We start from the raw sequence: 56101 nt of genomic DNA on the forward strand, positions 1-56101 counted from the left end.
CCAAAGAAGCTTTCCATCGCAGCGTTGTCCAGGCAGTTCCCCTTGCGCGACATGCTTTGAGTCAGCTTGCGTCGCTTCAATTGCCGACGAAACGCCGGCATCCGGTATTGCCAGCCTTGGTCCGAATGCAATACCGGTCTGTCCGTGCGTTTGAGTTTGGCCAACGCCTTCTTCAGCATGCTGCTGACCAACTTGAAGGTTGGACGACGATCCATCTGGTAAGCCACGATCTCACCGTTGTATAGATCCATCACCGGCGACAGATACAGCTTGTGCCCACCGACGTTGAATTCCGTCACGTCCGTCACCCACTTCTGGTTGGCTTGCGTGGCACTGAACTGACGTTGCAGCAAGTTGGGCGCGGCCTGACCGACCTCACCTCGCCAGGAACGATATTTCTTCGGGCGCACCAAGGACTTCAGTTGCAATTGCTGCATCAGCCGCTGCACGGCCTTGTGGTTGACGAGATGCCCGGCTTGCCGGATCGCGGCCGTGACGCGTCGATAGCCGTAGCGGCCCTTGTGATGGTCGAACACCGTCCGGATCTTTGCCTTCAAATCGGCGTGGCGATCCTCGGTGTTCAGCGTTCCGAGTTGGTAATAGAACGTGCTGCGCGCCAAACCAGCCACCTTCAGCAGGGCCGCTACCGGATGGTGCGCCCGCAGTTCTCGCACTATTTGCGTTTTTTCTTTTGCGCTGCCTGCTTCTTGGCCAGCAGCGCATCGAGCTTTTTTAAGTACGCCACCTCCGCGCGCAGATACTCGTTTTCCTTGAGCAATTCCTCACGCGAGCGTTCGTCCGGTTTGTCGGATTCGGTGGGTTCGGGTGGAAGTGAAGCGGTCATCTTTCGGGGGCGTCCTCGTCGGCGAGGCGACAGTGCATCGATACCGCCCTCATGATACAGGCGCTCCCAGCCTACCACGCAGCCGGCGCCGCGAATGTCGAACAAGGCCGAGACCTGAGCGTACGACAACTCATCTCTCCACATGCGCCGCAGTACCGACAGCTTGAACTGCGCATCGTAGTGCGTGTGCTTCTTGCGTAATCCCGCACTGCCATGCTCCCGGTAGCTTGTGACCCAGCGCCGGATCACCGTACGTCCCACGCCGTGCCGGGCAGCCAGCGACTTGATGCCAATTCCGCCGGCCAGATACTCGTCAACGATGCCCTGTCTGAACTGCTCGTTGTACTTCGTCATGTAAAACACCCCAAAGGTTGGACGGGGGGGCCAACTTTTGGGGTGCAGTTCAATGGACGCCCCTTCTTTCATTTGCGACGCGCGACGCACCTGCGTGGCCCCGGTGACGGCGGCCGCGGATGCGCGTGGTTGCGTTCGGTCAGCTGTGGTTGTCGATCCACGCGCGTGCCCATTCGAGCCCTGCATCGCGCGCGTCGTCTTCGGTGTCGAACACGCCGAGCACGCCCGACGCCTCGACGAGCCGGTTGTTCTGCGTGATCGTGCCGCTCGCCGCGAAGCGCTCGGGCTGCATGATCTCGTCCTGCTGCAGGATCGCGTGGCCCCAGATCTGGTAGCCGTGGTAGGTCTGCGCTTCCATTATCGAGTCACCTCCGCGGAGCGGCCTTGCGTGCCGACCTGCAGCACGTTGCCGTCCGGCGTGTATTGACGCGGGATGTCGGAGAACGTGAGCGCGCGCGTCGCGTCCGGCGCGGCCGGCTGCATCACCGTGAGACGCCCGGGCGCGGGGTGCGCGACGGGGCGCGGGGCGGCCGGGGTGTCGGCCGCGGCCGGGCGATTCGAGCCGGCTTTCACGGCCTGCGCGACGCGGCGCTTGGGCGGTTTCGCGGCGGCTTTCGGCGTGGCGCTCGCGTGCTTCTCCGCGCGCTTGCCGGTGCGCGCGTCGGCGCCAGGGCGTGCAGCCGGCGTACGCGCCGCCGGTTGCCGCGCCTCGGGCGGGTTCCAGACCTCGACATAGTGCTCGGCGGCCCAGCCCGTTGACGCGAACGTCAGCGCGAGCAATCCGCATCCAAACAGTCTTACCATTGTCTCTCCGTCATATTCGTTGCGGCGCGCGTCCAGCCGGGGCCGTGCAGGGGCGTTCGGGGAATGCCGGCTCAGGAGAACACCTCGAGCCCGTGTTTTTCGACGATCTGGAGCATGCGCGCGGCGATGCCGCTGGGCCGCTTGTCGCCCTGTTCCCATTGGCGGATCGTCGATGTCGTCGTGTTCAGGTAGAGCGCGAACACGCTCTGGCTGACGTTGACCGACTTGCGGATGCGGGCGATCGCTTCCGGATCGAACTGCGGCGCGGCTTCGATGCGGAGATCGTCGTATTCCCGCATCGTCTTCTTGTCGATCAGGTTGGCGCGATACAGCCCCGACGCGGCGCTGTGGGGCGCCTCCGTCGCGTCGCTCTTGAATCGACTCTTGGCCATTGCAAATCTCCACAAGCTCTTTCAGTGCGACCGGCGTCGCGATGTCGCTGTCGATGTGTCGACCTACGTCCGCGGCGAGCTTTCCGAACGCGCGCCGTTCGCATGCGTCGATTTCTTCCAGACGTTGCCGCCGAGATCGACGCCCTGGCCGCGGGCCAGTTCCCGCACCGCGCGGCAGAGTTCGCCATCGGCGATTCCCGCCTTTCCGGCTGCCTTGTGAAGCCTCTTCGTCTTGAAGACGCGTCGTACGGAAGCAGGCATGTCGAGCCGGTCGAGTCAGCACAGGATTATATACCACTACGTGGTACATATTTCGACCTGGCCGAACGGCCTGCTTCGCGCCGCAAGCAGTCGGGACGGCCCGGCGAGGGGCCATCCTGTTGCCCCGTTTTACTCTACCGTCACCGACTTCGCGAGGTTGCGCGGCTTGTCGACGTCGGTGCCGCGCGCGCACGCGGTGTGATACGCGAGCAGTTGCAGCGGCACGACGTGCAGGATCGGCGACAGTTGCCCGTAGTGCTCCGGCATCCGGATCACGTGCAGGCCGTCGTCGTTGACGATCTGCGTGTCGGCATCCGCGAACACGTAGAGCTCGCCGCCGCGCGCGCGCACTTCCTGCATGTTCGACTTCAGCTTCTCGAGCAGCGTGTCGTTCGGCGCGACCGTGACGACCGGCATCGCTTCCGTGACGAGCGCGAGCGGCCCGTGCTTCAGTTCGCCGGCCGGATAGGCCTCGGCGTGGATGTACGAGATTTCCTTCAGCTTCAGCGCGCCTTCGAGCGCGATCGGGTAGTGCAGCCCGCGGCCGAGGAACAGCGCGTTTTCCTTGCGCGCGAATTCCTCCGACCACGCGATGATCTGCGGCTCGAGCGCGAGCACGCTGTTCAGCGCGGCCGGCAGGTGGCGCAGTTCCTTCAGGAATTGCGCCTCCTGCGCGGCGTCGACGTGCCCGCGCAGCTTGCCGAGCGTCGCGGCCAGCACGAACAGCGCGACGAGCTGCGTCGTGAACGCCTTCGTCGACGCGACGCCGATCTCGGTGCCCGCGTGCGTCAGGAACTGCATCTCGGTGAGGCGCACCATCGCGCTCGTCGCGACGTTGCACACCGCGAGCGTATGCGTGTGGCCGAGCGACTGCGCATGCTTGAGCGCCGCGAGCGTATCGGCCGTCTCGCCCGACTGCGAGATCACCAGCACGAGCTGGCGCGGGTTCGGCACCGACTCGCGGTAGCGGTATTCGCTGGCGATCTCGACCTGGGTCGGGATCTTCGCGATCGATTCGAGCCAGTACTTCGCGGTGAGGCCCGAGTAGTAGCTCGTGCCGCACGCGAGGATCAGCAGGCTGTCGATCTCCGCGAACGCGGCGGGGGCCGCATCGCCGAACAGCGTCGCGTCGAAGGCTTCCGTCTGCGGCACGGTGTCGCCGATCGCGCGCGGCTGCTCGAAGATTTCCTTCTGCATGAAGTGGCGATACGGGCCGAGTTCGACCGCGCCGCCGTACGCGCTGACCACGCGGATTTCACGCTGCACGGTGGCGCCGTGACGATCGACGATCGTCACGCCGTCGAGCGACAGCTCGCACACGTCGCCTTCCTCGAGGAACGTGAAGCGGTCGGTGCTGCCGGCCAGCGCCAGCGCGTCGGACGCGAGGAAGTTCTCGCCGTCGCCGTGACCGACGACGAGCGGCGAACCCTGGCGCGCGCCGACGACGGTGTGCGGCTGGTCCTTGTGGATCACGGCGATCGCATATGCGCCGTGCAGCTGGTGCACGGCTTCGCGCACTGCGTCGAACAGGTTGCCGCGGTACAGGCTGTGCACGAGGTGCGCGATCACTTCGGTGTCGGTCTGCGACACGAATTCGTAGCCCTTCGCGCGCAGCGTTTCGCGCAGCGTCTCGAAGTTCTCGATGATGCCGTTGTGCACGAGCGCGAGTGCGTTCGACGAGAAGATCGGGTGCGCGTTGTGCGTGACGGGCGCGCCGTGCGTGGCCCAGCGCGTGTGTGCGACGCCGGTCGTGCCTTCGAGGTGCGTGTCGCGCACCTGCGCATCGAGATCGGCCACGCGTGCGACGCTGCGCGCGCGCTTCGGTGCGCCCGGCTCGAGCACGGCGACGCCGCACGAGTCGTAGCCACGGTATTCGAGGCGCCGCAATCCTTCGATGAGGACCGGAACGATATTACGTTGCGCAACTGCGCCGACAATGCCGCACATGAATGGTCAATCCTGTCAGTCGAAGCGGGCGCCGCGCGGGCGCCCGCAAAAGGTTCAGCTCTTTTTCTTGACCGGGCGGACGTAGCCGCTCTTCGCGGTCTGCGTCTTCTCGTTCAACGCGAGGACGCCTTCGGCGACGTCCTTCCAGATCGTCGTGCCGGCCGCGATCGTCACGCCGCGGCCGACGCGCACGGGCGCGACGAGCTGCGTGTCGGAGCCGACGAACACGTCGTCCTCGATCACGGTGCGGAACTTGTTCGCGCCGTCGTAGTTGCAGGTGATCGTGCCCGCGCCGATGTTCACGCGCGCGCCGATGTCGGCGTCGCCGATGTACGTGAGGTGATTCGCCTTCGAGCCGTGGCCGATCACCGCGTTCTTCACCTCGACGAAGTTGCCGACGTGCGCTTCGTCCGCGAGCTGCGCGCCCGGGCGCAGCCGCGCGTACGGGCCGATCACGGTGTTCGCGCCGAGCACGGCGCCGTCGATGTGCGTGAACGCGTCGATGCGCGTGCCCGCGCCGATCGACGCGTTGCGGATCACGCAGTTCGCGCCGATCGTCACGTTGTCGGCGAGCGTCACGTTGCCTTCGAACACGCAGTTCACGTCGATCGACACGTCGCGGCCGCAGCGCAGCGTGCCGCGCACGTCGACGCGCGCCGGATCGGCGAGCGTCACGCCGTCGACGAGCAGCGCATCGGCGACGTTGCGCTGGTGAATGCGTTCGAGCTCCGCGAGCTGCGCCTTGCTGTTCACGCCGAGCGTTTCCCATTCGTCGTCGGGCTGCGACGTGACGACCTCGAAGCCGGCCTCGATCGCGAGTTCGACGACGTCGGTCAGGTAGTACTCGCCCTGCGCGTTTTCGTTCTTCAGCGCGCCGAGCCACATCGACAGCTGGGCCGTCGGCGTGACGATGATGCCGGTGTTGATCTCGGCGATCCGCAGCTCGTCCGGCGACGCATCCTTCTGCTCGACGATGCGCGTGACGAAGCCGGCCGCGTCGCGCACGATGCGGCCGTAGCCGGTCGGGTCGTCGAGCGTGACGGTCAGAATGCCGTAGCGGCCGTCGCGCGCGGCGTCGACGAGACGCTGCAGCGTCGACGCGCGGGTGAGCGGCACGTCGCCGTACAGCACGAGCGTCGGTTGCGCGGGATCGAGGAGCGGCAGCGCCTGGCGCACCGCGTGGCCGGTGCCGAGCTGCTCGGCCTGCACCGCGAACTGGACGTCGGGCGCGGCGACGGCGGCCTGGACCTGCTCGGCGCCGTGGCCGACGACGACGACGAGCCGGGACGGCTGCAGCGTGCGCGCGGTGTCGATGACGTGGGACAGGAGCGGCCTGCCGGCCAGGGGGTGAAGCACTTTCGGCAGCGCGGAACGCATGCGCTTGCCGGTGCCTGCCGCCAAAATCACGATATTCATGGCGCGCGCTTGGGTCAGAGTTCGAAGCCGTCCATTTTAGCATGCGGCCCTTGTCGCTCCGGGCCTGTCGCGGCGCGGCGACAACGCCGAAACGAGGCCGTTGGCCCCGGTTTCGGCGGGTGTTCGGTCCCTGCTTACAGGTCGTCGAACTGGACGATCGAGATCGGTCGGGCCGCGACCGGTTTGCCGGCGCCGGGCGCCATCGCGTCGTCGCCCGATGCGCACGGCTCCTCGTCGAACGCGATGTCGCCTTGCGGATCGGCTTCACCCGTCGCGCGCAGCGACTGGAACGGGTACAGCGTCGTGTCCATCAGGTGCGACGGCACGACCTTCGCGAGCGCGTTGAACATGTTGTCGACGCGGCCCGGGAAGCGCTTGTCCCATTCGCGGATCAGCGCCTTCATTTCCGCACGCTTCAGGTTCGGCTGGCTGCCGCACAGGTTGCACGGGATGATCGGGAATTCGCGCAGCTCCGCGTATTTCTCGAGATCGGTTTCCTTCACGTACGCGAGCGGGCGGATCACGATGTTCTTGCCGTCGTCCGACTGCAGCTTCGGCGGCATTCCCTTCAGCTTGCCGCCGTAGAACATGTTCAGCAGCAGCGTCTGCACGATGTCGTCGCGGTGATGGCCGAGCGCGATCTTGGTCGCGCCGAGCTCGCCGGCCACGCGGTACAGGATCCCGCGGCGCAGCCGCGAGCACAGCGAGCAGGTCGTCTTGCCTTCCGGCACGAGCCGCTTGACGATGCTGTAGGTGTCCTGGTTCTCGATGTGGAACGGCACGCCGACCTGCTTCAGGTATTCGGGCAGCACGTGCTCGGGGAAGCCCGGCTGCTTCTGGTCGAGGTTCACCGCGACGATGTCGAAGTCGATCGGCGCGCGCTCGCGCAGGCGCAGCAGCACGTCGAGCATCGCGTAGCTGTCCTTGCCGCCCGACAGGCACACCATCACCTTGTCGCCCTGCTCGATCATGTTGTAGTCGCCGATCGCCTGGCCGACCTGGCGCACGATCCGCTTGAACAGCTTGTTGTTCTCGTACGCTTCCTTCTGCTCGCGGCGCGTCAGCGCGGGGCGGCCGGTTTCGGCGGTCGCGGCGTCGGCCGCCGTGTCGTTCATGTGGGGGGCGTTCATTGGCGCTCCTCGTCCTTGATGCGAAAGACTTCGACGCCGACGGCGTCGCAGTCCGGATAGGCGTCCGGTTTCTCGGTACGGACGCGTACCGCGCGCACGGCGTCGTGCGCCAGCAGGTGCGCGGCGATCGAATCGCACAGCGTTTCCTGCAGATGAATGTGGCCGCGCGCGAGGCACTGCGCGACGCTCTGCTTCATCAGGTCGTAGTCGACGACTTCATGCAGCCGGTCATCGACGGGCGTCGACTGCGCAAGCGGCACGAACAGGTCGACGTTGATGACGACGCGCTGCTCGCCGCGCTTCTCGTGTTCGAAGGCCCCGATGTTGATGTGCACCTCGTAGTCGCGCAGGTAGAGCCTGCGGCAATCCGCGAGGCGGGGGTGCAGGAGAGCGGAAAACATGGTCGTCCCAGTCAAATTGGCGTGCGCGCACGCAAAGCGGCGCGGGCGGCGGTCAGGCCGCGCCCGCGCGGTTCATTCATTCGGGCCGGCGGCGGGCGGCACCAGGTGCTCGCCGCCGTCGACGGTCAGCGTCGCGCCCGTCACGCCGGGCGCGCTCGCGAGATAGCAGGCGGCCGCCGCGATGTCGTCCGCGTGCGGCGCGTGGCCGCGCACGAGCGCCGCGACCCGCACCTTCGGCGCGAGCGCCAGCGCGAGCGCCGACGTCGCGCGGTTCAACGCGGCCTGCATCAGCGCGTGCGACAGCTGCGCCGGCGCCGGGTGAAACAGGGCCTGATCCAGTACGTGGATCGCGCACGCGCGCAGCGCTTCGTGCTCGCGCGCGGCGTCGGGCGTCGCATCGGCGAGCGCGCGGGCCAGCGCGAGCGGCGCGGTCACGTTGCGCGCGAGCGCGGCGGCGAGCGACGCGGCGTCGACCGTGTGCGCGTCGTCGGTGCCGGCGCTGGCGCTGACGAACACCGCGCATGCAGGCCGGCCGAGCGCTTCGCCGCACGCGGCGACGAGGGCCGCGGCATCGGCTTCCACGGCCAGATCGGCGTCGAGCACGGCCGCGCGGCGGCCGAGCGCCGTGACTTCGGCGACGAGCGCGTCGGCGGCCGCGCGCGGCGCGCGTTGGCTGCGCTGCAGCGCGACGTCCCAGCCGCGGCGGGCGAAACCCGTCGCGAGCGCGCGGCCGATCGACGCGGCGTCCGCCGCGTTACCCACGGCGCCCGTGACGAGCACCACGCGTGGGGTGGACGTATCGGCTGAAACGGTCATTTACAATGCCGGGATGAACCCGAAAGCTCACGAACCCGCTAGTTTACCTGCTCCCGGCCCTGACGCGCTCGCGCAGTCCGAAACCCTCGCCGCGCAACTGCGCGACGAGATTGCGGCGGCCGGCGGCTGGCTGCCGTTCGACCGCTTCATGGAGCGCGCGCTGTATGCGCCGGGCCTCGGTTATTACAGCGGCGGCGCGCGCAAGTTCGGGCGCCGCGCCGACGACGGCAGCGACTTCGTCACCGCCCCCGAGCTGTCGCCGCTGTTTGCGCAGACGCTCGCGAACCCCATCGCCGAAGCGCTCGCGGCGACCGGCACGCGCCGCGTGATGGAGTTCGGCGCCGGCACGGGCAAGCTCGCGGCCGGGCTGCTCGCGGCGCTCGACGCGCCGGGCGTCGAACTCGACGAATACCTGATCGTCGACCTGTCGGGCGAGCTGCGCGAACGGCAGCGCGACACGATCGAAGCCGCGGCGCCGGCGCTGGCCGCGAAGGTGCGCTGGCTCGACGCGCTGCCCGAGCGGTTCGACGGCGTCGTGGTCGGCAACGAGGTGCTCGACGCGATGCCGGTGCGCCTCTTCGCGAAGGCGGATGGCGCGTGGCGCGAGCGCGGTGTCGCGCTCGACGCACGGCAGGCGTTCGTGTTCGACGACCGGCCGGTCGGCGCCGCCGGCCTGCCGGCGGTGCTCGCGACGCTCGACGTCGGCGATGGCTACGTGACCGAAACGCACGAGGCCGCGCTCGCGTTCACGCGCACCGTTTGCACGATGCTCGCGCGTGGTGCGGTGCTGCTGGTCGACTACGGGTTTCCCGCGCACGAGTACTACCACCCGCAGCGCGACCGCGGCACGCTGATGTGCCATTACCGTCACCACGCGCACGACGACCCGTTCGTATACCCGGGCCTGCAGGACATCACCGCGCACGTCGAATTCACCGGCATCTACGACGCGGGCGTCGCGACCGGCGCCGATCTGCTCGGCTACACATCGCAGGCGCGCTTCCTGTTGAACGCAGGCATCACCGATGCGCTGGCCGCGATCGATCCGTCCGACATTCATCAGTTCCTGCCGGCCGCGAACGCGGTGCAGAAGCTGATCTCGGAGGCCGAGATGGGCGAGCTGTTCAAGGTGATCGCGTTTTCGCGCGGGATCGACGGCACGCTCGACGCGTTCGCGCGCGGCGACCGCTCGCATGCGCTCTGACGGAGCCCTGACGTGCTGCGCTGGCTATTGACGACGTTCGTCGCGGTGATGATCCTGACGCGCTGCTGGCCGTGGCTCGGCAAGCTCGGGATCGGGCGGATGCCGGGCGACGTCACGCTGACGCTCGGCGGGCGGCGCTACCCGTTCCCGTTCATGTCGACTCTGGTGCTGACGATGCTGGTATCGATGGTGGCGCGGCTGCTCTGAGCCGCGCCGAACAAGAGGGGTGCGTCACAGCTCGATCTCGCCGAGGATCCGGTGCGCGAGCGCCTTCGCCTCGTCGAACGCTTCTTCCTCGCTGGGGCTCGTCGAGTGGACGTCGTAACGCATGTTCTCGGTGTCGTCCCCGTCGTCGCGCGCGAGGATCACGTAACCCTGGAACTGCCCGTTGCCTGCATGCTGCGTATGCGCCTTGGCCGTGTAGATGCCTTTCGTGAACGTGTTCGTGTCCATCGTGCTCTCCCGCAAAAAGGACACTTCATCGTAGCACTGCGGCGCAGCATGGTGAACGCGGTTTATCGGTGACCGATCAGCGACCGGCACCTGCGTGCGCGTCCCTTCAACGCCTGTTCAACCTTCGAGCAGCGCGACGACCTCGTCGAGCGTCGGCGCGTGCGCGCCCGTGTGCCGGCACGCGGCGGCGCCGGCCGCCAGCGCGAACGCGAGATGCTCGCGCCAGCCGCGCTGCGGCGCGGCCATCAGGCTGAACAGCAGGCCGCCGATCGACGCGTCGCCCGCGCCGACGGTGTCGGCCACCTCGACTCGCGGCGGACTGGCCTCGTGCACGTCGCCGTCCGCGTGGAGCGTCGCCGCCTGCGCACCGCGCGTGACGAGCACGGCCGCCCGCGGGTTCAGCGCGCGCACCGCCGCGATCGCGTCGGGGCCGTCGCCGCCGAACAGGTGCCGCAGGTCTTCGTCGGACACCTTGATCAGGTCGGCGAGCGCGGCCATCTTCTCCAGCGTCGGCCGGTATGCGGCCGTCATCAGGTTCCGCACGTTCGGGTCGAAGCTGATCTTCACGCCGCGTGCGTGCAGGTCGGCCGCGAGCGCGGCCAGCGTGCCCGCGAGCGGTTCGCGCACGAGGCTGATGCAGCCGAAATGCGCCCATTGCACGTGCTCGGCCCAGCCGGCCGGCAGCCGCGCGGGATCGAACGCGAGATCGGCGCTCGCTTCGCCGATGAAGAAGTACGCGGGCGGGCGCGTCTCGTGAACGATCGCGAGCAGCGGCGGCCGCGCGACGCGCTGCAGGAAGCGCAGGTCGAGCCCAGCCGCTTCGCTCGTGCGCCACAGCACGTCGGAGAAGCAGTCTTCGCCGATCGAGCCGGCGAGCGCGCTCGGTATGCCGAGCCGCGCGACCGCGCGCGCGACGTTCCAGCCGGCGCCGCCCGGCACCGACGTCCACTGCGCGTCGCCCGCGCGCACCATGTCGGTCAGGATGTCGCCCGCCGACACGAACGCCGGAAACGTGGCGCCGCTCATTGCGTCGGCTCGCTGCGTTGCATGCGCGCGAGGGTCGCGAGCACGTCGTAGCAGGCGCCCATCGTGTGATAGTCGGTCTTGCCGGCCGGGCTCTTCTCGTCGCTGTACTTGCGGTTGTCGCAGGTGAGGATCCGGTACCACGCGCCGTAGCGGTGATCGACGAAGTGCGCCCAGCTGTAGCGCCAGATCTCGTCGTACCAGTCCCAGAAGCGCTCGCTGCCGGTGCGCGCGCCGAGCATCGCGGCCGCCGCGAAGGTTTCCGCCTGCACCCAGAAATACTTGTTGTGGTCGCAGATCGTGAAGTCGGGGCCGAAGCCGTAGCAGAGGCCGCCGTGATCCGCGTCCCACGCGTGCGTGAGCGCCGCGTCGAACAGCTCGGCCGCGCGCGGCGCGAGCCAGTCGAGCGGGCGGTGCCGCTCGAGGATCAGCAGCAGCTTCGCCCATTCGGTCTGGTGCCCGGGCTGGAAGCCCCACGGACGGAAGATGTTCGAGCTGTCTTCCTTGTTGTAATCCCAGTCGATCGACCAGTCCGCATGGTAGTGCTCCCACACGAGCCCGCCCGACAGCGCGGCCTGGCGCTGCGTGATGTGGGACGCGAGCTTTTCCGCGCGATCGAGGTACGTCAGATGGCCGGTCGCCTCGTACGCGGCGAGCAGCGCTTCCGTCATGTGCATGTTCGCGTTCTGGCCGCGATACGACGACACGTTCCAGTTCGGCGTCGCATCGTCCGCGTAGAGGCCCGCGGCCGCATCCCAGAAGCGGTGCTCGGCGAGCTCGTAGGTCGACGCGATCAGCGGGCGCGCTTCGTCGATACCGGCCATCGTCGCGTGCGCGGCCGCGAGCAGCACGAACGCGAGGCCGTAGCAGTGGCGCGTGCCGTCGAGCGTCGCGTGCTTCGCGCCGTCGCGCCAGTCGAGCTCCCAGTCGTAGCCCTGCAGCGCGTCGTCCCAGTGCGCGTCGCGCAGGAAACGCAGCCCGTGGCGCGCGTAGTCGAGGTGGCGCGGATCGCCGAAATGGCGGTACGCCATCGCGTAGTTGAAGACGAACCGGCAGGTGCTGACGAGGTGGCGCGACGTGCGGTTGTAGATGCTGCCGTCGTCGCGGAAGTAATGGTAGAAGCCGCCCGTCGGGTCGAATGCGTTCGTCGCGTAGAAGCGCAGCGTGTCTTCGATGTGCGACAGCAGGAACGACGGGTCGCGAAAGCTCGCGACGAACGGTGCCGCTTGCGCGTGGCTGGCCGGCGCGGCGGCGCGGGAGTGGACCGGGGGCATGTTCATGACTCTTGGACCGTGGCGGTATCGAATGCCGGTGAGCCGGCGGGCTGGCTGCTGGCCCGCACGATCAGCGCGACGGGCAGGGAGATCTCGGTGCGCTCGGGCGATTCCGCGAGCAGCAGTTCGACGCCGCGGCGGCCGAGCGCTTCCTTGTCGACCGCGAGCGTCGTGAGCGGCGGGTTCGCGTGCGCGGCGGCCGGGATGTCGTCGAAGCCGACGATCGCGATGTCGTCCGGAATCCGCAGGCCGCGCGCGATGCACACGCGCTGCGCGGCCAGCGCGGCCGCGTCGTTGTACGCGAACACGGCGTCGGGGCGCGGGCCGGGCGCGTCGAGCAGTTGCTCCATCGCACGCGCGGCGCCCGTGTCGGGGTCGAGCCCCGCGTCGATCGTCACTTCGTATGCGGGATCGAACAATCGCCCGGCTTCGAAGAACGCGCGCCGGTAGCCGATCGCGCGCTGCGCGATGCTGTAGTGCGCGGCCGAGCCGCCGATGAACGCGATTCGCGAGCGGCCGCTGGCGAGCAGGTGGCGCATCGCGAGCGCCGCGCCCGTCGCGTTGTCGATGTTGACCGAGCGCAGCCCGGGCGCCCACAGGTCGATCAGCACGAGGGGCCGGCCGGTGGCGGCGAGCGCCTCGATCGTCTCGGGCTCGATGAAGCCGGCGACCGCGATCGCATCGGGCGCATGCGGGCGCATCTGGCGCAGCACGTCGTCGTTCGGGCCGACCGTGAGCAACGTCGGCACGATGCCGCGTTCGCGGCAGGCGTCCTCGACGCCGTGCAGCACGTGCGAGAAGAACGGGCTTGCGGGAAAGCGGTTGTGCTGGCGGTGCAGCAGAAAGGTGAGCCGGCGGATGCGCGGCCGCAGCTGGGCGGGATCGTAACCGAGCTGCCGGGCGATCTCGACGATGCGCGCGCGCGTGGCTTCGGACAGGCCGGGCTGGTTTTTCAGCGCGCGGGAGACGGTGCCGATCGAGACCTCAGCCGCCCGCGCCACGTCGCGAATGGTCGTACCCATCGTTAGGGGTCCGGTTTGTTTAGGGTGGAGGCGATTGTATAGTAAAACGCGCTGCGGAATTCGGGTCGGATAACCGGGGAATACCCGCAAATAACGGGGTTTTAGCCGCTAATCTGCGAAAACACCGTTACTAAAAATACTAAACAAAACACGAAAAAGGCAAGGTTGGTGTGCGGATGTCCGCCAGCGCCGGCGGAGCGCGGCAACGCGCGGCGGAGGCGGGTGCGCAGGTCAGAGCGAGGGCGCGGCACCCGGCTGCCTGCGCGTACGTCGACGAGGCGCCGTCGCGCAACAGCCCGACCACGCGCCGGACGGGCATCGGGCGGATCGGTCGGCGCACGGACGTTGCCGGTGCGCCCGACGCCTGTGCGCCTTCAGCCCGCCGCCATCGCCGCGGCCGGCGGTTCGCCGCGATCGCGCAGCGCGGCGCGACCGGCATCGAGATCGACGACCGCGAGCCCGTCAGGCTGCTGCTTCGCCCGCCGCTTCGCGAGCGCGGCGACCGATGCGATCTCGTCGCTGCCGTAGCGTTGCGCGCCGTGCGCGCCGGCCGGCACGCCGACCGCGCCGATCGCCATCGTCACGAAGCCGAAGAACGCCGGGTTGCCGTGGCGGTCCTCGCCGCGCAGCCCGCCTGCCTGCCGGTCGGCCTGCGTGTAGAAGCGTTGCGCGCCGTCGTTGAAGCGTGCGATCGCGTCGGCGGCGCGCTCGCGCCAGTCGTCGCGCTGGAACAGCACGAGGAAATCGTCACCGCCGACGTGGCCGAGAAAGTCGCGCTGCGGATCGCACACGCCGGCCAGCACCGTCGCGGCGAACTTCAGCACTTCGTCGCCCTGCCAGTAGCCGTACTGGTCGTTGAACGGCTTGAACTGGTTCAGGTCGACGTAGCACGCGTGAAAGCCGGCGTCGCGCTGAAGCAGGCGGTCGATGTGCGCGCTGATCGGGATGTTGCCGGGCAGGAACGTCAGCGGATTCGCATAGCGCGCGGCCTCGATGCGCATCTCGGTCACCGTGCGCACGAGGCTCTCGCCGGTGCCGAGCCCGACATAGCGGCCGTGTTCGGTGATCACGAAGCCGTCCGCGAGATAGCGCTGGTCGTGGCGCGCGAGCAGCGTCGCGAGCTGCTCGAACGTGGTCGCGTTGTCGATCATCAGCGGCGCATCGTTCGCGAACTGCAGGCACGGCTTCTTCCCGAACACCTCGCGGTGATACGGCAGCGCGAAACGGTCGATGAAGCCGCGGCGATTCACGAGCGCGACGGGCCGCCCGCGCTCGACGAGCGCGACCGCATGCAGATCGGGCATCCGGTTGAACAGGTCGAGCACGTCGTTGCTGGTCGCGTCGCGCGGCAGCGCCGGGGCGGGCACGAGCATCTTCCCGGCGATCGTGCCGGCCGGCCGCACCGCGCGCGTCACGCCGGGAAACACCGCGATGTGCGGCGCGCGGATCGCGTCGCGCGCGGCCGGCGCGACCACCGGCGACGGCTGCGCGTTCGGCCGGCCGAGCAGGAAGCCCTGCACGCAGCAGATGCCCATGTCGCGCACGACGATCAGGTCGCATTCGTTCTCGATGCCTTCCGCGATCAGCTTCGCGCCGCTCGCTTGCGCGAAGTGCTGCATGGCCCTCACGGCCTCGAACTTGAGCGGGTCGTGCGCGATGTCGTGGATGAAGAAGCGATCGATCTTCACGACGTCCGGGTGGAGGCGCAGCCACAGGTTCATGCTCGCGTTCGCGGTGCCGTAGTCGTCGAGCGCGAACTGGATGCCGGCGTCGCGCAGCGTCGCGACCGCCGGTCCGATGTCCGCGAGATCGGGAATCGCGTTCTGCTCGGTGAGCTCGATCACGATGCGTTCGGCGCCGATTTGCGCGCGGCCGAGGAACTGGCGTGCGCGCTCGCGTTCGCTGGCGAGCGTGAGGATCGTGCCCGCGCTGAAATTGAGGAACAGCTTGCCGTCGCAGCCGAGCGCCGCGAACGCGTCGAGGCAGGTGAGCGCGGCGGCCCGTTCGAGCGCGATGGTCTCGCCTTCGCGCGCGGCCTGCGCGAACAGCGCGGCGGGCGGCTCGAGGTCGGTGCCGCGCGGGCCGCGGATCAGCCCTTCGTAACCGACGACCGTGCCGGACCCGAGGTCGACGATCGGCTGGAAAACGGCGGCGAGCGCGCGGTCCGCGATCAGGCGCGTGGTGCGGGGGGCAGCGGAATCGGAGGAGGGCGCGGGCATGGGCGAGGGCAGCCGGATCGACGGGACGACCGGCTTATCGGCACCGCTGGCGGAGAATTGAATGAAGATTTCGTGACACGACAGGCGTTGCCGGTGCATCGAGCGGGACGCGCATCGGGGCGGGACTGGAAGGGGAGGTGGACGGAAAGCGGGAGGCGGAAAGCGGACAGCCGCCAGCGACGGCCATCGCGCGCCCGGGCGCGTCAGCGCTTGCCCGCGCTCAGCGCGCCGGACGCGGCTGCCGTGCCGCCTTCGGCGCGCTCGCCGCTCGTGTCGCGCGCGCCCCAGCGCTGCGCGAGCGCCGCGCACGCCATCAGCTGGATCTGGTGGAACAGCATCAGCGGCAGCACGATCGCACCGACCGCGTTCGCCGAGAAGATCACCTTCGCCATCGGCACGCCGGCCGCGAGGCTCTTCTTCGATCCGCAGAAGATGATCGTGATCTGGTCGGCGCGGTTGAAGCCGAGCCGCTTGCTGACGAACGCGGTCAGCAGCAGCGCGATCGCGAGCAACACGAGGTTGACGACGAGCAGGCCGCCGAGCGCGCGCGGCGGAATCTGGTGCCACAGCCCCTCGTTGACGGCCTCGCTGAACGCGACGTAGACGACCAGCAGGATCGAGCCCTGGTCGACGAAGCGCAGCACGCCGCGATTGCGGTCGATCCAGCCGCCGATCACGGGCCGCAGCAACTGGCCGGCGATGAACGGCACGAGCAGCTGCATCACGATGCTGCCCACGGTGCTCCACGGCGACGCGGTCGCGGCCGACTGCGACGTGATCATCAGGCCGACGAGCGCCGGCGTGACGAAGATCCCGAGCAGGCTCGACGCCGATGCCGCGCACACGGCGGCCGGCACGTTGCCCTTCGCGATCGACGTGAACGCGATCGACGACTGGACCGTCGACGGCAGCGTGCACAGGAACAGCACGCCCGCATACAACGTCGGCGTGACGAGCGGCTGCAGCACCGGTTTCAACGCGAGGCCGAGCAGCGGGAACAGCGCGAACGTGCTGAGCAGCACGACCGTGTGCAGTCGCCAGTGGGTCGCGCCGGCGATGACGGCTTCGCGCGACAGTTTCGCGCCGTGCAGGAAAAACAGCAGGCCGACGGCGATGTTGGTCGCCCAGTTGAACGCATGGGCGGCCGGGCCGCGGCAGGGCAGCAGGCTCGCGAGCACGACGGTGCCGACGAGCGCGAGCGTGAAGTTGTCGGGGAGAAAACGGGGACGGGCCATCGGGGGACTCGGTTCGGAAACGGCGAAGGCGCGCGTCGCGCGCGCGGATCGCGTTATTGTCCCGGTTGACGATTCACCAGACAAATTCATTGTGCGAATCGATTGATGAATCGATTGCATGCAATGAGGGCTGCCGCGTCCACCCGGCCCCGCGCAAAACCGCAGAAGAATGTTCTGCCGCGACCGCGTGCCGAAGCGAAAAAACCTAGCAGTAACATGGTGTTACACCGATGCCGGCGACATAACACTTTTTGGCTCGACACACTTTCCGCCCGCTCATAAATTACTGCTGAAAGCCTTGGGTCGGCCGAAAGGAACCGACGGCGGGCGTCGATGGGCACGGAACGATGACGGAACGGGTGAAACGGAAGATCGGACGATGGGTGGCGGGCGTGCTCGGCGCGCTGCTGATGCCGCTCGCGCTGGCCCAGCCGCCCCATGGCGGTCACGGGTTCGGTGGCCACGGCTTCGGCGGCGGCGACATGCGCGCGTACGGTCAGCCGGCCGGTGGCCCCGGCGGCGGTCCGGTCTGGCGTCGCGTTCCGCCGCCTGCCGGCGTGCGTCCCGGCGGCGTGAGCGGCGCCGGTTCCCGCTGGGGGCTTCGCCCGACGCCGTCGTACGGCCATTACGCCGCGCAAAGCCCGTATCGGCCGATCAGCGCCGAAGTGCGCCAGATGCCGCGCCCGCCGGGCGGCGGCAACGTCCCGCTGCGGGCCGGCTCGATCCGCGCCGACGTCGCGCGCTACAACGAGGAGCGCGGCGGTCGCCCGATGCCGCCGCCCCGCTCGCAGGAAGAGCCTGCGCACTCGCCTTCTTTCTCCCCGTTCTACCGAAACTGAGCGCCCCCGCGCTCAGCCCCTCGCCGGCTGATGCGAATTCGCCACAGTCGCGCGCAGATTTCCGCTGATTTTCCCGCCGCATTGCGCTATCTTTCGCGCCCGGTACGCGCTTGCCGCGCCGCCGCCCGCCGGTGCGACCGCATTCGCGGCGGGCCGCCGCCGTGCATCCGGCCATGGATACATGCCGCGAAGTTAATGCCGGCGCTATACCCGCAATAAGTGTGCGCAATTTTGACCGGACGAATGATCCGTAAAGATGGCTGCGCCCCATACGACGCAAGCACTCGGCTCCAAAAAACAACGCTCGCGCCACTTATCGACTATCCGACAAAACCTGGAGATCCCATGAAAGCATTCGCCCGTCGTGCGTCGCGCACGTCCGTCAAGCTGATCGCCGCAGCCGCCTGCGTGGCGGCCGCCGCACCCGTCCATGCGCAGTCGAGCGTCTCGCTCTACGGGCAGGTTGACGAATGGGTCGGCGCCACCAAGTTCCCGGGCGGCGATCGTGCTTGGAACGTGTCGGGCGGCGGGATGTCGACGTCGTACTGGGGCCTGCACGGCGCCGAGGATCTCGGCGACGGCTACCAGGCGATCTTCACGCTGGAGAGCTTCTTCCGTGCGCAGAACGGCCAGTACGGCCGCTTCCAGGGCGACACGTTCTTCGCACGCAATGCGTACGTCGGCATCAGTTCGCCGTACGGCACGGTGACGGCAGGCCGCCTGACGACGCACCTGTTCCTGTCGACGATCCTGTTCAACCCGTTCTACGACTCGTACACCTTCTCGCCGATGGTGTACCACGTGTTCCTCGGCCTCGGCACGTTCCCGACCTATCCGAGCGACCAGGGCGCGGTCGGCGATTCGGGCTGGAACAACGCGGTGGGGTACACGTCGCCTTCGTTCGGTGGCCTGAATTTCGGCGCGATGTACGCACTCGGCAACCAGGCCGGCGACAACCGCTCGAAGAAGTGGAGCGCGCAGTTCAACTACGCGAACGGCCCGTTCGCGGCGACCGCCGTGTATCAGTACGTGAACTTCAACAACGGCCCGCAGGACCTGAGCGCGCTCGTGACCGGCATGAAGAGCCAGGGCATCGCGCTGGTCGGCGCGACCTACGACCTGAAGCTCGTGAAGCTGTTCGGTCAGTACATGTATACGAAGAACGACCAGGTCGCGGGCAGCTGGCACGTGAATACCGCGCAGGGCGGCGTGTCGGTGCCGATCGGCGTGGGCAACGCGATGGCGTCGTATGCGTACTCGCGCGACGCGGGCGGCCTCGACCAGACGCGCCAGACCTGGGCCGTCGGCTACGACTACCCGCTGTCCAAGCGCACCGACGTCTACGCCGCCTACATGAACGACCACATCAGCGGCCTGTCGACCGGCAACACGTTCGGCGCAGGCATTCGCGCGAAGTTCTGACGCGCGCGTGCAATCGGCGCGCCGGCCGCGCGCGTGAATCGCGCGTGCCGGCTGCATGTTTTCCCGGCCGTCATTTCCGGCCCGAAGCGGCGCCGCCACCCGCGGCGCCGTTTTGCCTTTCTTGACCTTTCTGTTTCCTCGCCTTTGTTACCCTATCTCGTAATTGGTTGATTCCCCGGGATTGCGAGCTAGTTCGATGGATACCCTCGTCAGCATGAATGTGTTTCGCTACGTCGTCGAAGTGGGCAGCTTCGTCGGCGCGGCGGAGCGCATGCAGATGTCGGCGGCGATGGCGAGCAAGCACGTGATGCACCTCGAGCAGCAGCTCGGCGCGCGGTTGCTGCATCGCACGACACGACGCGTCGCGCCGACCGAGGCGGGACGCGAATACTACGAGCGCCTCGTGCAGGCGCTGTCCGAACTCGACGAAGCCGGCCAGGCCGTCGGCGCCGCGAGCGTGGTGCCGCAGGGCAGGCTGCGCGTGACGTCGCTGTCCGCGTTCGGGCTGCGGCACGTGATGCAGGCCGTCACCGATTATGCGGGCCGGTTCCCGGACGTGACCGTCGACATGACGCTGTCCGATCGCGTGGTCGACCTGATCGAGGAAGGCTATGACGTCGCGGTGCGCGCGGCGCCGAACGGATTGAAATCGTCGTCGCTGGTCGCACGCCAGATCGCGACCGCGCACATCCTGCTGGTCGCGTCGCCCGAGTATCTCGAGAAGCGCGGCACGCCGCAGACGATCGCCGATCTCGCGAACCACAACTACCTGCGGCGCGATTCGAATTCGACGATGCTCGATTCGCTGGTGATCGATGCGGCCGCCGCGTCGCGCGTGAGCCTGAACGGCAACCTGATCGTGAACCATCTCGAAGGGCTGCGCGCGGCCGTGCTCGCCGGCGCGGGCATCGCGCTGCTCGGCACCGAAGTGGTCGGCGACGACATCGAGTCGGGCCGGCTCGTGCCGGTGCTGCTCGATTCGGTGCCGCCGCACGAGGCGCCGATCTATGCGGTGTATGCGAGCCGTCGCCACGTGTCCGCGAAGGTACGCTCTTTCGTCGATTTCCTGGCTGCGCGTTTCGAAGGGCAGTCGCTGTGCCCGTCGATCGAATCGCACCTGCGCGTGCTGCCGATCACGCGGATGAAGCGCGCGGTCTGAGCCGCGTCGTCCGCCGCGGCGGGGCAATGAAAAAGCGCGAACCGCTGCCGGTTCGCGCTTTTCGTTTGGCATCGACGATGCTCGCGTCGATGGCGGCCGCGATGGCCGCCGCATCCGTCAGCGCGGGATGCCGAGCCGCGCCTTCGCGTCGTCGTATTCGCGCTTGAGCCGCTCGACGAGCGCGCTCACGCTCGGCAGATCGTCCATCAGGCCGACGCCCTGGCCGGCGCCCCAGATGTCCTTCCACGCCTTCGTCTTGTCGCTGCCGAAATTCATCTTGGTCTTGTCCGATTCCGGCAACGCGTCCGGATCGAGGCCGGCCTTCTCGATGCTCTCGCGGATGTAGTTGCCGTGCACGCCCGTGAAGAGGTTCGTGTAGATGATGTCCGACGATTTCGCGTTCAGGATCGCGTGCTTGTAGTCGTCGATCGCGTGCGCTTCCTGCGTCGCGATGAAACGCGTGCCCATGTACGCGAAATCCGCGCCCATCGCCTGCGCGGCGAGGATCGAGCCGCCGTTCGCGATCGAGCCGGACAGCACGATCGGGCCGTCGAAGATCTTGCGGACTTCGCCGACCAGCGCGAACGGCGACGTCGTGCCCGCGTGGCCCCCGGCGCCGGCCGCGACGAGGATCAGCCCGTCGACGCCCGCTTCGAGCGCCTTCTGCGCGTGGCGCAGGTTGATCACGTCGTGCAGCACGATGCCGCCGTAGCCGTGCACCGCGTCGACGATCTCGCGCGCCGGCGCACGCAGGCTCGTGATGAAGATCGGCACCTTGTGCTCGACGCACACGCGCACGTCGTGCTCGAGCCGCGCGTTCGACTGGTGGACGATCTGGTTGACCGCAATCGGGCCGATCACCGCATCGGGGTGTTTCGCCTTGTGGTCGGCGAGTTCCGACTGGATCTGCGTGAGCCACTCGTCCAGTAATTCGGCCGGACGCGCATTGAGCGCGGGGAACGAACCGACGATGCCCGCCTTGCATTGCGCGAGCACGAGTTCGGGGTAGCTGACGATGAACATCGGCGACGCGATGACGGGCAGCGTCAGGTTCTGCAGGACGGTGGGCAATGCCATGTGATGTCTCCAGTCTCCGGGGCGTCGCGGTCGGACGGTGATTCGAGTGTAGCGGCCGAGCGCGTTCGATCATATTAATACGAACGGTCGTGCGATTCTACGCGAGCTTAACAAACTCCGCGGTGTGCCGGCAATCGAGTGAGTGTTCTCTTTCTATGGTTTCGCGTGCTTGCCTCGCTGTGAAGACGCGCCGGCGCCCATAAAATAGCCGCCATAACAAACCAACGAGAAACAAACCATGTCGTTTGAGGCGTTTGCACCGTTTCGCGTGACGGTGCAGGACACCGACATTTTCGGTGTCAAAGGAGGCGCGGGGCCGCCGCTGCTGTTGCTGCACGGCCATCCGCAGACCCACATGATCTGGCATCGCGTCGCCGCGACGCTCGCGAATCACTTCACGGTGATCGCCACCGACCTGCGCGGCTACGGCGTATCCGGCCGGCCGCCGAGCGACGCGCGGCATGCGCCGTATTCGAAACGGGCGATGGCGGCCGACCAGGTCGCCGTGATGCGGCATTTCGGCTTCGAGCAGTTCCACGTGTGCGCGCACGATCGCGGCGCGCGGGTCGCGCACCGGCTCGCGCTCGATCACGCGGAGGCCGTCGAGCGGATGATGCTGCTCGACATCGCGCCGACGCTCGCGATGTACGAGAAAACCGATCGCGCGTTCGCGACCGCGTATTTCCACTGGTTCTTCCTGATCCAGCCCGAGCCGCTGCCGGAGACGCTGATCGGCGCGCACACCGATGCGTACGTCGAGCGCGTGATGGGCAACCGGTCGGCCGGGCTGGCGCCGTTCGCGCCGGAGGCGCTCGACGCGTACCGGGCGGCGCTCGCGCAGCCGGGCGCCGTGCATGCGATGTGCGAGGACTATCGCGCATCGGCGACGATCGATCTCGAGCACGATCGTGCGGATCTCGAACGCGGCAACAAGATCGCGTGCCCGCTGCGCGTGCTGTGGGGCGCGCAGGGCGTCGTCGGCCGCTGCTTCGATCCGCTCGACGAGTGGCGCCGCGTCGCGCGCGACGTCAGCGGCCGCGCGCTCGATTGCGGGCACTACATTCCGGAAGAGGCGCCCGTCGCGCTGATCGACGAACTGCTCGCGTTCTTCGACGCGCGCGACGCGGCCGCGTGACGGGGTGGGCGGGCGGCGCGTGCCGCCGGCGGCCCGACGGTGCGCGCCGCCGCTGCTCGATGACATGCGCCGCGCGCGGCTCAGCGGTGCGCGTGGTCGTCCTCGACGAGCGGCGGCAGGCGGCGCGGCACGGGCGTCGACTTCACGATCGCGGTGCTCGTCTCCGCGCGCTCCGTCACCTTCGACAGGATGTCGTCGAGGTGCTCGATCGTGCGCAGGTAGAGCCGGCAGATGAAGCAGTCGTCGCCGGTCACCTTGTCGCATTCGACGAATTCGGGAATCCGCCGCAGCAACTCCTCCACCAGATGCAGCTGGCCCGGCAGCGGCTTCACGCGGACGATCGCCTGCAGCGTGTAGCCGAGCGCGCGCGGGTCGAGCTCGACGGTGAACGCGGCGATCACGCCTTGCGCCTCGAGCCGGCGCACGCGGTCGGCGGTCGCGGGCGCCGACAGCCCGATCTGCCGCGCGAGTTCGCTGGTCGCGATGCGGGCGTCGTCGGCCAGCGCGGCGACGATCGCGCGGTCGGTCGCGTCGAGCGACGCGACGGCTGGCGGAGAAAGGCGTTTCGGCATGATCGCTTTGCTTTCGAAGGTCAATCGGCTGTTTCGCTTCAGTTTAGCCGTGGTTTCGGCGAAAGCAAGTTTCTAGAATCGGACTCATCCCCGCTCTCCAACGGAGTTCATGATGGCCTCGAATGAAATTCGCCGCGGCGCCGCCGAGATGATCGTCGCGATGCTGATGTCCGGCACGATCGGCTGGCTCGTGATGTCGTCGCAACAGCCGCTGACCAATGTCGTGTTCTTCCGCTGCGTGTTCGGCACGGCGACGCTCGCGATCGTCTGCGCGGCGTTCGGCTTCCTGCGCCGCTCGCTGTTCTCGCCGCGGATGCTCGTGCTCACGACGCTCGGCAGCCTCGCGATCGTCGCGAACTGGCTGCTGCTGTTCGCCGCCTATTCGCGCGCGTCGATCTCGATGGCGACCGCCGTCTACAACACGCAACCCTTCATGCTCGTCGCGCTCGGCGCCATCGTGTTCCGCGAGCGGATCACCGCGTCGACGCTCGCGTGGCTCGCGCTCGCGTTTGCCGGGCTCGTGTTCGTGGTGCGCGTCGAACCGGCCGTGCTCGCGGTGCCCGGCGAATACCTGGAAGGCGTCGCGCTGTCGCTCGGCGCGGCGTTCCTGTATGCGATCTCGTCGATCATCACGAAGCACCTGAAGGGCACGCCGCCGCATCTGCTCGCGCTGCTGCAGGTCGGCCTCGGCATCCTGCTGCTCGCGCCGTTCGCGCACTTCGACACGTTGCCGGCGACGGCCGGGCAATGGGCCGACCTGATCGTGCTCGGCATCGTCAACACGGGGCTGATGTACGTGCTGCTGTACGGCGCGGTCCAGAAGCTGCCGACCGCGATGACGGGCGCGCTGTCGTTCGTCTATCCGGTCGTCGCGATCGCCGTCGATCGCGTCGCGTTCGGGCAGACGCTGGCGTGGACGCAGGTGTTCGGCGCGCTGCTGATCCTGCTCGCGGCGGCCGGCGTGAACCTCGGCTGGCGCATCGTGCCGGCCCGTCGCACGGCGGTCGGCAACTGAAACGGTCAGAGGATTCGTCGCGGCGGCGCGGTCACGCCGCGGCGCGTCGAATGCGCGTGTCGCGCGTGAAGCTTGCCTGCGAAATGACGTCGCTCGGACGTCGCGCGCGTCCGCGAAAAGCGCTGTAAGAAGCTGTAGGGAAACACCCGATGCGATGCGCCCGCGTCGCTCGTATGATGCGGGCTGTGACGTTGATCACGTTCACAGGATTCCGATCTCGATGCCGTTCGCCCGTGAGGCTGAACGGCTTTTTTTTTTATGTCTCGCTGCCTGCGATCAGCCGCCGCCGCGCGTCCAGCCGCGCGAGCAGCGCGCGCCTCGCGTCGTCGTCCGACGCACGCCATCCCTTGATCTCGCCGCGCGTGCGCAGGCAGCCCGCGCACCAGTCGGTGCGCGGATCGATCCGGCAGACGTCGGTGCACGGCGACGCGACCGTGGCGACCGGCATCGTCACGTCGCTCATGCCGGCTCCCGCAACGCGACGTCCGCGACCGGCGCGCCCGTCAGCGACACGAGTTCGAGCGGCGACAGGTTGAACACCGCGTGCGGATGGCCGGCGGCGGCCCACAGGCTGTCGAGCGCGAGCAGGTCGGCGTCGATCAGTGTGACGGGTTCGACCAGATGGCCGATCGGGCACACGCCGCCGATCGCATAGCCGGTGTTGTCGCGCACGAACTTCGCGTCCGCACGGCCGACCGGGCCGACCTGCGCGGCGACCTTCTGCTCGTCGACGCGGTTCACGCCGCTCGCGATCACCAGCACGGGCACGCCGTCGGCCTGCCGGCGAAACAGGATCGACTTCGCGATCTGCGCAACCGAGCAGCCGAGCCCGGCCGCGGCCTCGGCCGACGTCTTGCCGGTTTCGGCGAGCATCACGATGCCTTTCGCATGGCCGCGCTCGCGCAGCAGCAGCGCGACGCGTCGCGCGGAATCGGGCAGGGAATCGAATGAAGCGGGTGTGGTCATGTGGAGGATCCGTGGAATGGCGTGATCAGACGCAGTTCGCGACGTCGGCCGCGCTCTGCGCCTTGGCAAGCAGGGCACGACCGGCGCGCGACACGTTCGCGCGGCCGATCGCGTTCGAGATGAAGTCGCCGGCCGCGACGACCTGCGCGAGATCGATGCCGGTCTCGATGCCGAGGCCCTGCATCAGGTACAGCACGTCCTCGGTCGCGACGTTGCCGGTCGCGCCCTTCGCGTACGGGCAGCCGCCGAGGCCCGCGACCGACGCGTGGAAGATCTCGATCCCTTCGAACAGCGCCGCGTAGATGTTCGCGAGCGCCTGGCCGTAGGTATCGTGGAAGTGGCCCGACAGGCGTTCGCGCGGGAACACGCGCGTGACCGCCGCGAGCACCTCGCGCGTACGCTTGGGCGTGCCGACGCCGATCGTGTCGGCGATGTCGATCTCGTCGCAGCCGAGCGCGGCGAACCGCTCGACGACGTCGACGACCGACGCGACCGGCACCTCGCCCTGGTACGGGCAGCCGAGCGCGCACGACACGCTGCCGCGCAGCCGCAGGCCCGCGTCCTTCGCGGCCTTCGCGACGGGCTCGAAGCGCGCGATGCTCTCGGCGATGCTGCAGTTGATGTTCCGCTGCGAGAAGGCTTCGCTCGCCGCGCCGAAGATCACGACTTCGTCCGCGCGGGCGGCGACTGCGTTCTCGAAGCCCTTCAGGTTCGGCGTGAGCACCGAGTACACGGTGCCCGCGCGGCGCTCGATGCCGGCCATCACGTCGGCGCCGTCGGCCATCTGCGGCACCCATTTCGGCGACACGAACGACGCGGCCTCGACGTTGCGGAAGCCGGCGCGCGACAGCCGGTCGACGAGCGCGATCTTCACGTCGGTGGGCACGAAGGTCTTCTCGTTCTGCAGGCCGTCGCGCGGCCCGACTTCGACGATCTTGACGGCGGTGGGGAACGTCATGGTTGTCTCCAATTTTGTGTAGGGCGGAATTCAGTAGCCGCGCGCGTAGTCGACGATGCCGCTGACGGGCGCGCCGCGCTCGAACGCGCGGATCTTGCCGGCGATCTGCTCGACGGCTTCCGCGCGCAGCGTCTCGGCCGAGCTGTGCGGCGTGATCGTGATGCGCGGCGTTTGCCAGAACGGATGGTCGTCCGGCAGCGGCTCGTGCTGGAACACGTCGAGCGTGGCCGCGGCGACCTGACCGCTCGCGAGCGCGTCGAGCAGGTCGGCTTCGACGAGATGCGCGCCGCGCGCGACGTTGACGACGTACGCGCCGCGTGCGAGCCGCGCGAACGCGCGCGCCGACAGGATGCCGTCGGTGTCGCGCGTGCTCGGCAGCAGGTTGACGAGCACCTTCGCGCCGTCGATGCACGCGTCGAACGCGCCGTCGCCGGCGAAGGTCGCGATGCCGTCGAGCTGCTTCGCACTGCGGCTGTAGCCGCGCACCGGCAGGCCGAGCGCGGCGAGCGCGCGGGCGACCGCGGCGCCGAGCACGCCGAGGCCGAGGACCGCGACGGTGAAGCTCGTGCGCGCATGCGGTTCGAGCGGCTGCCAGCGGCGTTCGCGCTGTTGCAGGTCGTATTCGTCGAAGCGGCGCAGGTAGCGCAGCACCGCGTGCGTCACGTATTCGACCATCTGCCGCGCCATGCCCGAATCTTCGAGCCGCACGAGCGGCACGTGCGCGGGCAGCGTGCCCGGATGCGCGTGCTCGAGCGCGAGCAGCGCGTCGACGCCCGCGCCGAGGTTGAAGATCGCGCGCAGGCCGTCGCGCGGCGTGAAGAACTCGCGCGGTGCGCGCCACACGAGCGCGTAGTCGGCGGCGGCCGTATCGCCCGGCTGCCACGCGCGCAGTTCGGCTTCCGGCAGCGCCCGCGCGATCTCGTCGCGCCAGGCGCCGGCTTCCTGATGCGGTGAATGGAACAGGATCTTCATTGCGTGACGGCGCGCGCGCCGGCGAGGCGCGTCACGGGAACGGCGAGCGAAGCCGGGCGCGGCGCGCCGGCGGACGTAGCGGACATCGGGCGACTCCTGACGACTGGCCCGGCGCGTCGGCGCGGGGACCGGTTCCGTGTGAAGCGGACGGGAAGCCCACATTCTACGGTTTCGCGGCACATTGCGCCCTCGGTGCGGGCCATGCGGCCGGCGCGGGCCGCGGCCGGTCACCGCGTCGCGCAAAAGCAAAGCACAAAATATTGGTTCGGCCGCGGCGTACCCGACGCCACAATCGAACCTCGTCTTCAAGCAAGCGAGGGCAATCATGCGCGCATGCAGCAAATCGGCGTGGCCGCCGCGGCTCGTCACCGTCCCGGGCCTGCACGGCAGCGAAGGCGCCCACTGGCAGACCTGGCTCGAGCGACAGTTCCCGCGCTCGTTGCGTGTCGAGCAGCACGACTGGGATGCGCCCGATCTCGCGGGCTGGGCGCAAGCGGTGCGCGCGCTGCTCGATCGCGAGCGCGGCCCGTTCGTGCTCGCCGCGCACAGCTTCGGCTGCCTCGCGACCGCGCATGCGCTCGCGCAGTGGCCGCACGTGGGCGATGTCGCGGGCGTGCTGTTCGTCGCGCCGGCCAGCCCGAAGAAATTCACGTTTGCCGGGCCGTTCGACGCGCGCCGGCTCGCGGTGCCGTCGATCGTGATCGGCAGCGAGACCGATCCGTGGATGCCGCTCGCCGATGCGCGCACGCTCGCGCAGCGTCTGGGCAGCGCGTTCGTGAACCTCGGCGATGCCGGGCACATCAACACGGCGGCCGGCTTCGGGCCGTGGCCGCGCGCGAAATACTTCATCGACACGCTGGTGCATTGCGCGGCGCCGCTGCGTTTTCGCGACGCGGACGACGGCTTCGAGGCCGCGCTCGTCGATCGCGCGCTCGCGCACGCGGTCTGACGGGGCGGTTGTGCGGCGCATGCCGCGCGGTGGCTGTCGCGGTATGGCGGGCCGTCGCGCTTGCCATGCGCGGGCGGGCCTCGTGGCCCTGACGGCGGCCAGGTGCGAATCCGTCGGCCGGCCGTGCTCGACGTGGCCCCGTGAAGCGGTGCGACACCGTGCCGTTCGCGCCGTCGCCGGCCGTTATGTCATGTCAGCGGCGGCTCGACACGCGCGCCCACTGCTCTCCCCGAACAGATCCGACTCCTATCACGCGGCGGCGGGATCAGCCCGGCGACGACGCGGCGGCGCCTGACGCGGCTGCGTTCGCGGCCGGCTTCGAATCGTCGTCGTCATCGGGCGGGTAGTGCACGACGGGCGGCGCGAGCGGCGCGGCATCGGATGCGGCGGCGTTCGCGGTTGCGTCGCTGTTGAATGCGCTGGCGGCGCCGCTCGACGCGCCGGCCTGCGGCGTGGCGTCGGTCACGTTGGCGTCGTGCGGTGCGTCGTCGCTGCACGCGGCGACGAACACGGCGGCACACAGAACCACGGCGACGGAAACGCGACGCATGACTTCTCTCCTGGCAGGCTGATCGGGAAACGTTTTCGAGTATGCCGCCGCGATGCGACGTTTCGGTGAATCGTTTGCGATTCCGGCGTGATCGCGAAATGGTTTCGTCAGGCTGACCGCGGTCGCGGCGATCCACCGGCCCGCATGGCGGAATTTTCCAGCAGAGGCGGAGGCTGCGCGCATTTACACGGCGCGCGACGCCGCGACCCGGCCGCGGCGATGCGGGCGCCATGCGCGGCATCGCACATGCGACCGGCAACTTCCTACCGATGCGCAGCCGGCCGCACGCAAAAATCGGGCGTTATTGCCGCTTCGTCAGCAAGCGGCCAGCCGCGCGTCAGCGTGGCGTCATGGACGCGCGATCGCCGCCGGCTCGGCCCGTCTGCCGCCCGGTGCGCGCGGCGCACGGTGGCCGGCGCTGCACCTGCATGCGGCCCCCGCCGTTTCGCGGCACCCGAATTGCTCTTTGCCGATGCGCGTGCCGACCGCGCTGCCATCCGGGCACGCGGCGCACGTCCGCGTCCATCAACCACGGAGCGAGCAGAAGCCATGTCCAGCGATCGATCCGATTCCCCGTCTGCCGAACCGGCGCGCGACGCTGCCCCGTCGCCGCTCGGGCCCGGCCGTTCGGCGGCGCCGCCGCCGTTGCCGCACGATACGCCGTCCAGCGCCGCGCGGCGCCGTTTCCTGCAATCCGCGGCGGCGGCCGCGACCGTCGGCGCCACATCGCACGTTCATCCGCAGCCGCCGCACGCGGCGTCCACGCCGGCCGCGCCCCGCCGCGAGACGGTGCCGGCGCGGCCCGTGCATCTCGACATCAACGGGCGCGCGTACACGCTGCAGCTCGAACCGCGCGTCACGCTGCTCGACGCACTGCGCGAATACGCGGGCCTCACGGGCACGAAGAAGGGCTGCGATCGCGGGCAGTGCGGCGCGTGCACGGTGCTCGTCGACGGGCGGCGCATCAACGCTTGCCTGACCCTCGCCGTGATGCACGAAGGCGCGCGGATCACGACCGTCGAAGGGCTGGCGCGCGGCGGCGTGCTGAGCCCGGTGCAGCGCGCGTTCGTCGAATGCGATGCGTTCCAGTGCGGCTACTGCACGTCCGGCCAGCTCTGCTCGGCGACCGCGCTGCTCGACGAGTTCGCGGCGGGGGCCGGGAGCGCCGCCACCGACGACGTGCGGCGCCGGCCCGCGCAGCTGTCGGACGACGAGATCCGCGAGCGCATGAGCGGCAACCTGTGCCGCTGCGGCGCGTACCCGAACATCGTCGCCGCCGTGCGCGCCGCGCATGCGGCGCACGGCTAGCCGACGGAGGGCACCGCAATGGAAGCGATCTCCTACGAACGCGCGACCGACGTCGCCGGCGCCGTGCGCGCGGCGCAGCGGCCCGGCGCGGCCTTCATCGGCGGCGGCACGAACCTGCTGGACCTGATGAAGGGCGGCGTCGCGCGGCCCGTCACGCTCATCGACATCACGCGCATCGCGGGCCTCGATACGGTCGATGCGCTGCCCGGCGGCGGCGTGCGCATCGGTGCGCTCGTGCGCTACAGCGATGCGGCCGATCATCCGCGCCTGCGCGCCGACTATCCGCTGCTGTCGCAGGCGCTGCTCGCCGGCGCGTCCGCGCAATTGCGCAACATGGCGACCGTCGGCGGCAACCTGATGCAGCGCACGCGCTGCCCGTATTTCTACGATCCCGCGTTCGCGCAATGCAACAAGCGCGAGCCGGGCAGCGGCTGCGCGGCGATCGGCGGCCACAACCGGATGCACGCGATCCTCGGCGCCAGCCCGCAGTGCGTGGCGGTGAACCCGTCGGACATGAGCGTCGCGCTCGCCGCGCTCGACGCCGTCGTGCAGGTGAGCGGCCCGCGCGGCGCACGGCAGATCCCGATCGCGTCGTTTCACCGCTTGCCGGGCGATCGTCCCGATCTCGACACGACGCTCGAACCGGGCGAACTGATCACCGCGGTGGACTTGCCGCCGCCGCGCTTTGCCGACCATGCGCACTATCTGAAAGTGCGCGATCGCGCGAGCTACGCGTTCGCGCTGGTGTCGGTCGCGGCCGCCTTGCGGATGGACGGCTCGCGTATCGCCGACGCGCGGATCGCGCTCGGCGGCGTCGCGCACAAGCCGTTGCGTGCGACGGACGCGGAAGCGCATCTCGCGGGCCGCACACCGGCCGACGCGACGCTGCGCGAGGCGGCCGCGCTGGCATTGCGCGATGCGCGGCCGCTCGACGGCAATGGATTCAAGATCGCGCTCGCGCAGCGGGCGATCGTCCGTGCGGTCGAAACGGCCGCCGCCACGACGGGAGGTGCCGCATGAACACGATGACGGGACAACCGCTCGACCGGGTCGACGGTGTACTGAAGGTGACGGGCGGCGCGCACTACGCGGCCGAATTCTCCGATGCGCGGCTCGCGCACGCGGTGCTCGTCACGAGCACGATCGCATCCGGGCGCATCGAGTCGATCGATGCGGCGCGCGCCCGCGCGATGCCGGGCGTGCTGCTCGTGATCACGCACGAGAACGCGATGCGGCTGCCCAACGGCGGCAAGCCGCCGCTGTCGCCGCCGGCCGGGTGCCGTCTCACGTTGCTGCAGGACGACACGGTGCGCTACAGCAACGAACCCGTCGCGGTCGTCGTCGCCGAAACGCTCGAGCAGGCGACCGACGCCGCCCATGCCGTGCAGGTGCGCTATCGCGCGACCGATGCCGTCGCGGATTTCGCGCAGGCGAAGCGCGGCGCGCGCGTGCCGCCGAAGCAGCAGGGCCGCCCGATGGATACGCAGCGCGGCGACGTCGATGCGGGCCTGCGCGAAGGCACGGTGCGCATCGACGCGACCTATACGACGCCGATGCAGCACCACAACCCGATCGAGCCGCACGCGACGATGGCGCGCTGGGACGGCCCGACGCTCACGCTGCACGATGCGACGCAGGGCGTGTCGGGCGCGAGCACGGCAGTGGCCGCCGTGTTCGGCATCGCACCGGAACACGTGCGCGTGATTTCGCCGTTTCTCGGCGGCGGCTTCGGCTGCAAGGGCTCGTCGTGGTCGCACGTGTCGTTGTGCGCGATGGCCGCGAAGCAGGTGGGGCGTCCGGTTCGCCTCGCGTTGACGCGGCCGCAGATGTTCGGCCCGGTCGGCGGGCGGCCGTTCACAGAACAGCGCATCGTGCTGGCCGCCCGCCAGGACGGCACGTTGACCGCGATGCGCCACGACACGATCGCCACCACGTCGACGTTCGAGGACTGGATGGAAATGTGCGGGATGCCGTCGCGGATCATGTACGCGGTGCCGAACCACGCGACCACGCACCGGATCGTGTCGCTGAACGTCGGCACGCCGACGTTCATGCGTGCGCCCGGGGAGGCGTCGGGCTCGTTCGCGCTCGAATCGGCGATGGACGAGCTCGCATGGCAACTCGGCATGGACCCGGTCGCGCTGCGGCTCGCGAATTACGCGGCGGTCGATCCGCAGGACGGCAAGCCGTGGTCGAGCAACGCGCTGCGCGAATGCTACGCGCTCGGCGCGCGACGCTTCGACTGGTCGCGCCGCACCGGCGCGACGCGCACGATGCGCGACGGCGACACGCTGATCGGCCTCGGGATGGCGGCCGCCACGTATCCGGCGAACCGCAGCGAAGCGTCGGCGCGGGCGCGCATCCTGCCGGACGGCACGGCCGAAGTCGCGTCGGGCACGCAGGACATCGGCACCGGCACCTATACGGTGATGACGCAAGTCGCGGCCGATGCGCTCGGTTTCGCGCCGCGGAACGTACGCTTCGCGCTCGGCGATTCGAGCCTGCCGCGCGCGCCGGTATCGGGCGGCTCGCAGTCGGCGGCGAGCGTGGCGCCCGCCGTGCGCGAGGCCGCGCTGCAGGCGCGCGCGAAGCTGATCGCGCTGGCGATCGCCGATCCCGGGTCGCCGCTGCACGGCGCCGCGGCCGATGACGTGACGGTCGACAACGGCTGGGTCGTGCATCGCGGCGAGGTGTCGCGGCGCGATCCGGCCGCGGCGGTGATCGCGCGTGCGGGCGGCCAGCCGATCGACGCGCAGGCGACGACGAAGCCGGGCGACGAGAAGTCGCGCTATGCGTCCCATTCGTTCGGCGCGGTGTTTGCCGAAGTGCACGTCGACGCCGAACTCGGCACGATTCGCGTACCGCGCATCGTCGGCGTCTACAGCGTCGGCCGCCTGCTCAACGCGAAAACGGCGCGCAGCCAGCTGATCGGCGGGATGGTGTGGGGGCTCGGCACCGCGCTCGAGGAAGGCTCGCATCTCGACGTGCGGCACGGCCGCTTCACGAACGCGAATCTCGCCGAATATCACGTCCCCGTGAACGCGGACATCGGCGAGCTCGACGTGACTTTCGTCGACGAAAGCGACACGCATTTCAATCCGCTCGGCATTCGCGGCATCGGCGAGATCGGCATCACCGGCGTGCCGGCCGCGATCGCCAATGCGGTCTATCACGCGACCGGGGTGCGGGTGCGCGATCTGCCGATCACGCTCGACAAGGTGGCGATGCCGATGCGCGCGTGAGCGTCGGCATCGGCGTCAGCGCCGCGGCGTCCTGCGCCGCACTTCGCTGCGCAGCCAGTCGAGCCACGTGCGGATCGCCGCCTCGCAGGGATGGCCGGGGCGCCACACGACGTAGTGCGCGTACACGTCGGCGATGCGCACCGTGGACACGCGCACGAGCGTGCCGTCCGCGAGTTCGGGCTCGATCAGCGAGCGGCGCGCGAGCGCGACGCCTCGGCCTTGCAGCGCCGCGTCGATCAGCGCGTTCGTATCGGCGAAGCGCGGCGCGCGTGCGGATTCGGTGAGGTCGAGCCGCGCGGCCTGGAACCACGGTTCCCACGGCTGCGCGGGATGGCGCAGCAGCGTCGCGCGCACGAGGTCGGCCGGCGTGCGCGGGGCGACGCCGTCGCGATTGCGGTACGCGGGGCTCGCGACCGGGAAGATCGTCTCGTTCATCAGCTTCTCGGCGACGACGCCGGGCCACGTGCCGGGCCCGTAGCGCAGCGCGACGTCGATGCGGTCGCGCTTGCGCAGCGGCGCGAGCGCCACGGTCGGATGCAGCACGATCGTGATGTGCGGATGCGCGGCCGAGAAGCGCGGCAGGCGCGGCGCGAGCCAGCGCTCGGCGACGCTCGGCAGCACGCTCACGTTCAGCGTCACGTCGCAGGTGCGCGGGCGGCGCACCGCCAGCGTCGGCTCGAACGCGCGTTCGAGCACGCTCAGGCCCTGGCGCACCTGCAGTGCGAGTGCATGCGCGGCGTGCGTCGGCGTCGCGCCGTTGCGTTCGCGCGTGAACAGCGGGTAGCCGAGCTGCGCCTCGAGCGCGCGGATGTGCTGGCTGATCGCGCCTTGCGTGAGCGCGAGCTCGTCGGCCGCGCGCGTGAAGCTCTGCAGCCGCACGGCGGCTTCGAACGCGCGCAGCGTCTGCAGCGGAGGGAGGTGGATGCGTCGCATTCGGGTATTAGTAACACTAATGTCCGAGCACGACAATTCATCGTTTGTCGCGCACCGGCATGCGTTCCTACACTCGGTGCCGTCTTCCACAGCCCGTCGCGCACACCACCATGAACGCCTATCGTCTCTATCTTTCGCCGGGCGCCTGCTCGCTCGCCGCCCACATCGCGCTGGAGGAAACCGGCGCTCCGTTCGACGTCGAGATCGTGTCCGTGCGCGAGCGGCAGAACCTCGACGCGCGCTATCTCGCGATCAACCCGAAAGCGCGCGTGCCCGTGCTCGCGATTCCGGGCGAGCCGCGCGTGCTGACCGAAACGCCGGCGATCCTCACGTATCTCGCGCGCCGCCATCCGGATGCGCAATTGCTGCCGCTCGACGATCCGCTGCGCGAGGCGCGGTGCCACGAATGGCTCGCCTGGCTGGTCGGCTGGGTGCACGGCGTCGGCTACGGCGCGCTGTGGCGGCCGGCCCGCTTCATCGACGATCCGGCGCTGCACGGCGCGATCAGCGCACACGGACGCAGCACGATCGAGGCCGCGAACGCGTCGATCGAAGCCCTGCTGGCCGACGGCCGCACGTGGGCGGAGCCGCGCGCGCATTCGATCGTCGATCCGTTCCTGCTCGTGCTGTATCGCTGGGGCGTCGCGATCGGGCTCGACATGACGCGGCATTCCGCATGGACCGCTCATGCGCAGCGCGAGGCCGAACGGCCGGCCGCGCGGCGAGCGCTGGCGCGCGAGGGAGGCTGACGGGGCGGCGCGCGGCCGGCCGGTGGCCCGGCCGTTTCGTTCGGCGGTTCGTTCGGACCGCGAAGTTCGGACGTGTCCAATTGCCATGTCGCACTCAATTCTATTGAATGAGAATCATTCTCATAAATGAAGTGGAGTGAACATGAGCCGTTGCATCCAGTCGAGCGCGACGCCGCCGCGCCGCGCGACCGCATCCGTCGCGTTCGCGATGATGACCTGTGCGGCCGCGCCGGCCTGCGCGGAGGAAGGCGAGCCGCGCCACGCACCGCAACTGGACCCGATCGTCGTGCACGGCGCGCGCGACGCCGGTTCGCGCGTCGACCGGTCGGGCTCCGCCAAATATGCGACGCCGCTGCTCGACGTGCCGCAGACGATCACCGTCGTGCCGCGCGCGGTGCTCGACGAACAGCAGGCGCTGAGCTTGCGCGAGGCGCTGTCGAACGTCGCGGGCATCACGTTCAACGCCGGCGAGGGCGGCGGCGGGTCGGGCGACATGTTCAATATCCGCGGTTTCGGCGCGAACGCGAACCTGCAGCTCGACGGGCTGCGCGATAGCGCGCAGAACAATCGCAGCGACCTGTTCAACGTCGAGGCGGTCGAGGTGATCAAGGGGCCGAATTCGGTGTTCGGCGGCGCCGGCACGACGGGCGGCTCGGTGAACCTGGTCAGCAAGACGCCGAAGGCCGGCGCGTTCACCGAGGCCGGCACGATGCTCGGCACGTCGGACTACCGCCGCGTGACGCTCGATGCGAACCGGCCGCTGCCCGGCACCGACGGCCGCGCGGCGTTCCGCCTGAATGCGATGGCGCACGTCAACGACGTGCCCGGCCGCGACGACATCCGCAAGCGGCGCTGGGGCATCGCGCCGTCGCTCGCGTTCGGTCTCGGCACGCCGACGCGCGTCACGCTCGGCTATTTCCACCAGTACGACAACAACCTGCCCGACTACGGGTTGCCGGCGCACAACGGCCAGGTGCTGGCCGGCGTGCCGCGCGACCGCTATTTCGGCTGGCGCAACCTCGACCGCGAGCGCATCACGTCGGATACGTTCACCGTGAAGGCCGAACACGACGTGTCGTCCGGCCTGAAGGTGCAGAACCTGAGCCGCTATGCGCACCTGAATCGCGACACGGTGATTTCGGCGTCGCACGTGAACCTGCAGGGCCTGCCGCCGGGGCGCTACCAGCCGGCCGGGCCGCAGGGCTATGGCCGCGATGCGTCGACCGCGATGTGGGCGAACCAGACGAACGTCACCGGCGCGTTTTCGACGTTCGGCATCGGACATACGCTGGTCGCGGGCTTCGAGATCTCGCGCGAGACGTACGGCCGCACGACCTATTCGTACGGACTCAACCGCTTCTACCCGGCCGACGGCTTCGCGCTCGCCGCGCCGCCCGGCGTGTGGCGCGGCCCGGCGCAACGCCAGGACAGCGCGCGCAACGACACAGCGCTGGTCGTGAAAGCGCTGTACGCGTTCGACACGATCTCGGTCGGCCGCCACTGGGACATCGACGTCGGGCTGCGGCACGACTGGATCGACGGCCGGTCGGAAGGCGCCGCGGCCGGCAAGCCCACCGAGCGCGCGGATACGGCCGATCGGCATCTGAGCACGCGCGCGGGGCTCGTGTTCAAGCCGACCGACAACGGTCGCGCGTACTTCGCATACGGCACGTCGTTCAACCCGTCCGCCGAATTCCTCGTGACCACCGGCTCCGGCGTGAGCGCGGCGACCGGCGCGCTCGCGCCCGAGAAAAACGAGAGCTTCGAACTCGGTGCGAAATGGGAAGGACTCGCGGGCATCGCGCTGAACGGCGCGCTGTTCCAGACCGAAAAGAAGAACGCGCGCGAACGAATGGCGGACGGCAGCTATGCGCTCGTGGGCCGGCAACGCGTGCGCGGTGTCGAGCTCGGTGCCGCCGGCAAGGTGACGCCGCGCTGGGACGTGTTCGCGAACTACACGTATCTCGCGAGCGTGACGCTCAGCTCGCCGTCGTCGCCGCGGCGCGACGGGCAGGCGCTCGGCAACACGCCGCGGCACGCGTTCAACGTGTGGACGACCTATCGGTTGCCGGCGGGCTGGACGGTCGGCTACGGTTCGCACTTCGTCGGCCGGCGCAACGTGACGTCGCAGGGCGACGGCAAGCTCGGCGCATACTGGGTGCACAACCTGATGGCGAGCTACGACGTAAGCCGCCGGCTGCGTATCCAGCTGAACGTCGACAATCTGTTCGATCGCGCGTACGTCGAACGCGTGCGGCAGGTGTCGGGCAGCGAATCGCGATCGTCGGCGGTCGAGTTCGGCGACGGCCGTTCTGCGATGCTGTCGGCCGTGTACAAGTTCTGAGCGCGTCGCGCAACGGCGGCCGCGCTCGACGCCGTCGGCCGCCGCGCGCGCCCGTCATCGCGCAAACAGCGGGTAGGTCGAGGCGGCGATTAACGCCGCGGCGAGCCACACCACGCTCCAGGAACTCGCGGCGAGCAGCGGCGGAATCGCGAGCGGCGTCGCGAACAGCCCGAGGTAGACGACCGTGTTGGCCATCCCGAGCGCGGTGCCCGCGTGGTTCGCACCCGCGAGCGTCGCGAGCTCGGTGTACGCGACGCCGTGCCATGCCGATACGCAGACGCCGGCGAACACGAGAATCGCGACGATCGCGGCGAGCGGCACATGCGGGCTGCCGGCCGTCGCGGCCGCGAGCAGCGTGAACGATCCGGCCGCGACGAACACGGAACCGCGCAGGTACGCGCGCCGGTTGCCGTGCCGGTCGGTATGGCGGCCGCTCCAGACGCGCATCACCATCGCGCCGAGCTGCAGCGCGACCATCGCCGCGCTGATGCCGGCGAGGCCGAGCCGGCCGAAGTCGTGCAGGAACACCGTCGCGAACGTGAGCACCGCGAACTGCGGCGCGCACAGCAGGCCGATGCCGAGCACGATGCGCCACACGGGGCCGCTCGCGAGCGGATTGCGCGCGTGGCCGGCGGGCTGCGACCGTGGCACGGCGAGCGGCGTGGCGACGTGCGCCGCGGCCGGCACGGCGGGCGGCTCGTGCAGCCAGCGCCAGGTGAGCGCGGCCGATCCCGCGCACAGCAGCATCAGCGCACCGAATACCGCAGCGAAGCCGGCATGCGACGCGAGCGACGGCAGTAGCGCCGCCCCGAGGCCGCCGCCGAGCGGCACGGCCGTCTGCCGGATGCTCATCGCGAGCCCGCGTTCGCGCTCGCCGAACCAGCGCATCACCGCGCGCCCGCTCGACCCGTTCACGCTGCCGCCGAGCAGGCCGACGCAGCCCATGGCCGCGACGACCCGCATCAGCGGCGGCACCGCGTGCGCGGTCGGGGCGATCGTGCCCATCATCAGCGCGAGCATCGCGGCCGTCGCGACGAGCCCGGTCAGCAGCACGCGGCGATCGCCGAAGCGGTCGGCGGCGATCCCCCACGGCAGCTCGGACAGCGCGACGCCGAAGCCGAGCGCGCCGAGCACGAGGCCGAGCGCGCCGTTGTCGAGGTGATAGGCCGAGCGCATCCACACGGCCGTGGTCGGAATGCCGGCCGCGGCGGCCGAAAAGCTCATGTTCGCGGCGACACCGGCGGCCAGCACGCGCCAGCGATGAGCCGGCCCGCGCACGTCGCGGGCAGGCGAAGCGGGGGAAGCGATATACGAGGTATCCATGACGGCAAGCCCGATTCGAAGTTGACGCCCATAGTCTGGCGGCCTACATTCATCCTGAAAATCGGAAAGTTTTTGATGAATCGTTCGATAAATCAGGATGATTGAGATGCCCGAACAAGACATTCCGCGCGACGGCGGCGAGCCGCTCGCGGGGGCCGACGCCGCGCTGGCGCGGCCCAACTTCGACGTCGCGGCGCTGCGCAGCCTCGTCGCGGGTGTGGATCTCGGCAGTTTCGCGAAGGCGGCGGATCGCGTCGCGCGCTCGTCGTCGGCGGTGAGTGCGCAGATTCGCAAGCTCGAGGAGCAGGCCGGCACGCCGCTGTTCGTGAAAGCCGGGCGCGGGCTCGCGCTGACCGACGCCGGCGACGCGATGCTGCGCTACGCGCGGCGGATGATCGAGCTGAACGACGAGGCGGCCGCGGCCGTGCGCGGCGTGAAACTCGACGGCTGGGTGCGGGTGGGGCTGCAGGAGGATTTCGGCGAGGCGATCCTGCCGGACGTGCTCGGGCGGTTCGCGCGCGCGCATCCGAAGGTGAAGATCGAGGCGCGCGTGGCGCGCAATGCCGATCTGCTCGACCGGCTCGATGCGAACCAGCTCGATCTCGCGCTCGTGTGGGGCGATCCGGCGTCGGCGGCGCTCGTGTCGCGGGCGGGGATCGACGGCGAAGCGATCGCGCAGGTGCCGATGCAATGGATCGGCGCGGTGGCGGGCGGGGCTGTCGGGATGCCGGATGGCGGCGCGGAGGCGCGTGGGGAGGGCGGTGTCGGCGAAGCGGGCGGTCGTGCCGTGCGGGGGACGGACGAGCCGTTGCCGCTCGTCGTGTTCGACCGGCCGTGCCGGTTCTTCGGTGCGGCGACCGATGCGCTCGACCGCGCCGGCGTGCCGTGGCGCGTCGCGTTCACGACGCCGAGCCTGGCCGGGCTATGGGCGGCCGCGGCGGCCGGCCTCGGGCTGACGGTGCGCTCGCATTACGGGCTGCCGGCGTCGGTGCGCGTGCTCGACGCCGCGTCGTGCGGGCTGCCGGCGCTGCCGAGCCTGCCGCTGATCCTGCTGCGGCGCACGTCGTCGGCGACGCCGACGGTCGAGCGGCTCGCACGGATCGTGACGCAGGCGGTGCGCGGTGCGACGGAGCAGGCGCTTGCGGCGTGATTCCTATGCCGCTGCGGCGTCCGGCTCGATCGCCTCGAGCTCCGCACAGAGCTTGCCCAACCGCGCCCGCAACCCGTCGCTCGCCGGCACGAACGGCAGCCGCAATCCGTCCTCGCACCATCCTTGCGCGGCGAGCACGGCCTTCACCGGCGCCGGGTTCGGTTCCGCGAACAGCGCCGCGACGAGCGGCTGCAGCGCGACCGACAGGCGCCGCGCATCGGCGAGCCGACCGTCGCGCAGCCACGCGTGAATCCGCACATGCCATTCGGGCAGCACGTGCGCGCTGCTCGCGATCGCGCCGTGCGCGCCCGCGCACATCGCCGTGAAGTTCTGGTTGTCGTCCCCGGACAGGATCGCGAGCGGCGTGTCGTGCACCAGCCGGCTCATCCGGTCCAGCGTGCCGCCGCATTCCTTGATGCCCGCGACGCGCGAGTCGCGCGCGAGCGCCTGCAGCGTGTCCAGTTCGACGTTCACGCCGGTGCGGTACGGGATGTTGTAGACGAGCACCGGCAGGTCGGCCGCGTCGACGATCGCCTCGACATGGCGGCGGATGCCGTCCTGCGTCGGCCGCACGTAGACGGGCGGCGTGACGAGCAGCCCATCGGGGCGCAGCGCCGCGAGTTCGCGCGCGCGGGCGGCTGCGAAGTGCGTGGCGCTCGCGGTCAGCCCGACGACGATCGGCATTCCGGGCGCCGCGTCGCGCAGCGCCGCGAACACCGCGTCCTGTTCGCGCGCGTCGAGCAGCACGCCTTCACCGGTCGTCGCTCCCGCGACGAAGCCCGCGATGCCCGTGGCCGCATAGTGGCGCGCGAGCCGCGCGAGCGCCGCATGGTCGACCTCGCCGTGGTGGAACGGCGTGATGATCGGCAGCCAGATACCTTCGAAACGTGTGTTCATGCAAAGCCTCATGGTGGAAACGGAGTGGAAAGGAACCGTTCCGCCGGCGGTGTGCCGGAGCGAGGCATGCGTGCAAGGAGAAAGAAACGACCTGCGGGCATCCCGTCCGGCATTCGCCTGACGGGACGCGACGTCCCCGTCAGTCGAGGCGTCGTTTTTTCAGTTTCAGCCCGGCCGCGCGCACACCTGCCGCGACGGCGGCGAGGATCGAGGGCGAGCGCAGGAGAGCGGACATGGATGAACCGTGAGTGGGCTGAGCGGCGATCTTAACATCGGGGCGGCGGCGCGCGCGAGCCCCGGCTGCCCTTTAGCAGGATTCGAGATTTGCTTTCCACGACTGATTGGAAGGGGCGCCGCGGCCGGCCGCTAGAATGCCCGCTTACGTTTCGATGACAGCGCGTACGCGGGCGGTCACGCACATTCACCACCACTGGAAACGGGGCATATCACGATGGCAAGCATCAAGGGGATCGGTCGCTGGCTGCACACGGGCGCGGCGGCGGCGCTGGTCGTGGCGGCGACGGCCGCGCACGCGGACACGTCGATCCTGAACGTGTCGTACGACGTGACGCGCGAGCTGTACAAGGACATCAACGCGAGCTTTACCGCCGCCTACAAGCAGAAGACCGGCGAGACGGTCGAGATCAAGCAGTCGCACGGCGCGTCGAGCGCGCAGGCGCTGTCGGTGCTGCAGGGGTTGCAGGCCGACGTCGTGACGATGAACCAGCCGAACGACATCGACCTGCTCGCCGAGCGTGGCCAGCTGCTGCCGAAGGACTGGCGCGCGCGCTTCCCGGACAACAGCTCGCCGTACTCGACGACGATGGTGTTTCTCGTGCGCAAGGGCAACCCGAAGGCGATCAAGGACTGGAGCGATCTCGCGAAGCCGGGCGTGCAGGTGATCATCGCGAACCCGAAGACGTCGGGCAACGGCCGCTATGCGTATCTCGCCGCATGGGGCTTCCAGAAGCAGAAGGGCGCGACCGACCAGCAGGCGCTCGACTTCGAGAAGGCGATCTTCCGCAACGTGCCGGTGCTCGATTCGGGCGGCCGCGGCGCGACGACGACGTTCACGCAGCGCGGCATCGGCGACGTGCTCGTCACGTTCGAGAACGAGGTCGCGCTGATGGACACGGGCGCATCGGGCGCGCAGTTCGACGCCGTGTATCCGTCGGCGAGCATCCTCGCGGAGCCGCCCGTCGCGGTCGTCGACAAGGTGGTCGACAAGAAGGGCACGCGCAAGGTCGCGCAGGCGTATCTCGACTATCTGTACACGCCGCAAGCGCAGGAGATCATCGCGCAGCACCATCTGCGCCCGCGCGACGCGGCCGTGCTGAAGAAGCATGCGGCCGAGTTCAAGGCGCTGAAGACGTTCAGCGTCGAGCAGGTCTTCGGCAGCTGGGCGAACGCGCAGAAGACCCATTTCGCCGACGGCGGCACGTTCGACCAGGTGATCGTCGACCGGAAGTGAGCGCGGCGCGCGCCACACGCGCGTTTGCATGACGACGCGGCCGGCCGCTCGTGCGGCCGGCTTTTTTTGCGGTTGCGCGGCGGATCGCCGCTCCGGAGAGGCCGCATTCCCGGCCGCCGCCGCGCGTGCTACGCTCATCGCCTTCCTGCAACCGGCGCCCCGCGATGAACGTCGATTCGTCTTCCCCAGCCTCCCGCGGCCGTGGCCGCAAGATCTGGTCGGGTACCCGCCCGGTGGTCGCGTACGGGATGCCGCCGCTCGGCTGGCGCGACTTCTATCACCGCGCGCTGACGGTGAGCTGGCCCGTGTTCTTCCTGTCGCTCGCGGTGCTGTTCCTGCTGCTCAACAGCGGCTTCGCGATGCTCTATCTGCTCGGTCACGAGCCGATCGCGAACCAGGCGCCGCCCGGCTTCGGCGGCGCATTCTTCTTCAGCGTCGAGACGCTCGCGACCGTCGGCTACGGCGACATGCATCCGCAGACGGTGTATGCGCATCTCGTCGCGACGTTCGAGATCTTCGTCGGGATGTCGAGCATCGCGCTGGCCACGGGGCTCGTGTTCGCGCGGTTTTCGCGGCCGCAGGCGAAGATCGTGTTCGCGCGCTACGCGATCGTGCGGCCGCTGAACGGCCGGATGACGCTGATGGTGCGCGCCGCGAATGCCCGCCAGAACGTGATTGCCGAGGCGCAGGCGAAATTGCGGCTGCTGCGCGTCGAAGGCACGCACGAGGGCTACGCGCTGCGCAAGATTCACGACCTGCCGCTCGTACGCAACGAGCATCCGATCTTCCTGCTCGGCTGGAACCTGATGCACGTGATCGACGAGTCGAGCGCGCTGTTCGGCGAGACGCCCGAATCGCTCGCCGCGCGCGACGCGCAATTGCTGATCACGATCGAGGGCTCGGACGAGACGACCGCGCAGGTCATGCAGGCGCGTCATGCGTGGGCGCATGGCGAGATCCGCTGGCGCCACCGCTATGTCGATCTGATGCACGACGAGGACGGCATCACGCACATCGATTACACGCATTTTCATGAAGTCGTGCCGATCGACGACGACACCGACGAACGCGGTTCGCCGGGCGTGGTGATCGACGCGGACGCGTCGGCGTCGGCGCCGGGGCCGGCCGCGCAGGCGTGATCGTGGGCGGCGGGGCGCGGCCCCGCTGCGCGTCACGCGTGCAGCAGGCGCGCCGCTTCGCGCTGTTCGATCGCGACCGCGCGACGGAACGCGTCGCGATCCTCGGCGCGCGCGACGTAGTCGCCGAGCACGCCTTCGTGCGGCAGCAGATGCGCATCGAACGCGATCCTCAGCGTGCTCGCGAGCAGCAGGTCGGCGGCGGTGAAGCGCTCGCCGACGAGCCAGCGGCTATGGGCGAGCGCTTGCGCGAGGGCGCGCTGCACGCGCGCGATGTTGCCCCAGCCGAACGCGACGGGGTTGCCCGACGCGCCGGTGAATTTCTCGGCCATTGCAGGTTCCAGGCAGGTCGGCGTGAAGAACATCCACTGGAGGAAACGGCCGCGCAGCGGATCGTCGGGCGCGACGCCGAGCCCGGCAGCCGGACAGCGGTCGGCGAGATAGAGCAGCACGGCGCCCGATTCGGCGAACGGCGCGCCGCCGTCGTCGAGCGCGGGCAGCTTGGCCATCGGGTTGACCTGCACGAACGCATCGCTGCCCTGTTCATGCGAACGCAGGTCGATCGGCACGAGTTCGTACACCACGCCGATTTCCTCGAGCATCCACAGCGCCCGGAATGCCCGGGTTTTCGGCCAGTAGTAGAGCTTCATCGCGCCTCCGGGTAGGGGTGCAGGGGTCGATGCTCAAGCGTACCGGAGCGCGCGAGGTTGGGACAGGGCGCCGGGTCGATTGCATGCGATGAATCGACTAAATCGCCCGTAAAGCCTTGCGCAGCGGGAGTTCAATAAATAACTAGTTATATGGAAACTAGTTATGAAAATTCACGGAGATTCTCGCGGAAATCAGCACGACACAATGTGCCCGCCCTATCCGCGGTACCCGCGCACAGCCACGCAATCGCCCGTCCGCGACCGCCAACGCATTCCGCAACCCCCCACTCACCGGAGACAAGTCACGCATGGCAAACGACGATCGCACCACGATCATTCCGCGCAGAACGCCCGAATCGGCGGCCATGGTGGCCGAGGTCAAACGGGCGATGGCGATCACCGCGCGGCTCAACCGCCTGACGTTCGACGATGCGGTGGACGTGCGCGCATTGTTCGGCGAACTGATCGGCACGCAGGTGGACGACGGTTTCACGCTGATCCCGCCGTTCCATGCGACGGGCGGCACCGGCATGAAGCTCGGGCGCAACGTGTTCGTCAACCAGAACTGCACGTTCTACGACCTGGGCGGACTCGAGATCGGCGACGACGTGATGATCGGCCCGAACGTCAGCCTGATCACGTCTGGCCATCCGGTCGAGCCTTCGCGGCGGCGCGACTGCGTGGTCGCGAAGCCGATCGTGATCGAGCGGAACGTGTGGATCGGCGCAGGTGCGACGATCATCGGCGGCGTGACGATCGGCGAGAACGCGGTCGTCGCGGCCGCGGCGGTCGTTACCCGGGACGTTCCGCCGAATACGCTGGTCGGCGGCAATCCGGCGAAGATCATTCGATCGATTGCGGAATAAAGTCGTCCGGCGCGCGTGCCGGCGCGATGAAGCATCGGCGGCGGGATGTGGACAACCCGTCGCCAGAGCCAGTCGAAACGCTGTGCATCCGAACGGTGAATGTGCCGCCGGGGCCGTCCGGACAAGCCTTTGCGGCTTTTCCGGGTTGTCGCGCGTCGAGTCGTCCGTCGAGCGGCAGATGAAGATTCGATCGCGCGCACGGTTGTGGATATCCGGCATCGAAACGACTCGGCGACCTGTGGTTTTCACAGGTGAGGAGGCCGGACGCTGCGCGAGACATGAAGCGGGTTGTGGACAACTCGCGGCAAGACGAAGCGAAATGCTGTGAAATTCAACAGTGAGTGTCGCCCACGACCTGGCGGTGCGCCCGTACCGGCATGGGTTTCAGGCCGTTGCCGCGGTGCGGGGCGACGCGCATTCTAGCCGAATGGCGCGCGTGCATGACCATCATCGGCCGGCTCCGCGATGTCGGTATCCGGCTCCGTCCCCCAATCGAAGGGCTGTGCATTCTAACGGTGAGTGCAGGCGCGTGGTTCGCAACATGCGGATTTCGACGTCGCATCTCCGCCTTTTCCAGCGACTCGGCGCGCTGTGCAATTCGATGGTGAGCATGAGTCGACGACCGGCGCGCAGCCCGTCAGGATGCGGCCGTGCGACCGTATATGTCACGCGAAGCGGGGTTCCTGTCAGGCCCGGGCGCAAGGTGCGAGCAACGGCTACGCGCGTTTTCGTGTGGATATCCGTCCGTCGGAACGACTCGCGGCGCTGTGTATTTCGACGGTGAGCATCGGCGCCTGATCGGGTGATGAGCCGCTTCCGGTATGGATTGCCAGTCGTCGGCGTCCGTCGAAACGCGCGTCGGTTATCGATCGTAGAACGCTCGTCCATGTGGATATCTGCCTCGCTCGATCACTCGAAGCGCTGTGGTTTTCAACGGTGAGTGCGTGCGAATGGCCGGGAGGCAACGCAGATCCGAACGTGGACAACCGCCACCGCAGCGAGTCGAACCCCTGTGTATTTCAAAGGTGAGTGCGAGCCGGCAGTCGCACGGCATGCGGATTTCGGTGAGGATATTCGCCCTCCAAGCCCACCCTCGCCCCTATGTATTCGAACGGTGAGCGCAAGCAGAGGACCGACGAAACTCGCGGTTTCGGATGTGGATATCCACCGCTGCAACCCACTCGCCGCGCTGTGAATTTCAACGGTGAGTGTCGCGGCCCGCGCGCTCCGCATGCCGATTCCGGATGTGGACATCCCGCTCCCGACGCCACTCGAAACGCTGTGCAATCGAACGGTGAGCGCGCAAGCCCGATCGGCCGGAGGGCGCGACATTGTGGACATCCGTCGCCGCCAATCAATCGGAACCCTGTGCATTTCAATGGTGAGGGTGACGGTCCGATGCCGCCGAAACCCTTGCCGCACGAGGCTCGAGCGCCATTCTCGGGCCAAGCTGCGCGCGTGGCGGCACGCGCTGCCTTTTCCGCCAGACCGCCCGACCGCCGCGAACCTGTCCATCACGCGCCGGCACGCCGCGCGAAAACTCTCTCAAATCCCGCGAAAAAGCTGCGCAGTTTTTCTCGCCGTGCGCCGGTCCGAGCAAGATGAGAAAAAACATTCTCGGCCGCGCGCGAAAAAATAGAGCCATTCGCTGCCGCACTCATGCGTCCCCCGGCGCCCGCCGCGCACGGCCCAGAACAGCACAATCCGGAGACTTTCCCCCATGACCGCCCGCCTGCCCGTCGACGGCCCGCCCGCCCTGTCCGACTACCGCCTGACCGACAACCTGACCGCCACCCGCGGCCGGATCTTCCTGACCGGCACGCAGGCGTTGATCCGGCTGCTGCTGATGCAGCGCACAGTCGATACCGAACAGGGTCTCAACACGGCCGGCTTCGTCAGCGGCTACCGCGGCTCGCCGCTCGGCATGGTCGACCAGCAGCTGTGGAAGGCGAAGAAACTGCTCGACACGAGCGGCGTGCGCTTCCTGCCCGCGATCAACGAGGAACTCGGCGGCACGGCCGTGCTCGGCACACAGCGGGTCGAGGCCGACCCCGAGCGCACGGTCGAGGGCGTGTATGCGATGTGGTACGGCAAGGGCCCGGGCGTCGATCGCGCGGGCGACGCGCTCAAGCACGGCAACGCGTACGGCTCGTCGCCGCACGGCGGCGTGCTGGTGGTGGCGGGCGACGATCACGGCTGCGTGTCGTCGTCGATGCCGCACCAGAGCGACTTCGCGATGATGGCGTGGCACATGCCGGTCGTGAACCCGTCGAACATCGCCGACATGCTCGAATTCGGCCTGTACGGCTGGGCGCTGTCGCGCTACTCGGGCGCGTGGGTCGGCTTCAAGGCGATCTCGGAAACGGTCGAGTCCGGCTCCACCGTCGACCTCGATGCGTTGCAGACGCGCTGGCCGGCGCCGGCAGGCTTCACGCCGCCGGCGGGCGGCCTGCACAACCGCTGGCCCGACCTGCCGAGCCTCACGATCGAGGCGCGCCTCGCGGCGAAGCTCGACGCGGTCCGCCATTTCGCGCGCACCAACAGCATCGACAAGTGGATCGCGCCGAGCACGCACGCGAACGTCGGCATCGTCACCTGCGGCAAGGCGCACCTCGACCTGATGGAAGCGCTGCGCCGCCTCGACCTGACGGTCGCCGATCTCGACGCGGCCGGCGTGCGGATCTACAAGGTCGGCCTGTCGTATCCGCTCGAAATGACGCGCATCGAGCGCTTCGTCGACGGGCTCGCCGAAGTGCTGGTGATCGAGGAGAAGGGCCCGGTCATCGAGCAGCAGATCAAGGACTACCTGTACAACCGTGCGGACGGCGCGCGCCCGCGCGTGCTCGGCAAGCACGATGCGGCCGGCGCGTGCCTGCTGTCCGAACTCGGCGAACTGCGCCCGTCGCGCATCCTGCCGGTGTTCGCGGAATGGCTCGCGCGCCACAAGCCGGCGCTCGACCGCCGCGAGCGCGTCGTCGATCTCGTCGCGCCGCAGATCCTGTCGAACGAGGCGGACGCGGTGAAGCGCACGCCGTACTTCTGTTCGGGTTGCCCGCACAACACGTCGACGAAGGTGCCCGAAGGCTCGATCGCGCAGGCCGGCATCGGCTGCCACTTCATGGCGTCGTGGATGGAGCGCGACACGACGGGCCTGATCCAGATGGGCGGCGAAGGCGTCGACTGGGCCGCGCACGCGATGTTCACCAACACGAGGCATGTGTTCCAGAACCTCGGCGACGGCACCTACTTCCACTCGGGCATCCTCGCGATCCGCCAGGCGGTCGCCGCGAAAGCGAACATCACGTACAAGATCCTCTACAACGACGCGGTCGCGATGACGGGCGGCCAGCCGGTCGACGGCAGCATCTCGGTGCCGCAGATCGCGCGGCAGGTCGAGGCGGAAGGCGTGTCGCGCTTCGTCGTCGTGTCCGACGAACCGGCGAAGTACGACGGCCATCACGGGCAGTTCCCGAAGGGCACGACGTTCCATCACCGCAGCGAACTCGACACGGTGCAGCGCGAATTGCGCGAGACGCCGGGCGTGACCGTGCTGATCTACGACCAGACCTGTGCGGCCGAGAAGCGCCGCCGCCGCAAGAAGGGCGAGTTCCCCGACCCGGACAAGCGCCTGTTCATCAACGACGCGGTGTGCGAAGGCTGCGGCGACTGCGGCGTGCAGTCGAACTGCCTGTCGGTCGAGCCGCTCGAGACGCCGCTCGGCCGCAAGCGCCGCATCGACCAGTCGTCGTGCAACAAGGACTACTCGTGCGTGAACGGCTTCTGCCCGAGCTTCGTGACGGTCGAAGGCGCGGCGCTGAAGAAGGCGGCCGGCGCGGCGTTCGACGAAGCGGCGCTCGCCGCGCGCGTCGATGCGCTGCCGGTGCCGGCGACGCACCTCGACGCGGCGCCGTTCGACATGCTCGTGACGGGCGTCGGCGGCACCGGCGTCGTGACGGTCGGCGCGCTGATCAGCATGGCCGCGCACCTCGAAGGCAAGAGCGCGTCGGTGCTCGACTTCATGGGCTTCGCGCAGAAGGGCGGCTCGGTGCTGTCGTTCGTGCGGATCGCGTCGAGCGACCGCTGGCTGAACCAGGTGCGCATCGACACGCAGCAGGCCGACGTGCTGCTCGCGTGCGACATGGTGGTCGGCGCGAGCGCCGAGGCGCTGCAGACGGTGCGTCACGCGCGTTCGCGGATCGTCGTCAACACGCACCGGATCCCGAATGCGTCATTCGTGCAGAACCCCGACGCGAACCTGCATGCGGACGCGCTGCTCGAGAAGATGCGCCACGCGGCCGGCGACGGCTACCTGTCGAGCTGCGACGCGCAGGCGCTCGCCGCGAAGTTCCTCGGCGATTCGATCGGCGCGAACATCCTGATGCTCGGCTATGCGTGGCAGCTCGGGCTCGTGCCGGTGTCGCTCGCCGCGATGATGCGCGCGATCGAGCTGAACAACGTCGCGGTGCCGATGAACAAGCTCGCGTTCTCGATCGGCCGGATGGCGGCCGGCGACGCGGCGGGCCTCGATGCGTTGTGGAACGCGCGCCATGCGGTGGCCGCCCACGCGGCGCCGGAGACGCTCGCCGAACTGATCGCCGATCGCGAAGCGCGTCTCGACGCGTACGGCGGCGTGCGCTACGTCGAGCGCTACCGGGCGCTGGTGAACGCGGCACGCGCCAAGGGCGACGACGCGCTGACGCGCGCGGTCGCGACGACGTTCTACCGGCTGCTCGCGGTGAAGGACGAATACGAAGTCGCGCGGCTGTACACGGACGACGCGTTCCGCACCGCGCTCGAAGCGCAGTTCGAAGGCGTGCCGGGGCAGACGTACCGCGTGAAGTTCAACCTGGCGCCGCCGACGGTCGCGAAGGCCGGGAGCGATGGCAGCACGCCGAGGAAGCGCGTGTTCGGCCAGTGGATGTGGCCGGTGCTCGGCATGCTCGCGCGCGTGCGCAGCCTGCGCGGCACGTGGCTCGATCCGTTCGGCCGCACGGTCGAGCGCAAGATGGAGCGCGCGCTGGCCGACGACTACGAGACGACGCTCACGCGTGCGTTCGCCGCGATGACCGCCGGCAACGCGGCGCAGGTCGTGCAATTGGCCGACCTGCACGCGCGCGTGCGCGGCTTCGGCCACGTGAAGGTGCGCAACCTGGCCGGCGTGAAGCGCGCGGAACGCGAGCTCGCGCTGCAGCTCGGCATCGACGCGGCGACGAGCGCGGCCGTGCAGCACGCGCTCGACGAAATGAAGGGCGCCGGGATGCTGAAGGGGATTCCGGTCGTCGTCGCGAAGTAACGCCGCGGCCGGCGGATGTGAAAACGGCGACGCGTGTGCGTCGCCGTTTTTTATGTCCGTCGGCCGCCGCCGGCCGTCAAACAATGCCTTTCTTGCGCGTCGACAGCGCGGTTTCCGACAGGTCGATCTCGCGAATCAGCTTCGTCAGCGTCTCGTCGGAAATCTTGCTGTCGCCGCGCAGCCGGTACAGCGCCGAGCGTTCCGCGCGCACGGCCGCGATCCGCATCTGCAGCTCCATCGTTTCGGCCTGCTGCGCTTGCGCGCGCGGCGTGGGGCCGTCGTCGGCCAGCGCGGCGAGCCGGCGGCGGTATTGATCCATCACGCGTGCGGAGATGTCCGCGCAGCGCGCCGCGCCCGATTCGTCGAGATCGGCCGAGATCGCGTCGTGCGACGCATCGATCGCGCGAATCGCGGCCTGTGCGGCGGCCGACCGGGCGATGCGCTCCTCGTCGCCGAGCGGATTGCGCGACGAGCGCACGCCGCGCAGCAGCAGCGGCAGGCCGATCACCGCGACGATCAGCGAACCGAGGATCACGGCCGACGCGATGAAGACCGCGGTGTCGCGGCCCGGCAGCGGCGCGCCGTCGGACAGCGCGACCGGGATCGACAGCACGCCGGCGAGCGTGACCGCGCCGCGCACGCCGCCGACCGTCATCACCGCGATCGTGCGCACGCCGGCCATCGTGCCGGCGAGGCCATGGCGCGCGGCGCGGCGGCTCGCGAACCAGCGCAGCAGCCACACCCACAGGAAGCGGATCGCATACAGCGCGAGCATCATCGCGCACACGTTGAAGATCATCCGGCCGACCAGCGCGTCGCTCGTATGGTGCGCGTCGACGAGCGCGCGGCCGATGATGTGCGGCAGCTGCAGCCCGAGCATGATGAACACCATGCCGTTGAACACGAACTCGATCATCGCCCACGTGCTTTCGGCCCGCACGCGCGACGCGACGGTGCTTTTGCGCGAGAAGCTCGTGTAATTCATCATCATCCCGGCCGACACGGCCGCGAGCACGCCGGACAGCTCGAGGTGCTCGGCGAACAGGTAGGCCGCGAACGGCACCAGCAGCGTCATCACGATGCCGGGGGCCGGGTCGCCTTCCTGTTCGGCATTCAGGAAGCGCGTCGACAGCGCGCTGAACAGCCACGCGACGATCGCGCCCGTCGCGAGCCCGCCCGCCGCGACGATCACGAACGTGACCGACGCGGCGCGCAGCGAGAACACGCCTGTCAGCGCGGCCGCGATCGCGAACTTCAGCGCGACGAGGCCCGACGCGTCGTTCATCAGCGCCTCGCCTTCGAGGATGTGCATCAGTTGCGGCGGAATGCGACCCTTGCCGGCGATCCCGGACAGCGCGACCGCGTCGGTCGGCGACAGCACCGCCGCGAGCGCGAACGCGATCGGCAGCGGTAGCTCGGGAATCAGCCAATGCGCGAAATAGCCGACTGCGAGTACCGTCATGAACACGAGCCCGAACGCGAGCATCAGGATCGCGCGGCGCTGCAGGTAAAGCTCGCGTTTCGGAATCCGCCAGCCGTCCGCGAACAGCAGCGGCGGAATGAACAGCAGCATGAAGATCTCGGGGTCGAACGTGACGTGCAGGTTCAGCTTCGGCCACGCGAGCATCGCGCCGAACGCGATCTGCATCAGCGGCAGCGGCAGTTGCAACGGCAGGAGACGCGTGACGGCGCCGGACAGCGCGACGGTGAGCAGCAGAATGAGGACTGTGAAAACGATTTCCATCGATACGGCGAGTTACGCGGAATGAAACGATCGTACGGAGTGTAGCGTGCCGACGTAACCGGTGCGCTCGAGCGGCCGGTGCGTGCGCACGGGAATGGTGCGTCGAACGCGCGCCACGGTGGTGCGGCAGCCCCGCACAGCCGCATGGCGCACGGGATGTCGGCACCTCGCACGGAGCTTGCTTGAGGGAGAGCAGCCGCCCGGCTTGCGCCGGGTAACCGAGGGTCCAACCAATGACATGGCGCGCTGTCCCGTTCGTCGTTTTTCGGCGGACGCCGGACGTCGCGTTCGACTGCATCACCAGGAGGAAGGCATGACGATCGTGCAACAGGAGCGTCCGGCCGCCGCGTCGCCGTACCGGTTCGAGCGGGAGATGAGCTCGGGCTTCGAACGGCTGGCGACGCAGCACCGCGACCTGACGCTCACGACCGTGTTCCAGCCGATATTCAGCCTGTCGCACCAGCGTGCGGTGGGCTACGAGGCGCTGCTGCGCGCGCACGATGCGCTCGACCGCGCCGTGTCGCCGCTCGACGTGTTCGGCGAAGCCGCGCGCCGCGATGAACTGCTGCAGCTCGACCGGCTCGCGCAGGCGCTGCATCTGGAAAACTTCGCACTGCTCGGCGCGGAGCGCGAGTGGCTGTTTCTCAATGTCCATCCGGGCGTGCTCACCGATCCGTTCCAGGCGGCCGCGCTGCTCGCGAACCTGAAACGGCTCGGCATGCCGCCGCGGCGCATCGTGCTCGAAGTGCTCGAACAGCGCGCGGATGACGTCGAGCGGCTCGCGGAGGCCGTGCGCGAGTTTCGCACGCACGGCTTCCTGATCGCGCTCGACGATTTCGGCGCGGGCCACTCGAACCTCGAACGGATCTGGCAGCTGAACCCGGACATCGTGAAGCTCGACCGGATCATGCTGTCGCACGCTGCGCACCGAACGGGGCTCACCGCGATCCTGCACGGGCTCGTGACGCTGTTGCACGAGGCCGGCAAGCTGGTGCTCGTCGAAGGGATCGAGACCGAGCACGAAGCGCAGATCGCGCTGTCGTGCGAGGCCGATTTCGTGCAGGGCTACTACTTCGGCCGGCCGGCGCCGGGGCTGCCCGACAGCGCGGCCGCGACCGGCTGCATCGGCGAGCTGACCGAGCGCTTTCGTCAGCAGACCGAAGTGCGCGAGCGGCGCGACGCGCAGCGGCTCGCGCCGTACCTGCGCGCGTTCGAACGGGCGGCCGAGCGCCTCGCGGCCGGCGAGCCGCTCGACGAGGTGTGCTGGAACTTCCTCGCGCTCGACGCGGCCGCGCGCTGCTTCCTGCTCGACGCGCAGGGCCGGCAGTCGGGCCGCAACGTCGTGCTGCGCGCCGATCGCGCGCTCGCCGAGGCGCGCTTTTCGCCGCTGGCGGACGCGCAGGGCGCGAACTGGCTGCGCCGGCCGTATTTCCGCTCGGCGATCGCCGAACCGGGGCGCGTGCAGGTCACGCGGCCGTACCTGTCGATCAACGAGGCGCAGCCGTGCGTGACGCTGTCGGTGGCCGTGCGGGTCGGCGATACGCAGCGCGTGCTGTGCGGCGATATCGACTGGATCGACGAGGACGCGCAAGCGGCGTAGCGGCACACGGTCGGGATGCGGCGACCGACGGCGCGGGGGCGGCCGTTGTGTTCGCCGTGCGCTTCCCCGACAATGGCGCGAGTGCGGCCGTCGTGACCGCGCGCGCCGTCCCGGGGGCCACCATGGCGGCGAATATAAAAAGGAAACCGCCATGAAAAGACCGATCTCGCTGACCATCCTCGCGTGGATCATCATCGTGACCAACGCGATCACCTGCGTCTATACGCCGTTCTCGATCGGCATGCCGACCACCCAGGCGCTGATGTCGCACTACCTGCTGCCCGTGTGGGCGACGTTCGGCATCAGCATGATCGTCGAGGCCGCCAACGTCGTGATCGGCATCGCGATCCTGAAAGGCCGCGAATGGTCGCGCAAGGCCTATATCGTGACGTTCGTGTTCGGCATCGCGTTCTCGTTGATCAACATGCCGGCGTCGATGCTCGCGGTGCTGATCCCCGGCGTCCTGCTGTTCGCGGTGTTCGTTTACCTGCTGTTCCGGCGCCCGGCGACCGCGTATTTCAGGCAGGCCCGCGCGTGAGCTTCGTGCGCAACGCGCTGGCGATCGTGCTGTTCTCGATCGCCGGCTTCTGCGTGATCGCCGCGCAGATGGTCGCGTTCATGAAGGTCGGCCAGGCGGGCGCGACGACCGTATTCGTCGCCGTGCTGTTCGCGGTGTCGGCCGTGCTGCTCGCCGCGGGCGCGTTTGCCGGCGCGTTCCGGCCGCGTGCGCGTGGCGCGGGCATCACGCTGCTCGTCGCGGCCGCGACCACCGCGTTCGGGATGATCGGCTGGGCGATGCTCGTGCTCACGCCGGCGATCGTCGACGTGATGCAGCAGCAGGGCGCGTACGTCAACGCGCGGATGTTCCGGTTCGTACCGGGCACCGCGGTGACGGCGTTGTCCGCTCTCGGCGGCGTCTGGCTCGTGCGGCGCGGCTGACGGACCTGGCTGAAATACGCGGCTGAAATACGCGGCGGCCGGCACGCTGGCGTCCGTCGCGCGGCTCGGCTAGGATGCGCGAATTGTCCAGACGATTCGCGGGCCGCCCATGAACCGACATGCCGCTTCTTCCGTTCTCCTCGAAGTGATCGCCACGACCGTCGGCGATGCGAAGGTCGCCGCCCGCGCGGGCGCCGACCGCCTCGAACTCGTGACCGCGATCACCGAAGGCGGGCTGACGCCGAGCGTCGGCCTGATCGAGGCCGTCGTGGCCGCCGTGCCGATTCCCGTCAACGTGATCGTGCGTCCGCACAGCCGCTCGTTCGTCTATGACGCCGACGAGCTGCGCGTGATCGAGCGCGACGTGCGCGCGGCCGTCGCGGCCGGCGCGAACGGCGTCGTGTTCGGCGCGCTCGATGCGCGCGGCGACGTCGATCTCGGCGCGCTCGCCCGGATCGCGGCCGCCGCGGACGGGCGCGCGCTCACGTTCCATCGCGCGTTCGACGTCGCGCGCGATCTGAACGCCGCGTTCGACGCGCTGTTGCGCGTGCCGGCCGTCACGTCCGTGCTGACGTCGGGCGGTCATCCGTCGGTGCTCGACGCGGTCGCGACGATCACGCGGCTCGTGCGGCAGGCGGCGGGCACGACCTGCACGGTGCTGGCCGGTTCGGGGCTCACGGTCGACGCGGTCGGCGATTTCGTGCGCGCGACCGGCGTGCGCGCGGTGCATTTCGGCTCGGGCGTGCGGCCGCGCGGCGAGGTGCTGGCGCCCGTCGACGCGCAGCGCGTCGAGCGCGTGCGCGCGGCGCTCGACGGCGCGGCGTCGCACGTGTAATGCGTATGCCGAAGCTGCGCGTCGGCGCGTCGAGAACACCGTCGATTCATGGCGCGTCGCGCGACCCGATGCCGACGGTCGGGTAAAACAAAAGCCGGGGCATGCCCCGGCTTTTTCATCGGCGGGCGCGGCGCGCCGGCCGCTATCGCTTACGCGTTGTCCGCCAGCGCGTCGGCCTGGCTCGCGCGGATGCCGAGCCGCTCGAACAACGCACGGTCGCGCTGCGTCTGCGGGTTGCTCGTCGTCAGCAGCTGGTCGCCGTAGAACATCGAGTTCGCACCCGCGAGGAAGCACATCGCCTGCATCGCGTCGTCGAGCTGCTCGCGGCCGGCCGACAGGCGCACCACGGCCTTCGGCATCGTGATGCGGGCGACCGCGATCGTGCGCACGAATTCGAACGGGTCGAGCGGCGCGGTGCCTTCGAGCGGCGTGCCTTCGATCGCGACGAGGTTGTTGATCGGCACCGATTCCGGATACGGGTTCAGGTTCGCGAGCTGCGAGATCAGGCCCGCGCGCTCGCGGCGCGATTCGCCCATCCCGATGATGCCGCCGCAGCACACGTTGATGCCCGCGTCGCGCACGCGGTCGAGCGTGTCGAGGCGGTCCTGGTACGTGCGCGTCGAGATCACCTGGCCGTAGAACTCCGGCGACGTGTCGAGGTTGTGGTTGTAGTAGTCGAGGCCCGCGTCGGCGAGCTGCCGAGCCTGTTCGTTTTCCAGCATGCCGAGCGTCATGCAGGTCTCGAGGCCGAGTTCCTTCACGCCGCGCACCATTTCGGTCAGCGCGGGCATGTGGCGCTCCTTCGGGTTGCGCCACGCGGCGCCCATGCAGAAGCGGCTCGCGCCGTTCGCCTTCGCCGCGCGCGCGGCGTCGAGCACCGTGTCGACGTCCATCAGCTTCTCGGCCTTCAGGCCCGTGTCGTGATGCGACGACTGCGAGCAATAGCCGCAGTCTTCCTCGCAGCCGCCCGTCTTGATCGACAGCAGCGTCGACAGCTGCACCGCGTTCGCGTCGAAGTGCTCGCGATGCACCTGCTGCGCGCGGAACATCAGATCGTTGAACGGCAGCTCGAACAGCGCGACGACGTCGGCGACGCGCCAGCGCTGCGGGGCCGGCGCAGCCACGGGAATCGCGTCGGGTTGCACGGCGGCGGTCTGGGCTTGGGTCATTTCGTTTTCCTGTCCTGGCGGGATGGGGGATCGGTTGGGTCAA

Annotated in this window: 50 protein-coding genes and 2 pseudogenes (1 of these 52 cut by a window edge); 22 read left to right on the plus strand and 30 right to left on the minus strand. The window is 69.1% G+C overall.

Translation table 11 applies throughout. The features are described 5' to 3' along the window. The 10 genes and pseudogenes from A9Z05_RS35140 to A9Z05_RS23015 all read right to left on the minus strand — a co-directional run. Positions 1-1198 (minus strand): annotated as a pseudogene (locus A9Z05_RS35140) (IS3 family transposase); the annotation flags it as partial. A 139-nt stretch (positions 1199-1337) separates the two neighbouring features. Then, a complete protein-coding gene (locus A9Z05_RS22975) occupies positions 1338-1556 on the minus strand; it encodes a hypothetical protein (RefSeq protein ID WP_006477594.1) in 219 nt (72 codons plus the stop codon). Next, positions 1556-2002, minus strand: a complete 447-nt coding sequence (locus A9Z05_RS22980) for a hypothetical protein (RefSeq protein ID WP_069620130.1) — start codon at positions 2000-2002, stop codon at positions 1556-1558. The genes A9Z05_RS22975 and A9Z05_RS22980 overlap by 1 nt, the downstream gene beginning before the upstream one ends. A gap of 71 nt (positions 2003-2073) precedes the next feature. Next, positions 2074-2394: a DNA-binding transcriptional regulator gene (locus tag A9Z05_RS22985; protein ID WP_069620131.1), complete on the minus strand. Its 321-nt coding sequence runs from the start codon at positions 2392-2394 to the stop codon at positions 2074-2076. Continuing rightward, positions 2390-2655 (minus strand): annotated as a pseudogene (locus tag A9Z05_RS22990) (type II toxin-antitoxin system RelE/ParE family toxin); the annotation flags it as partial. The gene A9Z05_RS22985 and the pseudogene A9Z05_RS22990, both read right to left, overlap by 5 nt. Before the next feature lie 129 nt (positions 2656-2784). After that, complete coding sequence (gene glmS / locus A9Z05_RS22995) at positions 2785-4602, minus strand: glutamine--fructose-6-phosphate transaminase (isomerizing) (RefSeq protein ID WP_069620133.1); 1818 nt, start codon at positions 4600-4602, stop codon at positions 2785-2787. A 54-nt stretch (positions 4603-4656) separates the two neighbouring features. Next, complete coding sequence (gene glmU / locus A9Z05_RS23000) at positions 4657-6018, minus strand: bifunctional UDP-N-acetylglucosamine diphosphorylase/glucosamine-1-phosphate N-acetyltransferase GlmU (RefSeq protein WP_069620134.1); 1362 nt, start codon at positions 6016-6018, stop codon at positions 4657-4659. A 134-nt stretch (positions 6019-6152) separates the two neighbouring features. Then, positions 6153-7148 (minus strand): tRNA 2-thiocytidine(32) synthetase TtcA, encoded by a 996-nt coding sequence (ttcA, locus tag A9Z05_RS23005; protein ID WP_069620135.1) that lies wholly within the window; start codon positions 7146-7148, stop codon positions 6153-6155. Then, positions 7145-7549: a dihydroneopterin aldolase gene (locus A9Z05_RS23010; protein WP_069620136.1), complete on the minus strand. Its 405-nt coding sequence runs from the start codon at positions 7547-7549 to the stop codon at positions 7145-7147. The genes ttcA and A9Z05_RS23010 overlap by 4 nt, the downstream gene beginning before the upstream one ends. Positions 7550-7621: 72 nt before the next feature. Beyond that, positions 7622-8365, minus strand: coding sequence for an SDR family oxidoreductase (locus tag A9Z05_RS23015; protein WP_069620137.1), 744 nt, complete (start codon positions 8363-8365; stop codon positions 7622-7624). A 13-nt stretch (positions 8366-8378) separates the two neighbouring features. On the opposite strand from A9Z05_RS23015, the gene A9Z05_RS23020 reads away from it, so the two are divergent. Together A9Z05_RS23020 and A9Z05_RS23025 are read left to right on the plus strand one after the other, a co-directional pair. After that, positions 8379-9569 (plus strand): class I SAM-dependent methyltransferase, encoded by a 1191-nt coding sequence (locus A9Z05_RS23020; protein ID WP_069620138.1) that lies wholly within the window; start codon positions 8379-8381, stop codon positions 9567-9569. Positions 9570-9581: 12 nt separating this feature from the next. Further along, complete coding sequence (locus A9Z05_RS23025) at positions 9582-9776, plus strand: DUF2905 domain-containing protein (RefSeq protein ID WP_021163761.1); 195 nt, start codon at positions 9582-9584, stop codon at positions 9774-9776. A gap of 24 nt (positions 9777-9800) precedes the next feature. On the opposite strand, the gene A9Z05_RS23030 is transcribed toward A9Z05_RS23025, so the two are convergent. The 6 genes from A9Z05_RS23030 to A9Z05_RS23055 all read right to left on the minus strand — a co-directional run bounded on the left by A9Z05_RS23030 (position 9801) and on the right by A9Z05_RS23055 (position 16795). Next, positions 9801-10022 (minus strand): hypothetical protein, encoded by a 222-nt coding sequence (locus tag A9Z05_RS23030; RefSeq protein ID WP_027785622.1) that lies wholly within the window; start codon positions 10020-10022, stop codon positions 9801-9803. A gap of 117 nt (positions 10023-10139) precedes the next feature. After that, on the minus strand, positions 10140-11048 hold the full coding sequence (locus A9Z05_RS23035; protein WP_069620139.1) for a carbohydrate kinase: 909 nt from the start codon (positions 11046-11048) through the stop codon (positions 10140-10142). Next, positions 11045-12325, minus strand: a complete 1281-nt coding sequence (locus A9Z05_RS23040; protein ID WP_069620140.1) for an AGE family epimerase/isomerase — start codon at positions 12323-12325, stop codon at positions 11045-11047. The genes A9Z05_RS23035 and A9Z05_RS23040 overlap by 4 nt, the downstream gene beginning before the upstream one ends. After that, entirely contained in the window at positions 12322-13341 is a 1020-nt protein-coding gene (locus A9Z05_RS23045) for a LacI family DNA-binding transcriptional regulator (protein WP_069620141.1), read from the minus strand. The genes A9Z05_RS23040 and A9Z05_RS23045 overlap by 4 nt, the downstream gene beginning before the upstream one ends. A gap of 374 nt (positions 13342-13715) precedes the next feature. Beyond that, positions 13716-15560, minus strand: coding sequence for an EAL domain-containing protein (locus tag A9Z05_RS23050; protein WP_069620310.1), 1845 nt, complete (start codon positions 15558-15560; stop codon positions 13716-13718). A gap of 203 nt (positions 15561-15763) precedes the next feature. Further along, positions 15764-16795 (minus strand): bile acid:sodium symporter family protein, encoded by a 1032-nt coding sequence (locus A9Z05_RS23055; protein ID WP_069620142.1) that lies wholly within the window; start codon positions 16793-16795, stop codon positions 15764-15766. 347 nt (positions 16796-17142) lie between these two features. Here A9Z05_RS23055 and A9Z05_RS23060 point away from each other — a divergent pair, with 347 nt between their 5' ends. The 3 genes from A9Z05_RS23060 to A9Z05_RS23070 all read left to right on the plus strand — a co-directional run bounded on the left by A9Z05_RS23060 (position 17143) and on the right by A9Z05_RS23070 (position 20215). Then, a complete protein-coding gene (locus A9Z05_RS23060; protein WP_069620143.1) occupies positions 17143-17634 on the plus strand; it encodes a peptide-binding protein in 492 nt (163 codons plus the stop codon). 345 nt (positions 17635-17979) lie between these two features. Then, on the plus strand, positions 17980-19056 hold the full coding sequence (locus A9Z05_RS23065) for a porin (RefSeq protein WP_069620144.1): 1077 nt from the start codon (positions 17980-17982) through the stop codon (positions 19054-19056). Between the two features lie 196 nt (positions 19057-19252). After that, entirely contained in the window at positions 19253-20215 is a 963-nt protein-coding gene (locus A9Z05_RS23070; RefSeq protein WP_069620145.1) for a LysR family transcriptional regulator, read from the plus strand. A gap of 117 nt (positions 20216-20332) precedes the next feature. Here A9Z05_RS23070 and A9Z05_RS23075 read toward each other — a convergent pair whose 3' ends face one another. Further along, positions 20333-21292, minus strand: coding sequence for a nitronate monooxygenase family protein (locus A9Z05_RS23075; RefSeq protein ID WP_069620146.1), 960 nt, complete (start codon positions 21290-21292; stop codon positions 20333-20335). 238 nt (positions 21293-21530) lie between these two features. Between A9Z05_RS23075 and A9Z05_RS23080 the strand changes: the two genes are divergently transcribed. Further along, on the plus strand, positions 21531-22427 hold the full coding sequence (locus A9Z05_RS23080; protein WP_069620147.1) for an alpha/beta fold hydrolase: 897 nt from the start codon (positions 21531-21533) through the stop codon (positions 22425-22427). Between the two features lie 80 nt (positions 22428-22507). On the opposite strand, the gene A9Z05_RS23085 is transcribed toward A9Z05_RS23080, so the two are convergent. Next, positions 22508-22999 (minus strand): Lrp/AsnC family transcriptional regulator, encoded by a 492-nt coding sequence (locus tag A9Z05_RS23085; protein ID WP_050014344.1) that lies wholly within the window; start codon positions 22997-22999, stop codon positions 22508-22510. A 112-nt stretch (positions 23000-23111) separates the two neighbouring features. On the opposite strand from A9Z05_RS23085, the gene A9Z05_RS23090 reads away from it, so the two are divergent. Next, a complete protein-coding gene (locus A9Z05_RS23090; RefSeq protein WP_069620148.1) occupies positions 23112-24014 on the plus strand; it encodes a DMT family transporter in 903 nt (300 codons plus the stop codon). Positions 24015-24270: 256 nt separating this feature from the next. On the opposite strand, the gene A9Z05_RS23095 is transcribed toward A9Z05_RS23090, so the two are convergent. Genes A9Z05_RS23095 through A9Z05_RS23110 form a run of 4 tightly spaced genes read right to left on the minus strand, consistent with a single transcriptional unit; the run spans position 24271 to position 26910 of the window. Beyond that, on the minus strand, positions 24271-24477 hold the full coding sequence (locus A9Z05_RS23095) for a DUF1289 domain-containing protein (protein ID WP_069620149.1): 207 nt from the start codon (positions 24475-24477) through the stop codon (positions 24271-24273). Next, the gene (locus A9Z05_RS23100; protein WP_069620150.1) at positions 24474-24980 is read right to left on the minus strand and encodes a YbaK/EbsC family protein; all 507 of its coding nucleotides are present in this window, start codon (positions 24978-24980) and stop codon (positions 24474-24476) included. The genes A9Z05_RS23095 and A9Z05_RS23100 overlap by 4 nt, the downstream gene beginning before the upstream one ends. A gap of 25 nt (positions 24981-25005) precedes the next feature. Then, positions 25006-25938, minus strand: a complete 933-nt coding sequence (locus tag A9Z05_RS23105; protein WP_069620151.1) for a hydroxymethylglutaryl-CoA lyase — start codon at positions 25936-25938, stop codon at positions 25006-25008. Positions 25939-25968: 30 nt separating this feature from the next. Then, a complete protein-coding gene (locus A9Z05_RS23110; protein ID WP_069620152.1) occupies positions 25969-26910 on the minus strand; it encodes a glyoxylate/hydroxypyruvate reductase A in 942 nt (313 codons plus the stop codon). Between the two features lie 325 nt (positions 26911-27235). On the opposite strand from A9Z05_RS23110, the gene A9Z05_RS23115 reads away from it, so the two are divergent. Continuing rightward, on the plus strand, positions 27236-27859 hold the full coding sequence (locus A9Z05_RS23115) for an alpha/beta hydrolase (protein ID WP_069620153.1): 624 nt from the start codon (positions 27236-27238) through the stop codon (positions 27857-27859). Positions 27860-28124: 265 nt separating this feature from the next. On the opposite strand, the gene A9Z05_RS23120 is transcribed toward A9Z05_RS23115, so the two are convergent. Further along, the gene (locus A9Z05_RS23120) at positions 28125-28409 is read right to left on the minus strand and encodes a hypothetical protein (RefSeq protein ID WP_069620154.1); all 285 of its coding nucleotides are present in this window, start codon (positions 28407-28409) and stop codon (positions 28125-28127) included. Positions 28410-28958: 549 nt separating this feature from the next. Between A9Z05_RS23120 and A9Z05_RS23125 the strand changes: the two genes are divergently transcribed. The 3 genes from A9Z05_RS23125 to A9Z05_RS23135 are packed head-to-tail and all read left to right on the plus strand — an operon-like array spanning position 28959 to position 32959. After that, positions 28959-29717 carry a (2Fe-2S)-binding protein gene (locus tag A9Z05_RS23125; RefSeq protein WP_069620155.1) on the plus strand — a complete coding sequence of 253 codons (759 nt, stop codon included), beginning with the start codon at positions 28959-28961 and terminating at the stop codon, positions 29715-29717. An 18-nt stretch (positions 29718-29735) separates the two neighbouring features. Then, entirely contained in the window at positions 29736-30737 is a 1002-nt protein-coding gene (locus A9Z05_RS23130) for a xanthine dehydrogenase family protein subunit M (protein ID WP_069620156.1), read from the plus strand. Next, positions 30734-32959, plus strand: coding sequence for a xanthine dehydrogenase family protein molybdopterin-binding subunit (locus A9Z05_RS23135; RefSeq protein WP_069620157.1), 2226 nt, complete (start codon positions 30734-30736; stop codon positions 32957-32959). The genes A9Z05_RS23130 and A9Z05_RS23135 overlap by 4 nt, the downstream gene beginning before the upstream one ends. Positions 32960-32974: 15 nt before the next feature. Here A9Z05_RS23135 and A9Z05_RS23140 read toward each other — a convergent pair whose 3' ends face one another. Beyond that, positions 32975-33892, minus strand: a complete 918-nt coding sequence (locus A9Z05_RS23140) for a LysR substrate-binding domain-containing protein (RefSeq protein ID WP_069620158.1) — start codon at positions 33890-33892, stop codon at positions 32975-32977. Positions 33893-34002: 110 nt separating this feature from the next. Here A9Z05_RS23140 and A9Z05_RS23145 point away from each other — a divergent pair, with 110 nt between their 5' ends. Together A9Z05_RS23145 and A9Z05_RS23150 are read left to right on the plus strand one after the other, a co-directional pair. Continuing rightward, on the plus strand, positions 34003-34641 hold the full coding sequence (locus A9Z05_RS23145) for a glutathione S-transferase family protein (RefSeq protein ID WP_069620159.1): 639 nt from the start codon (positions 34003-34005) through the stop codon (positions 34639-34641). A 142-nt stretch (positions 34642-34783) separates the two neighbouring features. Continuing rightward, on the plus strand, positions 34784-36985 hold the full coding sequence (locus tag A9Z05_RS23150) for a TonB-dependent siderophore receptor (protein ID WP_069620160.1): 2202 nt from the start codon (positions 34784-34786) through the stop codon (positions 36983-36985). 54 nt (positions 36986-37039) lie between these two features. On the opposite strand, the gene A9Z05_RS23155 is transcribed toward A9Z05_RS23150, so the two are convergent. Beyond that, a complete protein-coding gene (locus A9Z05_RS23155) occupies positions 37040-38308 on the minus strand; it encodes an MFS transporter (protein WP_069620161.1) in 1269 nt (422 codons plus the stop codon). 106 nt (positions 38309-38414) lie between these two features. On the opposite strand from A9Z05_RS23155, the gene A9Z05_RS23160 reads away from it, so the two are divergent. Beyond that, on the plus strand, positions 38415-39458 hold the full coding sequence (locus A9Z05_RS23160) for a LysR substrate-binding domain-containing protein (protein ID WP_069620162.1): 1044 nt from the start codon (positions 38415-38417) through the stop codon (positions 39456-39458). Between the two features lie 3 nt (positions 39459-39461). Here the strand turns inward: A9Z05_RS23160 and dapA are convergent, their stop codons facing one another. Further along, positions 39462-40355, minus strand: a complete 894-nt coding sequence (gene dapA / locus A9Z05_RS23165) for a 4-hydroxy-tetrahydrodipicolinate synthase (protein ID WP_069620163.1) — start codon at positions 40353-40355, stop codon at positions 39462-39464. A gap of 451 nt (positions 40356-40806) precedes the next feature. On the opposite strand from dapA, the gene A9Z05_RS23170 reads away from it, so the two are divergent. Both A9Z05_RS23170 and A9Z05_RS23175 read left to right on the plus strand, forming a co-directional pair. Continuing rightward, a complete protein-coding gene (locus A9Z05_RS23170) occupies positions 40807-41826 on the plus strand; it encodes a sulfate ABC transporter substrate-binding protein (RefSeq protein ID WP_069620164.1) in 1020 nt (339 codons plus the stop codon). A gap of 164 nt (positions 41827-41990) precedes the next feature. Further along, on the plus strand, positions 41991-42965 hold the full coding sequence (locus tag A9Z05_RS23175) for an ion channel (protein WP_069620165.1): 975 nt from the start codon (positions 41991-41993) through the stop codon (positions 42963-42965). A 32-nt stretch (positions 42966-42997) separates the two neighbouring features. Here A9Z05_RS23175 and A9Z05_RS23180 read toward each other — a convergent pair whose 3' ends face one another. Continuing rightward, positions 42998-43612: a glutathione S-transferase family protein gene (locus tag A9Z05_RS23180; RefSeq protein ID WP_069620166.1), complete on the minus strand. Its 615-nt coding sequence runs from the start codon at positions 43610-43612 to the stop codon at positions 42998-43000. Between the two features lie 308 nt (positions 43613-43920). Between A9Z05_RS23180 and A9Z05_RS23185 the strand changes: the two genes are divergently transcribed. Further along, positions 43921-44478, plus strand: a complete 558-nt coding sequence (locus tag A9Z05_RS23185; protein ID WP_069620167.1) for a DapH/DapD/GlmU-related protein — start codon at positions 43921-43923, stop codon at positions 44476-44478. A 1720-nt stretch (positions 44479-46198) separates the two neighbouring features. Next, positions 46199-49771, plus strand: a complete 3573-nt coding sequence (locus A9Z05_RS23190; protein WP_069620168.1) for an indolepyruvate ferredoxin oxidoreductase family protein — start codon at positions 46199-46201, stop codon at positions 49769-49771. A 76-nt stretch (positions 49772-49847) separates the two neighbouring features. On the opposite strand, the gene A9Z05_RS23195 is transcribed toward A9Z05_RS23190, so the two are convergent. Then, on the minus strand, positions 49848-51515 hold the full coding sequence (locus A9Z05_RS23195; protein ID WP_069620169.1) for a Na+/H+ antiporter: 1668 nt from the start codon (positions 51513-51515) through the stop codon (positions 49848-49850). A 313-nt stretch (positions 51516-51828) separates the two neighbouring features. Here A9Z05_RS23195 and A9Z05_RS23200 point away from each other — a divergent pair, with 313 nt between their 5' ends. From A9Z05_RS23200 to A9Z05_RS23215, 4 genes are all read left to right on the plus strand, one after another. Further along, entirely contained in the window at positions 51829-53115 is a 1287-nt protein-coding gene (locus A9Z05_RS23200) for an EAL domain-containing protein (RefSeq protein WP_069620170.1), read from the plus strand. A gap of 151 nt (positions 53116-53266) precedes the next feature. Beyond that, the gene (locus tag A9Z05_RS23205) at positions 53267-53653 is read left to right on the plus strand and encodes a hypothetical protein (protein WP_069620171.1); all 387 of its coding nucleotides are present in this window, start codon (positions 53267-53269) and stop codon (positions 53651-53653) included. Beyond that, positions 53650-54054: a hypothetical protein gene (locus tag A9Z05_RS23210; protein ID WP_069620172.1), complete on the plus strand. Its 405-nt coding sequence runs from the start codon at positions 53650-53652 to the stop codon at positions 54052-54054. The genes A9Z05_RS23205 and A9Z05_RS23210 overlap by 4 nt, the downstream gene beginning before the upstream one ends. 109 nt (positions 54055-54163) lie before the next feature. After that, positions 54164-54889, plus strand: a complete 726-nt coding sequence (locus tag A9Z05_RS23215; RefSeq protein ID WP_069620173.1) for a copper homeostasis protein CutC — start codon at positions 54164-54166, stop codon at positions 54887-54889. Positions 54890-55038: 149 nt separating this feature from the next. Here A9Z05_RS23215 and bioB read toward each other — a convergent pair whose 3' ends face one another. Both bioB and bioD read right to left on the minus strand, forming a co-directional pair. Further along, positions 55039-56058, minus strand: coding sequence for a biotin synthase BioB (gene bioB, locus A9Z05_RS23220; RefSeq protein ID WP_069620174.1), 1020 nt, complete (start codon positions 56056-56058; stop codon positions 55039-55041). Between the two features lie 39 nt (positions 56059-56097). Next, positions 56098-56101, minus strand: the 3' end of a protein-coding gene (bioD, locus tag A9Z05_RS23225; RefSeq protein WP_069620175.1) for a dethiobiotin synthase. 719 nt of this gene lie beyond the right edge of the window; only the last 4 of its 723 coding nucleotides appear in the window; its start codon lies off the right edge, out of view; the stop codon is at positions 56098-56100.

It is taken from the genome of Burkholderia sp. A2 (assembly GCF_001729305.1).
In the GTDB taxonomy this organism is placed as follows: Bacteria; Pseudomonadota; Gammaproteobacteria; order Burkholderiales; family Burkholderiaceae; genus Burkholderia; species Burkholderia sola.

Coding starts and splice junctions, on each gene's coding strand:
- A9Z05_RS22975 (WP_006477594.1), bottom strand. CDS start 1,556: ATGGAAGCGCAGACCTACCACGGCTACCAGATCTGGGGCCACGCGATC.
- A9Z05_RS22980 (WP_069620130.1), bottom strand. CDS start 2,002: ATGGTAAGACTGTTTGGATGCGGATTGCTCGCGCTGACGTTCGCGTCA.
- A9Z05_RS22985 (WP_069620131.1), bottom strand. CDS start 2,394: ATGGCCAAGAGTCGATTCAAGAGCGACGCGACGGAGGCGCCCCACAGC.
- glmS (WP_069620133.1), bottom strand. CDS start 4,602: ATGTGCGGCATTGTCGGCGCAGTTGCGCAACGTAATATCGTTCCGGTC.
- glmU (WP_069620134.1), bottom strand. CDS start 6,018: ATGAATATCGTGATTTTGGCGGCAGGCACCGGCAAGCGCATGCGTTCC.
- ttcA (WP_069620135.1), bottom strand. CDS start 7,148: ATGAACGCCCCCCACATGAACGACACGGCGGCCGACGCCGCGACCGCC.
- A9Z05_RS23010 (WP_069620136.1), bottom strand. CDS start 7,549: ATGTTTTCCGCTCTCCTGCACCCCCGCCTCGCGGATTGCCGCAGGCTC.
- A9Z05_RS23015 (WP_069620137.1), bottom strand. CDS start 8,365: ATGACCGTTTCAGCCGATACGTCCACCCCACGCGTGGTGCTCGTCACG.
- A9Z05_RS23020 (WP_069620138.1), top strand. CDS start 8,379: ATGAACCCGAAAGCTCACGAACCCGCTAGTTTACCTGCTCCCGGCCCT.
- A9Z05_RS23030 (WP_027785622.1), bottom strand. CDS start 10,022: ATGGACACGAACACGTTCACGAAAGGCATCTACACGGCCAAGGCGCAT.
- A9Z05_RS23035 (WP_069620139.1), bottom strand. CDS start 11,048: ATGAGCGGCGCCACGTTTCCGGCGTTCGTGTCGGCGGGCGACATCCTG.
- A9Z05_RS23040 (WP_069620140.1), bottom strand. CDS start 12,325: ATGAACATGCCCCCGGTCCACTCCCGCGCCGCCGCGCCGGCCAGCCAC.
- A9Z05_RS23045 (WP_069620141.1), bottom strand. CDS start 13,341: ATGGGTACGACCATTCGCGACGTGGCGCGGGCGGCTGAGGTCTCGATC.
- A9Z05_RS23050 (WP_069620310.1), bottom strand. CDS start 15,560: ATGCCCGCGCCCTCCTCCGATTCCGCTGCCCCCCGCACCACGCGCCTG.
- A9Z05_RS23055 (WP_069620142.1), bottom strand. CDS start 16,795: ATGGCCCGTCCCCGTTTTCTCCCCGACAACTTCACGCTCGCGCTCGTC.
- A9Z05_RS23060 (WP_069620143.1), top strand. CDS start 17,143: ATGACGGAACGGGTGAAACGGAAGATCGGACGATGGGTGGCGGGCGTG.
- A9Z05_RS23065 (WP_069620144.1), top strand. CDS start 17,980: ATGAAAGCATTCGCCCGTCGTGCGTCGCGCACGTCCGTCAAGCTGATC.
- A9Z05_RS23070 (WP_069620145.1), top strand. CDS start 19,253: ATGGATACCCTCGTCAGCATGAATGTGTTTCGCTACGTCGTCGAAGTG.
- A9Z05_RS23075 (WP_069620146.1), bottom strand. CDS start 21,292: ATGGCATTGCCCACCGTCCTGCAGAACCTGACGCTGCCCGTCATCGCG.
- A9Z05_RS23080 (WP_069620147.1), top strand. CDS start 21,531: ATGTCGTTTGAGGCGTTTGCACCGTTTCGCGTGACGGTGCAGGACACC.
- A9Z05_RS23085 (WP_050014344.1), bottom strand. CDS start 22,999: ATGCCGAAACGCCTTTCTCCGCCAGCCGTCGCGTCGCTCGACGCGACC.
- A9Z05_RS23090 (WP_069620148.1), top strand. CDS start 23,112: ATGGCCTCGAATGAAATTCGCCGCGGCGCCGCCGAGATGATCGTCGCG.
- A9Z05_RS23095 (WP_069620149.1), bottom strand. CDS start 24,477: ATGAGCGACGTGACGATGCCGGTCGCCACGGTCGCGTCGCCGTGCACC.
- A9Z05_RS23100 (WP_069620150.1), bottom strand. CDS start 24,980: ATGACCACACCCGCTTCATTCGATTCCCTGCCCGATTCCGCGCGACGC.
- A9Z05_RS23105 (WP_069620151.1), bottom strand. CDS start 25,938: ATGACGTTCCCCACCGCCGTCAAGATCGTCGAAGTCGGGCCGCGCGAC.
- A9Z05_RS23110 (WP_069620152.1), bottom strand. CDS start 26,910: ATGAAGATCCTGTTCCATTCACCGCATCAGGAAGCCGGCGCCTGGCGC.
- A9Z05_RS23115 (WP_069620153.1), top strand. CDS start 27,236: ATGCGCGCATGCAGCAAATCGGCGTGGCCGCCGCGGCTCGTCACCGTC.
- A9Z05_RS23120 (WP_069620154.1), bottom strand. CDS start 28,409: ATGCGTCGCGTTTCCGTCGCCGTGGTTCTGTGTGCCGCCGTGTTCGTC.
- A9Z05_RS23125 (WP_069620155.1), top strand. CDS start 28,959: ATGTCCAGCGATCGATCCGATTCCCCGTCTGCCGAACCGGCGCGCGAC.
- A9Z05_RS23130 (WP_069620156.1), top strand. CDS start 29,736: ATGGAAGCGATCTCCTACGAACGCGCGACCGACGTCGCCGGCGCCGTG.
- A9Z05_RS23135 (WP_069620157.1), top strand. CDS start 30,734: ATGAACACGATGACGGGACAACCGCTCGACCGGGTCGACGGTGTACTG.
- A9Z05_RS23140 (WP_069620158.1), bottom strand. CDS start 33,892: ATGCGACGCATCCACCTCCCTCCGCTGCAGACGCTGCGCGCGTTCGAA.
- A9Z05_RS23145 (WP_069620159.1), top strand. CDS start 34,003: ATGAACGCCTATCGTCTCTATCTTTCGCCGGGCGCCTGCTCGCTCGCC.
- A9Z05_RS23150 (WP_069620160.1), top strand. CDS start 34,784: ATGAGCCGTTGCATCCAGTCGAGCGCGACGCCGCCGCGCCGCGCGACC.
- A9Z05_RS23155 (WP_069620161.1), bottom strand. CDS start 38,308: ATGGATACCTCGTATATCGCTTCCCCCGCTTCGCCTGCCCGCGACGTG.
- A9Z05_RS23160 (WP_069620162.1), top strand. CDS start 38,415: ATGCCCGAACAAGACATTCCGCGCGACGGCGGCGAGCCGCTCGCGGGG.
- dapA (WP_069620163.1), bottom strand. CDS start 40,355: ATGAACACACGTTTCGAAGGTATCTGGCTGCCGATCATCACGCCGTTC.
- A9Z05_RS23170 (WP_069620164.1), top strand. CDS start 40,807: ATGGCAAGCATCAAGGGGATCGGTCGCTGGCTGCACACGGGCGCGGCG.
- A9Z05_RS23175 (WP_069620165.1), top strand. CDS start 41,991: ATGAACGTCGATTCGTCTTCCCCAGCCTCCCGCGGCCGTGGCCGCAAG.
- A9Z05_RS23180 (WP_069620166.1), bottom strand. CDS start 43,612: ATGAAGCTCTACTACTGGCCGAAAACCCGGGCATTCCGGGCGCTGTGG.
- A9Z05_RS23185 (WP_069620167.1), top strand. CDS start 43,921: ATGGCAAACGACGATCGCACCACGATCATTCCGCGCAGAACGCCCGAA.
- A9Z05_RS23190 (WP_069620168.1), top strand. CDS start 46,199: ATGACCGCCCGCCTGCCCGTCGACGGCCCGCCCGCCCTGTCCGACTAC.
- A9Z05_RS23195 (WP_069620169.1), bottom strand. CDS start 51,515: ATGGAAATCGTTTTCACAGTCCTCATTCTGCTGCTCACCGTCGCGCTG.
- A9Z05_RS23200 (WP_069620170.1), top strand. CDS start 51,829: ATGACGATCGTGCAACAGGAGCGTCCGGCCGCCGCGTCGCCGTACCGG.
- A9Z05_RS23205 (WP_069620171.1), top strand. CDS start 53,267: ATGAAAAGACCGATCTCGCTGACCATCCTCGCGTGGATCATCATCGTG.
- A9Z05_RS23215 (WP_069620173.1), top strand. CDS start 54,164: ATGAACCGACATGCCGCTTCTTCCGTTCTCCTCGAAGTGATCGCCACG.
- bioB (WP_069620174.1), bottom strand. CDS start 56,058: ATGACCCAAGCCCAGACCGCCGCCGTGCAACCCGACGCGATTCCCGTG.